The sequence below is a fragment of the Streptomyces purpureus genome, from assembly GCF_014648195.1.
In the GTDB taxonomy this organism is placed as follows: domain Bacteria; phylum Actinomycetota; class Actinomycetes; order Streptomycetales; family Streptomycetaceae; genus Streptomyces; species Streptomyces purpureus.
In genome coordinates this window covers 1-48462 of the sequence record NZ_BMQQ01000040.1, presented here as the reverse complement: position 1 = coordinate 48462, position 48462 = coordinate 1, and the positions used below count along the sequence as shown (strand labels likewise).

General features: G+C 71.7%; 44 protein-coding genes and 2 tRNA genes. 21 read left to right on the top strand and 25 right to left on the bottom strand.

Annotated features, from left to right (window positions below; translation table 11 throughout):
• Positions 1-108: 108 nt before the first annotated feature.
• Positions 109-1182 carry a serine hydrolase domain-containing protein gene (locus IEZ01_RS31730; protein WP_019887148.1) on the top strand — a complete coding sequence of 358 codons (1074 nt, stop codon included), beginning with the start codon at positions 109-111 and terminating at the stop codon, positions 1180-1182.
• A gap of 25 nt (positions 1183-1207) precedes the next feature.
• Here the strand turns inward: IEZ01_RS31730 and IEZ01_RS31725 are convergent, their stop codons facing one another.
• Entirely contained in the window at positions 1208-1990 is a 783-nt protein-coding gene (locus IEZ01_RS31725; RefSeq protein ID WP_019887147.1) for an SDR family oxidoreductase, read from the bottom strand.
• Positions 1991-2075: 85 nt separating this feature from the next.
• On the opposite strand from IEZ01_RS31725, the gene IEZ01_RS31720 reads away from it, so the two are divergent.
• Positions 2076-2906 carry a hypothetical protein gene (locus tag IEZ01_RS31720; RefSeq protein ID WP_019887146.1) on the top strand — a complete coding sequence of 277 codons (831 nt, stop codon included), beginning with the start codon at positions 2076-2078 and terminating at the stop codon, positions 2904-2906.
• A gap of 68 nt (positions 2907-2974) precedes the next feature.
• Here IEZ01_RS31720 and IEZ01_RS31715 read toward each other — a convergent pair whose 3' ends face one another.
• From IEZ01_RS31715 to IEZ01_RS31705, 3 genes are all read right to left on the bottom strand, one after another.
• The gene (locus IEZ01_RS31715) at positions 2975-3175 is read right to left on the bottom strand and encodes a DUF397 domain-containing protein (protein ID WP_019887145.1); all 201 of its coding nucleotides are present in this window, start codon (positions 3173-3175) and stop codon (positions 2975-2977) included.
• Between the two features lie 159 nt (positions 3176-3334).
• The gene (locus tag IEZ01_RS31710; RefSeq protein WP_028797643.1) at positions 3335-4192 is read right to left on the bottom strand and encodes a helix-turn-helix domain-containing protein; all 858 of its coding nucleotides are present in this window, start codon (positions 4190-4192) and stop codon (positions 3335-3337) included.
• A 235-nt stretch (positions 4193-4427) separates the two neighbouring features.
• Positions 4428-5156, bottom strand: a complete 729-nt coding sequence (locus IEZ01_RS31705) for a GOLPH3/VPS74 family protein (RefSeq protein WP_028797642.1) — start codon at positions 5154-5156, stop codon at positions 4428-4430.
• 212 nt (positions 5157-5368) lie between these two features.
• Between IEZ01_RS31705 and IEZ01_RS31700 the strand changes: the two genes are divergently transcribed.
• Together IEZ01_RS31700 and IEZ01_RS31695 are read left to right on the top strand one after the other, a co-directional pair.
• On the top strand, positions 5369-7648 hold the full coding sequence (locus tag IEZ01_RS31700) for a D-alanyl-D-alanine carboxypeptidase family protein (protein WP_189205168.1): 2280 nt from the start codon (positions 5369-5371) through the stop codon (positions 7646-7648).
• A gap of 135 nt (positions 7649-7783) precedes the next feature.
• Positions 7784-9631: a DUF8823 domain-containing protein gene (locus tag IEZ01_RS31695; RefSeq protein ID WP_019887141.1), complete on the top strand. Its 1848-nt coding sequence runs from the start codon at positions 7784-7786 to the stop codon at positions 9629-9631.
• Between the two features lie 70 nt (positions 9632-9701).
• On the opposite strand, the gene IEZ01_RS31690 is transcribed toward IEZ01_RS31695, so the two are convergent.
• Both IEZ01_RS31690 and IEZ01_RS31685 read right to left on the bottom strand, forming a co-directional pair.
• Positions 9702-9905 (bottom strand): cold-shock protein, encoded by a 204-nt coding sequence (locus IEZ01_RS31690; protein WP_019887138.1) that lies wholly within the window; start codon positions 9903-9905, stop codon positions 9702-9704.
• Between the two features lie 372 nt (positions 9906-10277).
• Positions 10278-10353, bottom strand: a tRNA-Arg gene (locus IEZ01_RS31685).
• Between the two features lie 143 nt (positions 10354-10496).
• Between IEZ01_RS31685 and IEZ01_RS31680 the strand changes: the two genes are divergently transcribed.
• Both IEZ01_RS31680 and IEZ01_RS31675 read left to right on the top strand, forming a co-directional pair.
• On the top strand, positions 10497-11282 hold the full coding sequence (locus IEZ01_RS31680; RefSeq protein WP_019887136.1) for a nuclear transport factor 2 family protein: 786 nt from the start codon (positions 10497-10499) through the stop codon (positions 11280-11282).
• A 98-nt stretch (positions 11283-11380) separates the two neighbouring features.
• Entirely contained in the window at positions 11381-13036 is a 1656-nt protein-coding gene (locus IEZ01_RS31675) for a class I adenylate-forming enzyme family protein (protein WP_189205166.1), read from the top strand.
• Here the strand turns inward: IEZ01_RS31675 and IEZ01_RS31670 are convergent.
• Complete coding sequence (locus tag IEZ01_RS31670; protein ID WP_189205164.1) at positions 13023-14291, bottom strand: M6 family metalloprotease domain-containing protein; 1269 nt, start codon at positions 14289-14291, stop codon at positions 13023-13025. The genes IEZ01_RS31675 and IEZ01_RS31670 overlap by 14 nt on opposite strands.
• 260 nt (positions 14292-14551) lie before the next feature.
• Here IEZ01_RS31670 and IEZ01_RS31665 point away from each other — a divergent pair, with 260 nt between their 5' ends.
• Positions 14552-15208 (top strand): TetR/AcrR family transcriptional regulator, encoded by a 657-nt coding sequence (locus IEZ01_RS31665; RefSeq protein WP_189205162.1) that lies wholly within the window; start codon positions 14552-14554, stop codon positions 15206-15208.
• A 138-nt stretch (positions 15209-15346) separates the two neighbouring features.
• A complete protein-coding gene (locus IEZ01_RS31660; RefSeq protein WP_019887132.1) occupies positions 15347-16870 on the top strand; it encodes an MFS transporter in 1524 nt (507 codons plus the stop codon).
• A 37-nt stretch (positions 16871-16907) separates the two neighbouring features.
• On the opposite strand, the gene IEZ01_RS31655 is transcribed toward IEZ01_RS31660, so the two are convergent.
• Positions 16908-17411, bottom strand: coding sequence for a MarR family winged helix-turn-helix transcriptional regulator (locus IEZ01_RS31655; protein ID WP_019887130.1), 504 nt, complete (start codon positions 17409-17411; stop codon positions 16908-16910).
• A gap of 133 nt (positions 17412-17544) precedes the next feature.
• Between IEZ01_RS31655 and IEZ01_RS31650 the strand changes: the two genes are divergently transcribed.
• Positions 17545-18318, top strand: coding sequence for a dioxygenase family protein (locus IEZ01_RS31650; protein ID WP_189205174.1), 774 nt, complete (start codon positions 17545-17547; stop codon positions 18316-18318).
• A 16-nt stretch (positions 18319-18334) separates the two neighbouring features.
• Here the strand turns inward: IEZ01_RS31650 and IEZ01_RS31645 are convergent, their stop codons facing one another.
• Positions 18335-19345: a questin oxidase family protein gene (locus IEZ01_RS31645; protein WP_189205160.1), complete on the bottom strand. Its 1011-nt coding sequence runs from the start codon at positions 19343-19345 to the stop codon at positions 18335-18337.
• A 433-nt stretch (positions 19346-19778) separates the two neighbouring features.
• Between IEZ01_RS31645 and IEZ01_RS31640 the strand changes: the two genes are divergently transcribed.
• Positions 19779-20777, top strand: coding sequence for a sigma-70 family RNA polymerase sigma factor (locus tag IEZ01_RS31640; RefSeq protein WP_028797640.1), 999 nt, complete (start codon positions 19779-19781; stop codon positions 20775-20777).
• Positions 20778-20854: 77 nt separating this feature from the next.
• Here the strand turns inward: IEZ01_RS31640 and IEZ01_RS31635 are convergent, their stop codons facing one another.
• On the bottom strand, positions 20855-21811 hold the full coding sequence (locus IEZ01_RS31635; RefSeq protein WP_019887124.1) for a helix-turn-helix transcriptional regulator: 957 nt from the start codon (positions 21809-21811) through the stop codon (positions 20855-20857).
• A 64-nt stretch (positions 21812-21875) separates the two neighbouring features.
• Here IEZ01_RS31635 and IEZ01_RS31630 point away from each other — a divergent pair, with 64 nt between their 5' ends.
• Positions 21876-23474: an MFS transporter gene (locus tag IEZ01_RS31630; protein ID WP_189205150.1), complete on the top strand. Its 1599-nt coding sequence runs from the start codon at positions 21876-21878 to the stop codon at positions 23472-23474.
• A 119-nt stretch (positions 23475-23593) separates the two neighbouring features.
• On the opposite strand, the gene IEZ01_RS31625 is transcribed toward IEZ01_RS31630, so the two are convergent.
• The 3 genes from IEZ01_RS31625 to IEZ01_RS31615 all read right to left on the bottom strand — a co-directional run bounded on the left by IEZ01_RS31625 (position 23594) and on the right by IEZ01_RS31615 (position 26876).
• Positions 23594-24433, bottom strand: a complete 840-nt coding sequence (locus IEZ01_RS31625; RefSeq protein ID WP_189205148.1) for a DUF6227 family protein — start codon at positions 24431-24433, stop codon at positions 23594-23596.
• A 116-nt stretch (positions 24434-24549) separates the two neighbouring features.
• Positions 24550-25578: a P1 family peptidase gene (locus IEZ01_RS31620; RefSeq protein WP_189205146.1), complete on the bottom strand. Its 1029-nt coding sequence runs from the start codon at positions 25576-25578 to the stop codon at positions 24550-24552.
• A gap of 44 nt (positions 25579-25622) precedes the next feature.
• A complete protein-coding gene (locus tag IEZ01_RS31615) occupies positions 25623-26876 on the bottom strand; it encodes a low temperature requirement protein A (RefSeq protein WP_229833312.1) in 1254 nt (417 codons plus the stop codon).
• 314 nt (positions 26877-27190) lie between these two features.
• Here IEZ01_RS31615 and IEZ01_RS31610 point away from each other — a divergent pair, with 314 nt between their 5' ends.
• Positions 27191-27385 carry a hypothetical protein gene (locus IEZ01_RS31610; RefSeq protein WP_028797639.1) on the top strand — a complete coding sequence of 65 codons (195 nt, stop codon included), beginning with the start codon at positions 27191-27193 and terminating at the stop codon, positions 27383-27385.
• Positions 27386-27401: 16 nt separating this feature from the next.
• Here IEZ01_RS31610 and mscL read toward each other — a convergent pair whose 3' ends face one another.
• The 6 genes from mscL to IEZ01_RS31580 all read right to left on the bottom strand — a co-directional run bounded on the left by mscL (position 27402) and on the right by IEZ01_RS31580 (position 33193).
• Complete coding sequence (gene mscL, locus IEZ01_RS31605; RefSeq protein ID WP_189205144.1) at positions 27402-27908, bottom strand: large conductance mechanosensitive channel protein MscL; 507 nt, start codon at positions 27906-27908, stop codon at positions 27402-27404.
• Between the two features lie 111 nt (positions 27909-28019).
• Positions 28020-28496 carry a hypothetical protein gene (locus tag IEZ01_RS31600; protein ID WP_373287696.1) on the bottom strand — a complete coding sequence of 159 codons (477 nt, stop codon included), beginning with the start codon at positions 28494-28496 and terminating at the stop codon, positions 28020-28022.
• 290 nt (positions 28497-28786) lie between these two features.
• Complete coding sequence (locus IEZ01_RS31595) at positions 28787-29635, bottom strand: S-methyl-5'-thioadenosine phosphorylase (protein WP_019887114.1); 849 nt, start codon at positions 29633-29635, stop codon at positions 28787-28789.
• A 96-nt stretch (positions 29636-29731) separates the two neighbouring features.
• Complete coding sequence (locus tag IEZ01_RS31590; protein ID WP_078513320.1) at positions 29732-30055, bottom strand: FmdB family zinc ribbon protein; 324 nt, start codon at positions 30053-30055, stop codon at positions 29732-29734.
• Positions 30056-30123: 68 nt separating this feature from the next.
• Positions 30124-31413 (bottom strand): MFS transporter, encoded by a 1290-nt coding sequence (locus IEZ01_RS31585; RefSeq protein ID WP_019887111.1) that lies wholly within the window; start codon positions 31411-31413, stop codon positions 30124-30126.
• Positions 31414-31651: 238 nt separating this feature from the next.
• The gene (locus IEZ01_RS31580) at positions 31652-33193 is read right to left on the bottom strand and encodes a potassium/proton antiporter (RefSeq protein ID WP_019887110.1); all 1542 of its coding nucleotides are present in this window, start codon (positions 33191-33193) and stop codon (positions 31652-31654) included.
• A gap of 271 nt (positions 33194-33464) precedes the next feature.
• On the opposite strand from IEZ01_RS31580, the gene IEZ01_RS31575 reads away from it, so the two are divergent.
• Positions 33465-36230, top strand: coding sequence for a penicillin acylase family protein (locus IEZ01_RS31575; RefSeq protein WP_189205140.1), 2766 nt, complete (start codon positions 33465-33467; stop codon positions 36228-36230).
• On the opposite strand, the gene IEZ01_RS31570 is transcribed toward IEZ01_RS31575, so the two are convergent.
• Positions 36214-36822, bottom strand: a complete 609-nt coding sequence (locus tag IEZ01_RS31570) for a 5-formyltetrahydrofolate cyclo-ligase (RefSeq protein ID WP_028797637.1) — start codon at positions 36820-36822, stop codon at positions 36214-36216. The two genes, IEZ01_RS31575 and IEZ01_RS31570, sit on opposite strands and share 17 nt — an antisense overlap.
• 94 nt (positions 36823-36916) lie before the next feature.
• Between IEZ01_RS31570 and galU the strand changes: the two genes are divergently transcribed.
• The 7 genes from galU to IEZ01_RS31535 all read left to right on the top strand — a co-directional run bounded on the left by galU (position 36917) and on the right by IEZ01_RS31535 (position 42449).
• Positions 36917-37819 carry a UTP--glucose-1-phosphate uridylyltransferase GalU gene (gene galU / locus IEZ01_RS31565; protein ID WP_019887103.1) on the top strand — a complete coding sequence of 301 codons (903 nt, stop codon included), beginning with the start codon at positions 36917-36919 and terminating at the stop codon, positions 37817-37819.
• A gap of 4 nt (positions 37820-37823) precedes the next feature.
• Entirely contained in the window at positions 37824-39146 is a 1323-nt protein-coding gene (gene glp, locus IEZ01_RS31560) for a molybdotransferase-like divisome protein Glp (RefSeq protein WP_229833311.1), read from the top strand.
• Positions 39147-39264: 118 nt separating this feature from the next.
• A complete protein-coding gene (moaC, locus tag IEZ01_RS31555; RefSeq protein WP_189205136.1) occupies positions 39265-39744 on the top strand; it encodes a cyclic pyranopterin monophosphate synthase MoaC in 480 nt (159 codons plus the stop codon).
• Positions 39741-40499 carry a MogA/MoaB family molybdenum cofactor biosynthesis protein gene (locus IEZ01_RS36150; protein ID WP_019887098.1) on the top strand — a complete coding sequence of 253 codons (759 nt, stop codon included), beginning with the start codon at positions 39741-39743 and terminating at the stop codon, positions 40497-40499. Before moaC ends, IEZ01_RS36150 begins: the two co-directional genes overlap by 4 nt.
• A complete protein-coding gene (locus IEZ01_RS31545) occupies positions 40496-41116 on the top strand; it encodes a GNAT family N-acetyltransferase (RefSeq protein ID WP_078513319.1) in 621 nt (206 codons plus the stop codon). Before IEZ01_RS36150 ends, IEZ01_RS31545 begins: the two co-directional genes overlap by 4 nt.
• A gap of 153 nt (positions 41117-41269) precedes the next feature.
• Entirely contained in the window at positions 41270-42298 is a 1029-nt protein-coding gene (gene sepX / locus IEZ01_RS31540) for a divisome protein SepX/GlpR (RefSeq protein ID WP_189205134.1), read from the top strand.
• A gap of 74 nt (positions 42299-42372) precedes the next feature.
• Positions 42373-42449 (top strand) — tRNA-Ala (locus tag IEZ01_RS31535).
• A gap of 80 nt (positions 42450-42529) precedes the next feature.
• Here IEZ01_RS31535 and IEZ01_RS31530 read toward each other — a convergent pair.
• Positions 42530-43429, bottom strand: a complete 900-nt coding sequence (locus IEZ01_RS31530; protein WP_189205132.1) for a nitroreductase/quinone reductase family protein — start codon at positions 43427-43429, stop codon at positions 42530-42532.
• 280 nt (positions 43430-43709) lie between these two features.
• On the bottom strand, positions 43710-44870 hold the full coding sequence (locus tag IEZ01_RS31525; RefSeq protein WP_229833310.1) for an FAD-dependent monooxygenase: 1161 nt from the start codon (positions 44868-44870) through the stop codon (positions 43710-43712).
• Between the two features lie 90 nt (positions 44871-44960).
• On the opposite strand from IEZ01_RS31525, the gene IEZ01_RS31520 reads away from it, so the two are divergent.
• Positions 44961-45521, top strand: coding sequence for a TetR/AcrR family transcriptional regulator (locus tag IEZ01_RS31520; protein WP_019887092.1), 561 nt, complete (start codon positions 44961-44963; stop codon positions 45519-45521).
• A gap of 3 nt (positions 45522-45524) precedes the next feature.
• On the opposite strand, the gene IEZ01_RS31515 is transcribed toward IEZ01_RS31520, so the two are convergent.
• The 3 genes from IEZ01_RS31515 to IEZ01_RS31505 all read right to left on the bottom strand — a co-directional run.
• Positions 45525-46952 (bottom strand): leucyl aminopeptidase family protein, encoded by a 1428-nt coding sequence (locus IEZ01_RS31515; RefSeq protein WP_189205123.1) that lies wholly within the window; start codon positions 46950-46952, stop codon positions 45525-45527.
• A 12-nt stretch (positions 46953-46964) separates the two neighbouring features.
• On the bottom strand, positions 46965-47501 hold the full coding sequence (locus IEZ01_RS31510) for a DUF2087 domain-containing protein (protein WP_019887087.1): 537 nt from the start codon (positions 47499-47501) through the stop codon (positions 46965-46967).
• Between the two features lie 94 nt (positions 47502-47595).
• Positions 47596-48462: RiPP maturation radical SAM C-methyltransferase (locus tag IEZ01_RS31505; RefSeq protein ID WP_506417169.1), on the bottom strand; the 867-nt coding region annotated here is incomplete at its 5' end.

The window sequence follows — 48462 nt, the reverse complement described above, 5'->3', positions numbered from 1 at the left end:
ACACCCACGGCACCAACGCCGCCCTCAACATCAACGCCACCACCTCCTACGGCAACATCACCGCCCGCAGCCTCTGACGAGCCCCTCAACCCACAAGGAGTGCAAGCCATGTCCCAGCAGGACCGCCCGGAATTGCAGAAGGCCATCGAGGAGATCGTCGAGTCCGGTTTCACCGGCGTGCAGCTGCGCGTGCACGACGAGCGGGGCGAGTGGGTCGGCAGCGCCGGTGTGCGCAAGCTGGGCGAGACCGCCAAGCCGCCGATGAACGGGCACGTCCGGATAGGCAGCGTCACCAAAACCTTCGCCGCGACCGTGGCGCTGCAGCTGGTGGACGAGGGCGCGTTCACGCTGGACGATCCGGTGGCCGGCCACCTGCCCGAGTTCGAGCTGGACCCGAAGACCACGGTGCGGATGCTGCTCCAGCACACCAGTGGGGTGTTCAACTTCACCGGCGAGTACTACGACGACGGGACGTTCGCGCCGGGGATCCCCGCCACGACCTCGGGCCGGGAGTGGGTGGACAACCGGTTCAGGACCTACCGGCCGGAGGAGCTGGTACGGCTGGCGCTGTCCAAGCCGGCGCGGTTCGAGCCGGGGAGCGACTGGAGCTACTCCAACACCAACTACGTGCTGGCCAGGCTGCTCATCGAGAAGGTCACCGGTCACTCGCTCGCCGAGGAGATGCGGCGGCTGATCCTGGGGCCCCTCGAGCTGTCGGGCACCATGATGCCGGAGACCCGGCAGGAAGTCCCCGAGCCGCACGCCCACGCCTACTACCGGTACGAGGCCGCCGGCCGGGAGGAGACGGTCGACGTCACCCGCCAGAACCCCTCCTGGATCGCCACCGGCGGCGACATGATCTCGACTACGCGGGACCTCCACACGTTCATCTCCGGGCTGATGGGGGGCAAGCTCCTGCCGGCCCCGCTGCTGGCCGAGATGTGCACGCCGCATCCCAAGGCCGGTTACGGCCTGGGGGTGATGGTGCAGGCCGTCGGTGAGAACGGCTCCACCGTCATCACGCACAACGGCGGCATGGCAGGCCACGCGGCGCTGATGTACAGCACGCCCGACGGCAGCAAGACCCTGACCGCCGCGGTGAACTATGTCGACGACGCCGCGCTGTCCCTGGCCGTGCCGTTCCAGGAGGCGACGCAGAGGCTCATGAAGGAGGTGTTCTAGGAGAACACCAGTGGCCGCCGGAGAATCAGCGCATCAGCTCTCCGGCGTTCACCAGCAGCGACTGGCCCGTGATCGCGCGGGCCCGGTCCGAGGCGAGGAAGGCCGCCGCCTCCGCCACGTCCCCGTCGGTCGCCAGCTCCGGCAGGGCCATCCGCTCGGTGAGCCGCCCCAGCACCTCCGCCTCCGGGACACCCTCGGTGTGCGCGGTGAACCGTACGTACGCCTGGACCGGCGGTCCCCACATCCAGCCCGGGAGCACGGTGTTGACCCGGATCCGGTGGGAGCCGAACTCCCGGGCCATCGAGTACATCGCAGAGGTCAGCGCGCCCTTCGACGCCGCGTACGCCGCCTGCCGTACCTGCGAGGGCGCGGCCACCGCCGACTGCGTGCCGATGATGACCACCGAACCGCCCCGCTCCTTGAGCGCCGGCAGACAGGCCCGGGTCATCCGCAGCGTCCCCAGCAGGTTGACGTCGAGCACCCCCTGCCAGGTGGCGAGGTCCGCGTCCTCGATCCCCCCGAAGTACGAGTCCCAGGCGGCGACATGGACCACCGCGTCGATCCCGCCGAACCGTTCGACGGCGAGCGCGGCCAGCGCCGCGCACTGCCCCTCGTCCGTGATGTCGGTGGCCAGATGGGCCGTGCGGCGCCCCTCCGGGTCGATCTCGTGGGCGGCCTTCACGAGATTGGCCTCGGTACGCGCGCCGAGGACCGCGTTGCCCCCGTCCCGCACCACCGTCGCCGCGACCTGATGGCCGAGCCCGGCGCCGACCCCCGACACGACGACGGTCTTCCCCTGCAGCGGCATCCCGGCGCCTCCCGACTCTGGCCAACTATCTGACGGCCCGTCAGAGTAGGTCTCCGTCACCCACATGGGAAGGGAATGAGCGGCCATGACCGAGGACACGCGCAGTGAGGTGTACGCGGAGCTGGCGGCGGTCGGCCCGTACGGGGTCCGCCCCGGCCACGCCCTGATCACCATGGTCGAACCGCATCCGGGCCAGGAGTACGCCTACAACCGCTGGTACGAGGACGACCACTACTACGCGGGCGCGATGGCCATGCCCTGGATGTTCGCCGGCCGCCGCTGGGTCGCCACCCGCGACCTCCAGGAGCTGCGCTACCCCGAGAAGTCCGCCATCGCCCAGCCGGTCACCGCCGGCTGCTACCTCTCCACGTACTGGATCACCGAGGGCCGCTACGACGAGCACATGAAGTGGACCGTCGGCATCAACAAGCGCCTCAACCGCGACGGCCGGGTCCACCAGGCCCGTACCCATGTCTTCACCGCCTTCCAGGACCACGAGGCCACCGTCTACCGCGACGGCGCGGCCGGTCCCCGCGACATCCACGCGCTGGACCATCCGTACGCGGGCCTGGTCCTCCAGGTCGTCGACGCGGAGGACGCCGGGCGGCGGGCGGAGCTCCTGGAGTGGCTGCGCTCGCACGAGCTGCCGCGGCTGCTGGCCGGCTCACCGGCCGCGATGGTGACCCTCTTCCGCCCGACCCCGCTGCCCGGCGACCGGATGACCTATGTGAAGCAGGTGGAGGGGGTGGACACCCGGCTCACCCTGCTCTGGTTCCTGGAGAGCGATCCGCGCGCCTGCTGGGAGGCGCGCTTCACGGGCCTGTCCGTGGGGGAGCGCGGCCGGGTGGAACTGGTGGCGCCGTTCATCCCGACGGTGCCGGGCACGGACCGCCACGTCGACCGTCTGCGGGCATAGCCGAGCCCCCTCGGCCAGGACGGCGGACCGGTCGAGAGGGCTCCGTGTGGTGCGGGTGAAGCGGCGACTCAGAGGGTGCCCGTGCTCACTTCGGTCACGAACGCGTTCCACGTGCCGTGTCCGAAAGTGAGCGACGGGCCCTCCGGCGCCTTCGAGTCGCGGACGTCGATCGCCGCGACGACGGGGGACTTGACCTCGACGCACGCGCCGTTGCCCCCGGAGTAGGAGGACTTGGTCCAGTGGTCCGTCGCGCCCTGAATGATCGCCATGATCTTCGCTCCGATTTCTGCCGGTGGTGTCGCGCCAAGTTGGCGTGATCGACGCTACTGGTCGACTTCGGTGCGCGGGCCAGGCGTTCACTCGACCGGATGGCACATTCGCTGTGTGCCTTCCGCCGAGCCGGGGTGAGGGTGTACGATACGGGCTTTTCAGCGGGCGAAGTCCTTGGCGATCTCGGAGATGAACCGCCGCGTCTGGTCCGCGTTCAGGGCCTGGGCGCGCAGGTGCTCGTACATCACGCTGTACTTCTGCACGTCGTTCGCCTTCTCCAGATAGAGGTCGCTCGTCACGCCCTCGATGTAGACGACGCTGGAGTCCGAGGCGTCCGGGAACTCCAGGATCGCGTAGTGCCCGCTGATGCCCGGATGCGCGCCCATGTCGAACGGCAGCACCTGCACGGTCACATGGGGCTCGTGGGACTGCTCGATGAGATGGTCGAGCTGCTCGATCATCAGCTGCTTGTCGCCGACGATCCGGCGCAGCGCGCCCTCGTCGATCACCGCCCAGAGCCGCAGCGGGGCCTCACCGTCCTTGATCCGCTCCTGGCGGCGGGCCCGTACGTTCACCCGTTTCTCGATGTCGCCGGGCGAGGTCTCCGGCAACGCGCCGCTGATGAGGGCTTCCGAGTAGCGCCGGGTCTGGAGCAGGCCGGGCACGATCTGCGGCTCGTACACCCGCAGGGAGGCCGCGTCCGTCTCCAGGCCGATGTAGACGCTGTACGGGATGTCGCCGAAGGCGTGCCACCAGCCCTGCTGGCGGGAGTCCTTCGCCATCTGCATCAGCGAATCGACGATGCGGTGGTCCTCGACGTCGTACACCCCGCACAGATCGCGTACGTCGCGCTGGCTGATGGAGCGGCGGCCGTTCTCCAGGCGGCTGATCTTCGACTGGGAGACCAGCAGACGCTCGGCCACCTCCTCCGCCGTCATGCCCTTGAGCTCGCGAAGCCGGCGCAACTCCTGGCCCAAACGGCGTCGCCTGACGGTGGGATTGACATTGGACGCCACGGAAACTGCACCTCCGGCTGCTGGCTACTGCTGACACTGGCGTAGCTCTGCGTATCTACGTCTCAGCAGACTGCCACCAAAGGTGTGGGGCGCGCTGGGAAATGGCCACACGCGCGGGCGCGCGGGGCAGCCTGTGTGGCTGCCCCGCGCGCCTGTGCGGCTTCCGGACCGGGTCTTGGGGACGACGGACGGTACGGCGGTGCGGTGTGCCGGCTTGCTGGGGTGTGTGGTGCTGTCAGTGCGCGGCGACCCGGGCCATCGAGCCGTGACGCGACTGGGACGGCATCGGCACGGCCGCCTGACGGCTACCGGTCGAAGCCTGGTTACGGCGCGGCTGCGCGGCCACACCGTTCTGGACGTCCATCACGGCGTGCGCCACGAGACCGCCCATGGGGTCGTGCCTGATCAGATCCCGGAGGCGGGAGCGCGACGAGCGTCCCTCGTTCCCGGGATACAGGTGCTTGCCGAGACCGACCGCGTGGGCCAGCGCGGCGAGCGCCGCGGTCCGCGGGTCCGGCGGTACGCCGGTGCGGATCGCACTGTCCAGCCGGGCCCTGATGTCCCGGCTGATGGCCGTGTCCGTCGCCTGGTAGCGAGTCGTCGGCAGCACTCCGCACATCTGGCCCGCCACGGCATGCACCATGCCGCACCGCTCCAGATGAGCGAGGTAAATCTGGCGGAGCCCCAGTCGGGGTCCACCGATCCAGTGGACGGCCCGTACCGGGCTGCCGCGCCTGCGCAGCAGTTCCAGTGCGGAGTCCAGAGTCGGATCTCCGGTCGGCCGTGGCATCACCACGGCGATACGATCCCCGTCAGGGGCTATCCGTCCTGCCAGAGCCAGCTCCACTAGCTGTGCTCCGGCCAGGCCGAGGTCGAGCGACTGCGGCTGCGCTGTGGTACCCGTGGCCGGGTCCAGAGCGAGCAGCAGAAGCTCCTCCGGAATTGTTCTGCGGCTCCTGCCCATCCATGCCTCCCCGCGTGGATGAATGACAGGGTGACCCCTCTCACATTGGTCTGTCGAGAGCGCCTGGGTGCTTTGTACGGGAACCGTCAGCTATGTCGTTCTCGTCTAGCACGGGGGCCAAGCGCTCACACAGGACACTGAGAGATGGTTCGGACAGCGCGGCCGGAGTCGACTCCGGCCGCAGCGAATTGATGACGCATGAAGGAGGCACGGTGGCGGGCGAGTCCCCCGACAAGTCGGAGCAGCAGAAGTCGTCGGGGGAGACGACTCCGGGCGGACGGGACCCGCGGGTCTCGGTGTTCCGCGACTCAAATTCCTCCCCGGCCGTGTCCACGACCGCGGTTCAGGTCGACCAGCCCACGGCCGTCTTCAAGGCGGTGGCCCCGCGCGCACCGGAGCCGGAGCCGGAGTCCGAGCCGGCGGCCAAGGCCGAGCCCGAGGTCGAGGTCGAAGCTGAGCCCGAGACCCAGACCAGGGGCGACGACAAGCCGGAGGCCGCCGCCGAAGGTGACACACGGCTGCGCCAGGCGGTCGCCGCGTGGGTGAAGACGGCGGAGGACAAGGCCGGCGAGCCTGCCGATGCCGCCGAGCCCGCCGAGCCCGCCGGTGAAAGCGCTGGTGAGGCAGTGCAGGATCGTGCCGTCACCGAGGAGGCCGAGGAGCCCGAGCAGTCCGAGGGGTCTTCGGAGGCCGGCGAGGCGCCTGAGTCCTCTGTGACGGTCGAGACGCCCGTCGCGGCCGTCCCGGCCCCCGCCAAGGGTCCTGACGCACCCTCCTGGGCCGCGAAGGACAAGCCCAAGGCCGAGCCGAAGGCTCCCGCCAAGGACGAGACGCCCCAGAAGTCGAACGAGAAGCCGAGCGAGAAGCCGAGCGAGAAGCGAGCGGCCGACGACGAGCCGGTCGACCAGCCCACCACCGTCTTCAAGGCGATCAAGCCGCCCGTCGTCGACCAGCCGACCACCGCGCTCAAGATCGTCACGCCGGACGAGGCGGCGGCCCGCAAGACCCCCGCCGAGCCCCGCCCCAGCACGTTCGTCCCGCTGCGGACGGACGATGCCCCCAAGCCGCCCGCTCCCAAGCCGCCCGCCGGCCCGTCCCCCGTACGGATCTCGGCGCCGGCACCCGCGGAGGCCCCCGCGGCGCCCGCGGCCCGCGTACCCGCCTCGCTCAGTGAGGCCGAGCGGACCAAGCAGCAGCCGCTGCCGCCGCAGCCGCCGCTCGACCTGCTGGCCGAGCTGACCAACACCCCGCCCCCGCCGCAGACCCCGATCCGGACCGTGGTGCGGCGGTTCAAGATCTGGACGCCCCTCGTCGTCCTGCTGCTGATCGTGTTCGCGGTCGCACAGGCCGTCCGGCCGCTGCCCGTCCCCAAGCTGACCCTCACCGCCGCCCCCACGTTCACCTTCGGGGGCGGCGAGCTGAAGATGCCGTGGCCGGACGAGGGCCAGGGCGCGGTCGAGGTCGAGGGCGTCGGCAGCATGGGCACGTACGGCGCCCAGAAGCCCGCGCCGATCGCCAGCGTCGCCAAGACCATGACGGCGTACGTGATCCTGCGCGACCACCCGATCAAGGGGAAGGCGTCCGGTCCCGAGATCGAGGTCGACGCCAAGGCCGGTGACGAGGCCAAGCGCCCCTCGGAGTCGACGGCCCCGATCAAGGAGGGGCAGAAGTACACCCAGAAGCAGCTCCTCCAGCTGCTGATGATCCCGTCCGGCAACAACGTGGCCCGTCTCCTTGCCCGCTGGGACGCCGGCAGCGAGGCGAAGTTCGTCGAGAAGATGAACGCGGCCGCCAAGGAGCTGGGTATGACCGGCTCGACGTACACGGACCCCAGCGGTCTGGAGAAGACGACCGTCTCCACCCCGCAGGACCAGCTGAAGCTGGGCAAGGCGGTCATGCAGTACGACGTGTTCCGGGAGATCGTGAACATGCCGAACCTCCGGGTCCCCGGCATCGACACCCAGATCGAGAACAACAACAACATCCTGCTGGAGCCGGGTGTCAGCGGCATCAAGACCGGCTCGTCCACCCCGGCCGGCGGCAATCTCCTCTGGGCCGCCGACACGGTCGTCGACGGCAAGAAGCGCCGGATCCTCGGCGTCGTGATGGGCGCCCAGAACGCCGGCGTCCTGCACGAGAAGCTCCAGCTGGCCATCGACAACAGCCTCAAGCTGATCCAGACGGCCCAGAAGGACGTCACCTCCGCCTCCGTGGTGAAGAAGGGTCAGGTCGTCGGTCACATCGACGACGGCATGGGTGGGCTGACCCCGGTCATCGCCACCAAGGACGTCAAGGCCGTCGGCTGGCCCGGTCTGAAGGTGGAGCTGACGCTGGACAACGGCGGCAAGGCCGTCCCGCACGAGGCCAAGGCCGGCACGGTGATCGGGGAGATCTCGATCGGCACGGGGACCGGCAAGGTCAGCTCGCCGGTCGCCCTCAAGAGCGATCTGGTCGAGCCCGGCTTCGGCAAGAAGCTGACGCGCCTCGGCTGACGCGGCTGGGCGCCCCGGTCACCGGGGCGCCCAGCTGTTAGCGTTTCCTGCTTCCGGCGTTTGTTGATTCCGGGCCGGCGACGGGGGTGCGAGGGGTGCAGCGCAGGGGTCGGGGACTACACGGAGAGAGCCGCAGTGACGACTGTTGACCCGCCACGCGCCGAGCCGGGAGGGGGCCAGGGCCGGGCGCCGGCCCCGCCGCGAATACAGCTTCCGGCCCCCAGGAACCCGGCGCCGCGCGGCCAGGGCCCCCGTCCGGCGGCCCGCCCGAGGCCGTTCCACCGGCGCCGTCGCTTCCCGGTCGCCGTCGCGACCGCGGCCGCCGCGCTGACGCACGTCCTGTGGTTCTACGTCTTCGCCAACAGCGGCGGTGACCTCGCCGCCCAGGACGCCTGGGCGGAGTTCGTCGGCCGGCACCCCGACTCGGCGTACAACCTCGCCTGGTATGGCGGCATGCACCCGGTCTCGTACAGCGTGGTGTCGCCGTACGTGATGTCCGTCCTCGGTGTCCGCACGACGATGATGGTCGCCGGCACGGTCTCGGCCGGGCTGGTGGCGCTGATCCTGGTCCGGGTGCGGGCCGTCCGCAATCCGCTGGCCTGCGCGCTCGCCGGGGTGTTCGCGCTGCTGTGCAACGCGCTGTCCGGTCGGGTCACCTTCGGCCTGGGCATGATGTTCGCGCTGGGCGCCGTCGCCGCCGTGTTCTGCTGGCCCTACCGCTGGCGGCACAAGCGCTGGGCGAAGGCCGCCGTCGCCGCGCCGCTTGCCGGTCTGGCCACGGCCGCGAGCCCGGTCGCGGGGCTGTTCCTCGGGGTGGTCGCCGCCGCGCTGTTCCTGCACAAGCGGCGCCCGGGGGCGTACGCGCTCGGGCTGGCCCCGGTCGTGGTGGTGGCGCTCTCGGCGTGGCTGTTCCCCTTCTCCGGGACGCAGCCGATGTCGCTGATGTCGACGAGCCTGCCGTTCGTCTTCGGCGTGCTGGTCGCCGTGCTCGTGCCCAAGCAGTGGCATACGGTCCGCACCGCCGCGGCCGTCTACGCGGCCGGCACCCTGCTGACCTGGGTGGTCGACTCGCAGATCGGGTCGAACGTGTCGCGGATGGCGATGCTGTTCGCGGGCGTGGTGCTGCTCGCCGCCCTGCCGTACGCCGTGCCGCGCTCGCGCAGGTGGTACGCGCTGGTGCTGGCCTTCGCCGGGCTCACCTTCTGGATCGGCTTCAAGAGCGTCGACGACGTGGTGCGGACCGCGCCGGACGCGTCCTGGGCGCGTGAGGCGGCGCCGCTGATCAACCAGCTCCAGGTGCGCGGCGCGGAGAAGGCGCGGGTGGAGGTGGTCCCGGCGCGCAGCCACCGCGAGGCCTCGGCCCTGGCCCCGTACATCAACCTCGCCCGCGGCTGGAACCGGCAGGCGGACATGGAGCGCAACCCGGTCTTCTACGACGACACGCTCAGCGCCGCCGCCTACCAGGAGTGGCTGGCCCGCTGGGCCGTGCACTACGTCGTGCTGCCGACGGGCGCCCCGGACTCGGGCGCCGAGCAGGAGGCGAAGCTCGTCGCGGAGGGCCTGCCGTATCTGCGGCAGATCTGGTCGGACGCCAACTGGCGGCTGTTCGAGGTCGCCGACCCCACCCCGCTCGCGGCGCCGCCGGCCAAGGTGGACCGGGCGGGTGCGAACGAGGTCACGCTCCGCCTGGACGCGCCGGGCCGGATCCTGATCCGTGTGCCGTACTCCCCGTGGCTCGCCCTGGTCGACGAGAACGGCAAGAAGCTGGAACCCCCGCAGGAGACTGAGGAGTCGAAGGCCCGCACGGACGACGAGCTGCCGAAGTCCTTCACCAACGAGCACGGCTGTCTGCTGAAGGCCGAGGAGGACGCGGAAGGCGACGAGTGGACCGAGCTCCTGGCGCCGAAGGCGGGCGTCTACCGGCTCGCGGCCCCGTACAAGATCTTCCCGCGCGGCACGACCTGCCCGGAGGAACTCCGCTGACCGGCTGACGCACACGAAAAAGCCGGGCCCGCACTTTTCGGTGCGGTCCCGGCTCTTTTACGCGTCAGCGTCAGGCGGCGACGATGTTCTCCGCCGTCGGGCCCTTCTGGCCCTGCGCGATGTCGAAGGTCACCTTCTGGCCTTCGAGCAGCTCACGGAAGCCCTGAGCGGCGATGTTCGAGTAGTGGGCGAAGACGTCGGGGCCGCCGCCGTCCTGCTCGATGAAGCCGAAGCCCTTTTCCGCGTTGAACCACTTCACGGTGCCGGATGCCATGTCAAATCTCCTTCTGGGGGCAATGCCCGGAGCCCACACTGTGCGGGCTCCGTGTCGCCGCGATGATTGCCCCGCCCGGAGAATTAATCCGGAAATACGTTTTTGGGAACCACAACTGCAACCGCGTCGACAGTAGCACGGTGGGTTCGGCCCCGCTGGGAAGAGAAATCCGACTGTGCCACTTGAGTGAGACACCCTCACCGCGTGTCACGTAATTTTTTGATGCGGGGCCCCGAAAACTCACCGATCACGGAGCCGTTTTCCGGAAAAACACTGCCCCGTCGGCTCACGCAGAACGGCCCCGGACGAGGAGTCCGAGGCCGAGCGGGGTGCCTCCCTGGGGAGGAGCCCCCAGGTCGGCGGTGTGATGCATGGTGCCCCCGGCAGGATTCGAACCTGCGACACCCGCTTTAGGAGAGCGGTGCTCTATCCCCTGAGCTACGAAGGCGGCGCGACTAGCGTAGCGGATGGCGTCCCTGGGCCGACCGGGTGTCGTGAGGGTTCGTCGGTCCGCGTCGGGGCGGGGGTGGGGGAACGATCCGGTGGGTGGCCAGGTGGGCGGCCCGGTGACCGTGGTGGAGGAGTCGTCGTATGAGCAGCAGCCCGGGGTCCGGGGCCGGTCGCAGCGCCAAGGAGATCGTGCTCGCCGCCGGGGGTGAGCTGTTCGGGGCGCTGGACGCGCGGGTCGTCGACAAGTGGTTCTCGGAGGGGTTCGTCCAGCACGATCCGACCGTCGCGGACGGGCGCCAGGGGCTCAGGGCGATGCTCGGGATGCTGGGAGACGACTTCCGGTACGAGGTGCACCGGGTCCTGGAGGACGGGGATCATGTCGCCCTCCACGTCACGTACGAAGGGTTCGGGCCCGGCCCCATGGTCGCGTTCGACGTGTTCCGGGTGGAGGACGGGCGGATCGCCGAGCACTGGGACGCCCTGCAGCCGCTCACAGGGGAGAGCGTCAGCGGCCGGAGCGAGACCGACGGGCCCACCGAGGTCGTCGACCTGGACCGGACGGAGGCCAACCGGGCGCTGGTGACCGGCTTCGTGGAGGGGGTGCTCATGGGCGGCGGCCGGGACGTCACCGAGTTCATCGACGCCCACCGGTACCACCAGCACGATCCCCACTTCGGCGACGGCCTCGAGGGGCTGCGGGCCGGGCTCGTCACGTTCGCCGGGCGCGGGCAGCGGATCGCCTACCGCGCGCTGCACAAGACCGTCGCGCAGGGCAACTTCGTCCTGACCCTCGCCGACGGGGCGGTCGGCCCGGCCCCGAGCGTCTTCTACGACCTCTTCCGGGTGGAGGACGGCAGGATCGTCGAGCACTGGGACGTCATCCAGCCGATCCCGGAGACGACCGCCCACGACCACGGCATGTTCTGACCCGTGGGCCGTGCCCGTCCGCGGCGCTCGATGGTCCGTACACCGATCTTGACGGGGGCAGGGCGGGCGCATAGCGTCGCCGCGGAAAGGTGGGGGCCGTGGAGATCGTTCGGAAGCTGACCGCGCCCGGCGCGCCCTTCGCCGTCACGGACGGCGTCTATGCCGAGGGGCCGCGCACGCTGCGCGAGTTCGTGGAGGCGACCTGGGCGTACGGCGAGCGGCCCTTCCTCGTCTCGCGGGACGGGACCATGAGCTACGGCGACTTCTTCGCCCGGGCCTGTGCGCTCGCCCGCAGGTTCGCCGAGGTCCACGGGCTGCGCCCGGGCGACCGGGCCGTCGTCGCGATGCGCAACCACCCCGAGTGGCAGATCGCCTTCTGGGCGGCCCAGCTGGCGGGCCTGGTGGCGGTGCCGCTCAACGCCTGGTGGGCCGAGGACGAGTTCTGTTACGCCCTCGACGACTGCCGGCCCGGGATCCTCCTCGTCGACGGGGAGCGGGTGGCGCGCGTACGGCGCTGGGCGGCGCGGGCCGAGGTCCCCGGCGTCGTCTTCCACGGGGAGGCCGAGCCCGGGTTCGAGGCGTACGACGAGCTGGGGCCGGCCGATCCCGCCCTCGGGCCGCCCGATGTGGACGTACGGCCCGAGGACGACGCCACGATCATCTACACCTCCGGCACGACCGGCCGGCCCAAGGGCGCCGTCGCCACCCATCTCGCGCAGGCCGGGGCCGCGATGAACCCGCGTTTCCAGGCCGCCGTGTCCGCGCTGCGGCGCGGGAAGGTGCCGGGCCTCGGTCCCGACCCGGTCTCCCTGACGACGTTCCCCTTCTTCCACGTCGCCGCCTTCACCTCCTTCTACGCCGTGATGGCGGCCGGCGGCAGCCTCGTCCTGATGCGCAAATGGGATGCGGAGGAGGCCGTCGAGCTGATCAGGAAGCACGGCGTCACGCACTACGCCGGAGTGCCCACCACCGCCCTTCAGCTGCTCGACACCGTCGAGGCGCGCGGGGAGCGGCTGGAGACCCTCAGCCACCTCAACACCGGCGGCGCCCCCGCCCCCGCCCGGCTCGTCGCGCAGGTCACCCGGCTCTTCGGTGACCGGGTCGAGCCGCGAAACGGCTACGGCCTTACGGAGACCTGCGGCGGCGTGACGGCCAACTTCGGGCAGGAGTACCGCGACCACCCCGGCAGCGCCGGACGCCCCACGCCCGTCACCGAGCTCCGGATCGACGCTCCCGGCGGCGGCGCCGACGGCGAGGTCGGAGAGCTGCTGCTGCGCGGCCAGTCGCTGGTGCGGGGCTACTGGCGTGATGAGGAGGCGACCCGGCGGGCCTTCACCGACGACGGCTGGTTCCGTACCGGTGACCTCGCCACCCTCGTCGACGGGCGGGTCAGCGTCGTCGACCGGATCAAGGACATGGTGATCCGCGGCGGCGAGAACGTGTACTGCGTCGAGGTCGAGGCCGCCCTGCACGACCACCCGGACGTCGTCGACGCGGCGGTGCTCGGTGTGCCGCACCCCGTCCTCGGCGAGGAGGTCGCCGCCGTCGTGCGGCTGCGGCCGGGCGCGCGGGCCGGCGTGCCGGAGCTGCGGGCGCACGTGGGGGAGCGGCTCGCCGCGTTCAAGGTGCCCGCCCAGGTCCGTGTGCAGGAGGAGCCGCTGCCCCGGAACCTCACCGGGAAGATCCTCAAGCGGGAGCTGCGCGACAGTCTGGTCGGCGAGGGCGAGGTGTCCGGCCCGGTCAGATCCGGGTGACCCGGACCCGGTAGCGGCCCGAGCCGTCCCCGTCCAGGACCGCGATCCGGATGCCGTTCTCCCGGTCGGTGAAGGTCTCGCCCGGCTGGTAGGCCGCGTCCGACAGCTCCGCGTGGATGTTGGGGCGGCGGGTGCAGCCGCCGCTGTCGACGTCGCTGTCCGAGACGGTGATCGGCCCGTGGCCGGTGTCCACGTCGGACTCCACGCGGTAGATCAGGACCCCGGGCTCGCACACCGCCTCGTCGTTGCCGTCCCGGGTGCGGACCTCGACCGCGTACCCGGCCCGGTCCGACAGCGGGACGACCGCCAGCTTGGGGCCGCCCTTCTCGGCGAGCGGGGTGAGGGTGTGCTCGCTGACGCCGGACTCGGCCGCGCAGCTCACCTGCTCGTCGTCGATCCAGCCGAGCTTCCACTTGTGCCAGCCGAGCAGATCGTTGTTGGCCCCCCAGTCCTCGGACATGATGTCCCAGTGCCCGACGGTCCCGCCGCCGTCCATGGTGTAGAGGTCGGGCAGCCCGAAGACATGGCCGTTCTCGTGCGGCAGGACGCGGTATCCGGTCTCCGCGTACGAGCCGGAGCCGTCGTCCTGGCGGCTGTAGACGAACGAGGTGTTGGCGAGCGGCACCCCGTCCGCGTAGGGGGCGTCGTCGTTGCCGGAGAAGGTCACGGACAGCACGGTGTCCAGCGCCGAGGGGCCGGCGTTGGGGGTGACCAGCACGTTGACCAGGTCGTACGCGCTGAAGTCCACTTTCGGGTCGGCGGCCTTGACCAGGTCCTGGACGAGCCTGCGGTAGCCCGGTTCGTACGGTGAGCCGCGCTCTATGCCGTACGCGGCGAACGGCATCGGCATCCGCAGCCAGTCCCGCAGGGGCGCCTCGGGGAGGTAGCTGAGCCGGCCGTACGAGCTGGTCCGGAACCACTCGGTGGTCTGTGGGAAGAATTCGTCGAACCGCCCCATCGCGGTGCCCTCGCCCGGGGCGTCGGGGAAGTCGACCATGAGGTTGAGGGCCCGGATGCTGCCGGTGGATCGGGTGTAGCCGGGGGGTGTGGGGATCCCTTCCGACATCTGCACGCCGAGGGTGGGGGCGATCCGGCAGGGGCCGAGCGAGGTGTGGCCCGAGGGGGACGAGGTCGGCCCGGCCGAGGCCTTGGTGGGCCCGGGGAAGGTGCTGGCGGTGGCCAGCGCGGCGATCGCCAGGGCGGTGGCGGCGCCGATCGCGAGGGGTCTGCGTATCCGGCGGCGAGGTGGCTGCATGCGGTCGCCTTCGGTCCGCGGCAGCCGGCCGGGTCCGGACTGCGCTCACTGGGATCACCCTGTGCCGGGTGGTGCGGGCGCGCGCGCCGGGTGGCCCGATCGTGGGCTTTCCTCGCTGCGGGGGAGTGATTCAGGTCACGTCCAGTTCTGGAAATAACCGGGGAGGGAGTCCCCGTTTACACCTGTGTCCCCGGGAAACGGGGAAATACTCCCCGGTTGGGGGCCCCGGCAGGGGCGGATGGCTTCGGAAAGGCGGAATCGTGGGCGAGACGGCGAACGGCGTGTGCGGCGCCCGGCGCGTTCCCCGGCCGAGGGCGGACGCCCTGCGCAACCGGGAGCGGATCGTCGGCGCGGCGCGGGAGATGTTCGTCGAGTTCGGCCCCGACGTGCCCTTCGACGAGATCGCCCGCCGGGCCGGGGTCGGCAACGCCACCCTCTACCGCCACTTCCCCGAGCGAGCCGCCCTCGTCCACGAGGTCGTCCTCTCGGTGATGTCCCGCACCACCGAGCTGGCGCGCGAGGCGGCGGAGGAGGAGTCCGACACCTTTGACGCGGTGCGCCGCTTCGCCCATGGAGCGGCCGACGAGCGGATCGGCGCCCTGTGCCCGATGCTCGCCGGCGTCTTCGACCTCGACCACCCGGAACTCCTCGTCGAACGCGCGCGGTTGGAGGAGGCCGTCCAGGGCCTCTTCGACCGGGCGCAGCAGGCGGGCCGACTCCGCGCCGACGTCGCCGTGGGGGATCTGCTCGTGGCCCTCTCGCAGCTGACCCGCCCGCTGCCGGGCACCGGCTGCCTCGTCATGGACCGCTTCGTCCACCGGCATCTCCAGCTCTTCCTGGACGGGCTCGAAACGCCGGCCCGGTCCGTACTCCCGGGCACCGCCGCGACCTTGGAAGACCTGCGGCAGCCCTCATAGTCCCCTTAGTCCTCTCAGTCCTTGATACGGCCTCTGTCTCGGCCCTCCGTCACGTCCGGCCGACCCATACCGCCGACCTCCGCCCTCTTTTCCGTACGCCCGTTTTTCCCCACTCCGTACCGCTAGGTGGCTACCCCCATGTCAAAAATCGCCGCGACCCCCGTCGCCGACCCGAGTCGCTGGAAAGCGCTCGTCTTCATCGCCCTCGCCCAGCTGATGGTCGTGCTCGACGCGACGATCGTGAACATCGCGCTGCCCTCCGCCCAGCAGGACCTCGGGATCTCCGACGGCAACCGGCAGTGGGTCATCACCGCCTACGCACTCGCCTTCGGCGGGCTGCTGCTCTTCGGCGGCCGGATAGCCGACCTCTGGGGCCGTAAGCGCACCTTCGTGGTCGGTCTGATCGGCTTCGCCGCCGCGTCCGCGCTCGGCGGTGCCGCCACCGGCGAGGCGACGATGCTCGGTGCCCGCGCCCTCCAGGGCGCCTTCGGCGCGCTGCTCGCCCCGGCCGCGCTCTCCCTGCTCGCCGTCATGTTCACCGACGCGCGTGAGCGGGCCAAGGCGTTCGGCATCTACGGCGCGATCGCCGGTGGCGGTGGCGCCGTCGGTCTGATCCTCGGAGGTGTCCTCACCGAGTACATGGACTGGCGCTGGACCTTCTTCGTCAACATCCCCTTCGCCGTGGTCGCCGCCCTCGGCGCGTACTTCGTGATCCGTGAGCCGGCCGGCGGCCGCAACCGCGCCCCGCTCGACATCCCCGGCGTGGTCCTCTCCACCCTCGGTCTGGTCGCGCTGGTCTACGGCTTCACCCGCGCCGAGTCCGACGGCTGGTCGGACCGGATGACGATCGGGCTCTTCGTCGCGTCGGTCGTGCTGCTCGCCGGGTTCGTCGTCACCGAGGCGAAGGTCAGGTCGCCGCTGCTGCCGCTGCGCGTGCTCACCGACCGCAACCGCGGCGGCGTCTACCTCTCCCTGGGTCTCGCGATCATCGCGATGTTCGGCCTGTTCCTCTTCCTGACGTACTACCTCCAGGTCGTGAAGGGGTACTCGCCGGTCAAGACGGGCTTCGCCTTCCTGCCGATGATCGCGGGCATGATCGTGGGCTCCACCCAGATCGGCACACGGCTGATGACCCGCGTCCCGCCCCGCTGGCTCATGGGCCCCGGCTTCCTGACCGCCGCGGTCGGCATGCTGCTGCTGACGCAGCTGGAGGTCGGCTCCTCGTACACCGGCCTGATCCTGCCGGCGCAGCTGCTGCTCGGCCTGGGCATGGGTACGGCGTTCATGCCGGCGATGTCGCTGTCCACGCACGGCGTGGACCCGCAGGACGCCGGTGTCGCCTCCGCGATGGTGAACACCTCGCAGCAGGTCGGCGGCGCGATCGGGACGGCCCTGCTGAACACGATCGCCGCGTCGGCGACCACCGCGTACCTCACCGACCACGCGGCCGCCGCGACCACCCCCGCCGCCCAGAAGCTGCTCCAGCTCCAGGGCATGGTCGAGGGCTACGCGGCCGCGATCTGGTGGGCGGTCGGCATCCTGGCGGTCTCCGCCGCGATCGCGGTCACCTTCATCAACACCGGGCGCCCCGGCGGCGGTGTGGTGGCGGGCTCGGGTGATCAGTCCGAGGACGCGGTGAAGATCCCCGTCGTCGTGCACTGAGCCGCCAGGCCCTGTGCCCTGCCCTGGTTCCGTGAGGTCAGCGGAGCCAGGGCAGGTCCGCGTTCGGGTCCGTGGGCTGGAGCGCCTCGGCCATGACCCGCATGATCTCGCCGAGCTGCCCCACCTGCTCGGGGCTGAGCCGGTCGAACATCGCCTGCCGTACGGCTTCGACATGGCCCGGCGCCGTGCGCCGCAGCACCTCGAACCCCTCCTCCGTGAGGCAGGCGTTCTGGCCGCGCTTGTCGGATGCGCAGTCCTCGCGGCGGACCCAGCCGTTCTTCTCCAGCCGCGCCACGGCGTGCGAGAGCCGGGAGCGGGTGATCTTGGTTTCCCTGGCCAGCTCGGTCATCCGCATCCGGCGGCGGGGGGCCTGGGAGAGCTGGACCAGCAGTCCGTAGTAGATGTGCGGCATCCCCGCGTCGCGCTGCAACTGGCGGTCGAGGTGGTCCTCCAGGAGGGTGGTGGCATGGAGGTAGGCGCGCCAGACCCGCTGCTCCTCGTCGCTGAGCCAGCGGGGCGTGCCATGGGATGCGGTGGTCATGCGTCCAAGTTTACGGACCATTCTTGAAAGTTGAACAAGATGGTCCTAGGCTCGTCATGTCCGATGAGCTTGAAGTTTCAACTATGGTCCTCAGGGCTGATTCAAGGACTCTGTGATGAGTACTCCCCCGCGGATGCCCGCCCTCTATCTCTCCCACGGCGCCCCGCCGCTCGCCGACGACCCCGTCTGGCCCGGCCAGCTCGCCGCCTGGTCCGCGGGCCTGCCCCGCCCCACGGCGATCCTGATGGTCTCCGCCCACTGGGAAGAGGCCCCGCTCGCCCTCGGCGCCACCGAGACCGTCCCGCTGGTGTACGACTTCTGGGGCTTCCCCGAGCACTACTACCGGGTCCGGTACGCGGCGCCCGGCGCGCCCGCGCTCGCCGATTCCGTACGCAAGCTGCTGCGCGCCCCCGGCACTCCGGTCCAGGACATCCCGGCCCGGGGCCTCGACCATGGCGCGTACGTCCCGCTGGTGGAGATGTTCCCCGCCGCCGACATCCCGGTCCTCCAGATCTCGATGCCGACCCTCGACCCGGGCCGGCTGATGGAGATCGGCCGCCGGCTCGCGCCGCTGCGGGACGAGGGCGTCCTGATCGTGGGCAGCGGATTCTTCACCCACAACCTCGCCGCGCTGCGGCACACCGGCCCGGGAGTGCCCGGCTGGTCGGCGGAGTTCGACGACTGGGGGCGGCGCGCGCTGGAGGCCGCCGATGTCGACGCGCTCCTCGACTTCGCGCACAAGTCCCCGGCGGGCGCCCTCGCCCACCCGCGTACCGAACACTTCGCGCCACTCTTCGTGACCCTGGGCGCGGCGGACGCGGCCGGGGAGCTGGACGCCGGCCGCAGCGTCATCGACGGTTTCTGGATGGGCCTGGCCAAGCGCTCCGTCCAGTTCGGCGCGGCCTGATCCCCCCGAGGGGTGATCAGCGCTGGAACACCGGGGGATTGAGGGCGATCGAGCGGGCCGCGGCGGCCAGCGCGAGCCGGTCACCCACGTCCAGCGCGGTGTCGGTGAACTTGATCGTGTGGTCGTCGCCGTGCGCCGCGGCCTGCTCGAAGACCTCCTCGGCGGTGAGGCAGGTGGCCTTGTAGGGCGCCGGCCTGTCGGGCGCGTACGCCGCCGTGACCGCCGCGCTCGCCGTCCACGCCGCCGCCAGGCTCGCCGCCCACAGCTCGCGGGGGAGCGCCGGCAGGGTCCGCAGGACGGCGTTGGGGGCGGTGGCCGCGTGCACCAGCATGATCGGCTCGCCATGACCATGGGTCGCGTAGCGGTGGGTCGCCGCCGCGACGAGTTCCGTCAGCCGCTCCCGCGCCTCCTCCGGTCCGGGGGCGAGGCCCCAGAGCGGGAACCCGGTCAGCTGGTCGAGCCGGTCCCTGATCCCGCCCTCCTGGAGGGGTACGGGCCGTACGGCGTCCAGGGCGGTGGCCGCGTCCGGCGCCGGGGCGAAGGTCGCGAGGTCCGCCAGCGGCTGGTGGCGTGCGGCCCAGTAGCCGAGCGCGTGGGCCAGCTCGACGACCCGGGGCGCGGTCTCCTCACCGTCCAGGAGCGTGCGTACGGCATGGCCCGTACGGATCACCGGATGCGTGGCCCCGCCCGCGATACCGGGCAGCAGCCGCGGCCACCACCGCGCCAGCACCTCGCGCCAGGGCCGCTCGGAGGTCTCCCGCTCGAAGTAGCGCGCCCAGTCGGCGATCCGGGCCGGGTCGCCGAGCGCCTCGCGCCAAGTGGCCTCGGTGATGGGGGTGTTGAGGGGCGGCATGTCCTCCAGCTTGGTGCGGTAGTGATCCAGCCAGCGGTGGACGACCGGCGCCTGGCCGTGCCGTACCAGCGCTTCGACGGCCATGGGGCCGTGGTTGCTGAGCCAGCCGTTCCGCTCCGGCCCGGCGGCGTGCAGCCGCTCCAGCGCCTCGTCGAGGATGCCTGTCGTGTCCATGTGGGGACTGTAGGAGCGGGGCCGGGCGGCCCGTAACGGGCTGTGGACCTAGGCGCGCCCGGCCCGGGACCTAGGGCCGAGGCCCCGCGCGTCGGTTTCCGGGCCCCCCGGACCGGTCTCGTAGATCGGATCCACCGAATCGACAATTCGGACACCGCGAGCAACCGTACGGTGATGCCGGACGTCTTCCGGGTGGGAAGCGGATCGTCGTCGAGGGGTTCCGCGCGGGGCCCCGGATCGCCCCCGCTTCCTGCCTGACCTGCACTTCTACGGGCCTCCGCAGCACCCGTCCGCCCCTGGCGGCGGCACAGGGTACTGCATGATCACGAAAATCGATGGGCGGCTTGGGAATTCTGTCCTGATTCCAGTCGTTGTTTCCGTCGGATGCAGGGCACCCGAAGGGTGTCGCGACCTACTCAGCAAGGGAGCACGCATGGCAACCCGTGCCGTCGCCCGCCAGTCCACCGCCACCGATGGGACCAGCCGGGCAAGCAGCGTTCGCGCCGTGGGCGGGGAGATCGCCGACCGCGACCTGGTCGGCATGTACCTCGACGAGATCGCGCGCACGCCCCTGCTCGACGCCGCCAAGGAGGTCGAGCTCTCGCAGACCATCGAGGCCGGTGTCTACGCCCAGCAGATCCTCGACAAGGAGGTCGACAGCGTCGCGGGCGGGGCCAGCCGGGAAGAGCTTGAGGCACTCGCCGCCGAGGGGGAGCGCGCGAAGGACGTCTTCATCCGCTCCAACCTGCGGCTCGTCGTCGCCGTCGCCCGGCGCTACCCGCGCAGCGGCCTGCCCCTGCTCGACCTCATCCAGGAGGGCAACGCCGGCCTGGTGCGCGCGGTGGAGAAGTTCGACTACGCCAAGGGCTTCAAGTTCTCCACGTACGCGACCTGGTGGATCCGCCAGGCCATCACCCGCTCCATAGCCGACCAGTCCCGCACGATCCGGCTCCCCGTCCACCTCGTGGAGGAGCTGGGCCGCATCCGCCGCGTCCAGCGCGAGTTCAACCGCGAGAACGGCCGCGAGCCGGAGCCGGCGGAGGTCGCCAAGGAGCTCGGTACGACTCCGGAGAGGGTCCTGGACGTCCTGGACTGGGCGCGCGACCCGGTGTCGCTGAACATGTCCGTCGACGACGCCGGCGAGACGCAGTTCGGCGACCTGCTGGAGGACACCTCGGCGATCTCGCCCGAGCAGTCGGTCCTCACGCTGCTGCGCAGCGAGGAGCTCGACGACCTGATCGGCAAGCTCGACCACCGCACGGCCTCGATCATCCGCATGCGCTACGGCATCGAGGACGGCCGCGAGCGCACGCTGACGGAGGTCGGCAAGGAGCACGGCCTCACGCGCGAGCGCATCCGCCAGATCGAGAAGCACGCGCTCCTCGAACTGAAGAAGATGGCCCGCGACACCGGCTTCGACGCCGTGGCGTGACGCCGGCCGCCGTCGGCCGCCCCACGTCCGGGCCTGGGCTCCCTCGGGGGAGCCCAGGCCCTTTCCCGTACCGGCCGCTACCGCACGGCGTGCGCCAGGCGGTCTGCCAGGCCGCTCACGTACGTGATCAGCGACTCCGGGGCGTGGACCGTGAAGGGGCAGTCCACCATGGCCAGCCGCACCGCCAGCCACTCCACCGACTCCGAGGAGCGCACCCGCAGGCGGCAGGTGGTCGCGGATCGAGGCTCCGGGCGCAGATGGGCCGGGAGGCGGGCGGCGACGAACTCCTCGGAGGCGTGGAAGGTGACGTCGAGGTCGAGCTGCGGCTGGAGCCGGGACATCGAGTGCTGCAGGAAGCGCGCCGCGTCCCCCTTCGGCAGCTCCCGCGGGGTGAACCTCGCCCCCGTCGCGAACGGCTCGCTCACCCGGTCCAGCCGGAACGTACGCCAGTCCTCCCGCCCCATGTCGTACGCCACGAGGTACCACCGCCGCCCGGTCGACACCAGCCGGTACGGCTCGACCTGCCGCTTGGACTCCGTGCCGTCCCCGGCCCGGTAGCCGAACCGCAGCCGCTCCCGGCCCGTCACCGTCGCCGCGATCGCCGTCAGCGTGTGCGGATCGACCGTCGCGCCGTCGCCCCGGGTCAGCGGGATCGTCGCGGCCTGGAGCGTCGAGACCCGGTGCCGCAGCCGCGACGGCAGCACCTGCTCCAGCTTCGCCAGGGCCCGTACGGATGCCTCCTCGATGCCCTCGATGGCGTGGCCCGCGCCGGCGCGCAGGCCGACAGCGATCGCGACCGCCTCCTCGTCGTCAAGGACCAGCGGCGGCATCGCCGTGCCCGCGACCAGCCGGTACCCGCCGACGGCGCCCTTCGTGGCCTCGACCGGGTAGCCGAGTTCGCGCAGCCGGTCGATGTCCCTGCGGATCGTGCGCGGGCTGACCGCGAGCCGCTCGGCGAGCTCGCTGCCCGGCCACTCGCGCGGGGTCTGGAGGAGGGAGAGCAGATTCAGGAGTCGTGCCGGGGTGTCCGTCATGTTCTCCAGGATGCACTGGGATCTAGGACAGTCCCTGGCCTATATCCCCTCTACTTTCTTCCTCATGACCTCCTCCACTCCCATCCAGGACGCCCCGTCCAAGGAACCCGCCGCGGCCGCCGCGCCCGACGCGCCGGCCGCGGACCGGCGCCGCTGGCTCGCCCTCGCAATCGTGATGACCGCCGCCTTCATGGACCTGGTCGACGTCACGATCGTCAACATCGCGATCCCCAGCATCGAGCGGAACCTCGGCGCCTCCTTCGGCGCGATCCAGTGGATCACCGCCGGATACGCGCTCGCCTTCGCCGCGGGCCTGATCACCGGCGGTCGCCTCGGTGACATCTACGGCCGCAAGCGCCTCTTCCTCGTCGGTATAGCGGGCTTCACCCTCGCCTCCGCGCTGTGCGGCTTCGCCGCGAACCCGGAGATGCTGGTCGCCTCCCGTCTCCTCCAGGGCGCGATGGCGGCGATGATGGTTCCGCAGGTCCTTGCCATCGTCCACGTCACCTTCCCCGCCCATGAGCGCGGCAAGGTCTTCGGGCTCTTCGGCGCGATCGTCGGCCTGGGCGCGGTCTCGGGACCGCTGCTCGGCGCGCTGCTCACCCAGTGGAACCTCTTCGGCCTCGAATGGCGCCCGATCTTCCTGATCAACCTGCCGGTGGGCATCGCCGGTCTGATCCTGGGCCGGAAGTTCATCATCGAGTCCCGCGCCCCGAAGGCGCTCCGGCTCGACCTGGTCGGCGTCGTCCTGATCACGCTCGCCCTGCTGATGCTGATCTACCCCCTCACCCGCGGCCGTGAGCTGGGCTGGCCGCTCTGGGGCCACCTGTGCATGGCCGGCAGCGTCCTCGTCTTCGCCGCCTTCGTCGCGTACGAGAAGTACAAGACGAGGAAGGACGGCTCGCCGCTCGTCGAGCTGTCGCTGTTCAAGGTGAAGAGCTTCGCGGGCGGTATCGCGGTGCAGCTGACCTTCGGCGTCGTGATGGGCATCTTCTTCCTGGTCTGGACGCTGTACATGCAGATCGGCCTGGGCTGGACCGCGCTGAAGGCCGGTCTGACCGGGGTGCCGTTCTCCCTGGCGGTGTCGGTCGCGGCGGGCATGTCGGTGCAGAAGCTGGTGCCGCGGTTCGGGCGCAAGGTGCTGCAGGCGGGTGCGCTGACGCTCGCGGGCGGGCTGCTGCTCTACATCTGGGAGGCCGGCCGGTACGGCGCCTCGATCGCGCCGTGGCAGATGAGCCTGCCGCTGGTCGTGATGGGTCTGGGTATGGGCCTGATCGTGGCCCCGCTGACGGACGCGGTGCTCTCGGAGGTGCCACGCGAGCACGCCGGCTCGGCGTCCGGACTGATCAACACCGTGGGTCAGATGGGCAATGCGCTGGGCCTGGGGCTGGTGTCGGTGGTCTTCTTCTCGGTCGTCGACGACATCCGGCCCGAGGGCGGCCGGGCCGCGATGACGGCCGGCTTCACGGACGCCTTCCAGAGCTCGCTGTGGTGGGTCGTGGCGGTGCTCGGTCTGATCTTCGTGGTGATGTTCGCGCTCCCCGCGCGGCCGAAGCAGCACGCGGAGGCCGAGGCGGTGGAGGCGGAGACCGTGGAGTCGGGGACCACGGAGTCCGGGGCTCTCGCCCCGGCCGGAGACCGCGAACCGGCGCTCACCCACTGAGGCCGGACGGCCGGGACCAACGGACGCGACGGCTCCGGAGGGGGCCCTGCGCAGGAACGGAAGCCGTCTCCCCGGAAGGGGAGGCGGCTTCCGCCCGTTCTCCCGTCCCGCGGGGCGGGTCAGCGGACGCGGGAGCGGTGCTCCATCGCCTCGCGGGCCGCGCGCTCGTCCACGTACACCTCGCACATGTGACGGCCGTCCGGTGTCGCCGTGTGTTCGACCTCCCACAGGCTCAGCTCGCTGCCGTCCAGCAGCAGGAACGCGTGCTCGTAGAGCGTGAAGCCGGCCCGCGGGCTGCCTCCCCCTACCCCGCAGTGGCGGCCGAACGCCTGCGTGATGTGGTGCGCGAAGGCGGACCGCAGCCGGGCGGCGGTCTCCTCGCCCGGCCGGTCCGCGTTCTCCGCGCGCCGCAGCACCCGGCGCGCGTGGTCCGCCGAATTGTCCGGCACGTACATCCGCGGCCGCGTCGGGATCGGCTTCGCCATCAGCCGGGCCAGCAGCCGCAGATCGCCGTCCAGGTCCAAGCCCTGGTCCTCGTCCCGGATCTGGTCCTGGCCCCGGTCGACGGGCTTTCCACGGCCCGGGCCCCCGCCGGCGAGCGGCAGCCGGGACGCGGCGAGGGCGGCCTCCGACTCGTCCGTGTAGAGCTCGTGCCGCTCGGCGCCGTCGCGCCCGCTGTTGTGGACCAGCTCCCAGAGCGTCAGCGTCGTCCCGTCCAGGAGCAGATACGAGTGCTTGTACGTCGTGCGGTGCCGCGCCGCACTGTGGTGCGAGGCATGCAGCGAACTGGAGTGCGCCAGCGCGGACTCCAGGCGCTCGACCGTGGTGTCGGGCAGGTCGAAGGAGTTGAGCGCCCGCCCGAGGAGTCGCTCAAGGTGCGTCTCAGTCGTCTCGTACGGATCTGCCGGATCGTACGGAGCGTTCGGATGGTTCAAGGGGTCTCCAGGCCGTCGCCACATGTCACTTGGTGCTTGCTTAACGTAGTCCCTTGCTCTGACATCGCGTCCGGGGTTCGGCAAAACGAAGGGGGCGCTCGGGAAGTTCCCGTGCGCCCCCAACTCGCCGTAACCGTACGTCAGTCGAGGTGGTAGAGGTCGCGGTACGAGGGGAATGTCCCGCCCATCCCCTCGACACTGTCCGCCGCCAGGACCGCCCGTACGATCGCCCTGGTCACCAGGTCCGCACCCGCGGCCAGAACCGCGTTCAGCGCCAAGGGGCCGACCCCCAGCGGCCGTTCGCCCGTCGCCAGTGCGAACACCGTGTCACCGTCGTTGAGCAGGTGCACCGGGCGCACGGCGCGCGCGATACCGTCGTGCGCCGTCCCCGCCAGCTTGTGCGCCTGTGCGCGGGTGAGGTCCGCGTCGGTGGCGACGACCGCGAGTGTCGTGTTCAGCGGCTGCGCCCCGTTCCGCTCCGCCGCCTCCGCCAGCCGCCGCCGGGCCGCCGCGTGGACCTCGCGCGCCGGGTACTCCGGGCGGCCGTCGAAGTACCGCCCGTACAGCACGCCCGTCTCCGGATCGACCGCCGAACCCACCGCGTTGGCCACCACCAGCGCCCCGACCGTCACACCGGACTCCAGGACCGTGGACGCGGTCCCCACACCGCCCTTCAGCCCGCCGACGACCGCGCCGGTCCCCGCCCCGACGGCGCCCGTCGGCACCGGCGCGCCGATCTGCGTGGCCGCCGCGGCCGCCACCGCCGCGCGGCCCGTCGACGCGTCCGGCCGGGCCCGCCACTCGCCGCCCCGCCCGAGGTCGAACAGGCACGCCGCCGGGACGACGGGCACGACCTGCGACGGGTCCGGACCGACCCTGACCCCCCGCCCCCGCTCCTCCAGCCAGGCCATCACCCCGGCCGCCGCCTCCAGGCCGTACGCGCTGCCGCCGGTCAGCGTCACCGCCTCCACGCGCTGCACCAGATTCCGCGGATCGAGCGCGTCCGTCTCCCGGGTGCCGGGCCCGCCGCCGCGTACGTCGACGGCGGCGATCACCCCGCCCGGTGGCGCGAGGACGACGGTCGTACCGCTGAGCGCGCCCGGACCCGCCACGCGCGCGTGGCCGACCCGAAGACCGGCCACGTCCGTCAGTGCGTCGTTGTTGGTCATGCCACCTGCGTATCACGCGGGCGGCACCCGCCACTTGGGCTCTCTCACACCGTCGCCGCTTCTTCCCGCCGTCGCATCCGGGCCGTCAGGGTCACCCCGGTGGCGACCGTCGCGGCCGCCACCAGTCCGGCCGCGAAGACGGCCCAGCGGCCCGCGAACGAACAGCACAGCACCGCCAGCGCGGAGACCGGCAGCACCATCTGCTGGGCGATGCCCACCTTGAAGTACCGGGCGTGCAGCACCCACACCGTCAGCAGATAGATCGCCGTCGGCACCGTCACCGCGCTCGCCGCCGCCAGCGTCGAGACGTGTGCCTTGCCGACGGTCTGCTCCACCGCGATCTCGATGCCCGCGCCGATCGCCGCCGCCGCGGTGAAGATCAGATAGTGGCCGTAGCCCCAGAGGAAGCCCTGCTTGTTCGAGGCGAGCCGGTCGTGCGCGGGCACCACGAAGTAGACCCACCACGCCGCGAAGACGATCAGCAGTCCGCCCGCGGCGATCGGCAGCAGATCGTCGAGGGCGTCGTTCTCGTCGATCCCGGACTTCACCGCCACCGTCGCCGCGGCGATCGTCTCGCCGAGCACGATGATCGTGAACAGTCCGTAGCGCTCGGCGATGTGGTGCGGATGCCACTGCGTGGTCACGTCCTTCTCCGCGAACACCGGCACGGCCATCTCGGCCACCGCCATGCCCAGGAAGACCCACGGACGCGCGCCCTCAGGCGTATACAGCAGCGCCGTCCAGCCCACCTGGCACAGCATCACCCCGCCCGCGTACCGCAGCGCCGTCTTCCGCTCCCCGCCGGAGGCGTGCCGCGCGGCGCGCAGCCACTGGAAGACCAGCGCGAGCCGCATCACCACATAGCCCAGCCACACGATCAGGAAGTCGTGGTCCTCGAAGGCCCGCGACACCCCGGCGGCGAGGATGAGCACACCGGCGATCTGGACGAGGGTGACGACCCGGTAGAGCGCGTCGTCGTTGTCGTACGCCGAGGCGAACCACGTGAAGTTCATCCACGCCCACCAGATCGCGAAGAACACCATCGCGTAGTTGGCGATCCCCTCGCCCGTGTGCCGCTCGGCGACCGCGTGCACCAGCTGCGCCCCGGCCTGGGCGACGGCCACGACGAAGCAGAGGTCGAAGAAGAGCTCCAGCGGTGTGGCGGGCCGGTGCTCCTCGGTGCGGCTGCGGGAGACCAGTGGCCGCAGCGGGTGGGGCGGCGATGCGGGACGGCGATGGTGGTGGGGGCCCTGCCCTGATGAGGCACCGGGCCAGGTTCCGTCGGGCGTGTGCGTCATACGCCCAGAACAGCAGAGCCGGAACGCCCCGGCCGTCAGACGCGCGGCGCGTCATCCGAGGGACCACCTCACCCCACCATCGCCCAAAACGGGCTGAAACGGATGGGACCGTCTTACGATGACCGGGTGACCGGCCCGGGGGCGGCGTCCCCCACCGCGTCGGTGCCCGGCACGGCCCAGCGGAAGGACCCGACATGATCGACCCGGTCCACCCCGAACCCCTGCCCCCGCTCCGGCCCACCGCCGGCAGCGCCCAGCCCCGGCCGAACCGGTCGGCCCAGGGGGGCGACGAACCCCCGGCGTACCCTTGTCGTATGAGTACCGCCCCCGCTCCCGGACCGCGAGACGCGAAGCAGCCGAAGCCCCAGCCGAAGCTGATCTTCGACGATCCGCTGGACCAGCAATCCGCGGACGATACGGACCGTGGGTGGGGCGAGCGGCCTCCGGGCGGCGACAGCGCCGCCGATCTGGCGCGCTTCCTCGACGAGAAGCCGCCGCACCACCTCTGATGCCGGCCGACGCCGGCTAGGGGGTGGTGCCCCCGCCGCCACCGGCCCCGCCCGTACCGCCCGCGCCGGGCTGCCGCTGCTGGGCCAGCAGGTCGCGGATCTCCTTCAGCACCTCGAGCTCGCTGATCTCCAGGGTCTCCTGGACGCCCTGCTTCGCCCTGTCCATCGCCGCCCGCCGGGCCAGGTACTTCGCCATGGGCAGGACCATCAGGAAGTAGACGACGGCCGCGGTGATCAGGAAGCTGAGGACCGCGCTGAGGACCAGGCCCCACATGATCGGGATACCGGAGACCACCTCCCCGGCGTCGTTCACCTCGCAGGGCCCCTTGAGGCAGGACTGGTAGCTCTCCAGGTCCTTGGTGCCGAAGGCGCCGACCAGCGGGTTGATGACGCCCTTCACCACCGAGTTCACGATGTTGGTGAACGCGGCACCGATGACGACGGCCACCGCGAGATCGATCACGTTCCCGCGCATCAGGAAGGCTTTGAAGCCTGCCATCACGCTTTCCTTCTTCGGGGTCACCAGGGAGCCTTTCGTCGCGCGTGCAGTTGGCTGAGCCATTAGGCCGCGTACGGCGTGGGGCAGTCCAATCGGTACACACGGACCAACGACTTGACTGACCGTCAGTGCGAATCAGCACAAGGTCACCGCCAGTCGTGAGGACGCCCCCGCACCGGCCAGCGCCGTCGCCGTGGAGCGCGGCACCGACAGGACGACCAGAGCCCCGCCGTCCGGAGAAGTCTCGCGCGACTGCGGAACTCGGGCCACCCGAGCCCCCGTCGCCACGACGCGCGGCTCACCCGCCTCCCCCGTGGGCGAGTTGGCGGCGGCGATCACATCGACCCGGTCGCCGGGCCGCAACAGCCGTACGGTCGCGGCGTCCGCGATCCGTACCGGCGCCGCCACCATCCGCACCGGCCGGGGCGCCGGATCACCGGAGGCCGCGGCGGAGGCGCTCGCCGTGGGCGGCCCCGCGGCGGCCGAACCGCCCGGCAGACCCTGCCCCATGGCCGCCAGCGCGGCCGCGGTCATCGCCAGCCCCGCCGCCAGTGACCTGCGCCTGCGCCGCATGGCCCGCCGCAGCCGCAGCCGCTGAGCCCCGCGACGCACGCGGACGGGCGGAAACGCGGGGACGCCCCGCAGCCCGGGTACGGAGGAAGGGGGAGAGGAGAGGGAAGAAGAGGAGCCGGCGGAGGGAGAGGAAGGAGAGGGAGAAGAGGGGGAGGGAGTGCAGGACGTCATCGCGAACACCGCCTGTCGAAAGGGGTTCCCGGCCTTTCCGGTCACCGCCCCTCGACGATCCCGCACCCCACCCGATCCCGCTCCAGCCTGTGGACTACCGACCAGTTGTGGAAAACTCCCTCACCCACGCAGGTGAGGGAGCGGGCAGTCGCCGACCTCTACGGCAGTTCGATCCCCAGGTCCCAGCCGTCGTGCGCATGGGTGCACAGGCAGTCCCGGTCCACGGTCTCGGGCAGCGCGCCCACCGCGTCGAAGAGCACCTCACGCAGCCGCCCGACGTTCGCGCCGAACACCTTCAGGACCTCGGTGTGCGAGACGCCCTCGCCGGTCTCGGCGCCCGCGTCCAGGTCCGTCACCAGCGCCATCGAGGTGTAGCAGAGCCCCAGCTCACGCGCGAGGACGGCCTCGGGGTGCCCGGTCATGCCGACCACCGACCAGCCCGCCGCAGCGTGCCAGCGGGACTCGGCGCGGGTGGAGAACCGCGGGCCCTCGATGACGACCATCGTGCCGCCGTCGACGGCGTCCCAGCCGCGTCCCCGGGCCGCCTTCAGCGCGACGCGCCGCCCGTCGGGGCAGTAGGGGTCGGCGAAGGTGGTGTGGACGACGTTCGGGACGGTTCCGTCCGGCAGCGGCTCCCCGTCGAAGAAGGTCTGCGCCCGGGACTTCGTACGGTCCACGAGCTGGTCGGGGACGAGCAGCGTGCCGGGCCCGTACTCCGCCTGGAGGCCGCCCACCGCACACGGCCCGAGCACCTGCCGTACGCCGACGGACCGCAGGGCCCACAGATTGGCCCGGTAGTTGATCTTGTGCGGGGGGAGCGTGTGGCTCCGCCCGTGCCGGGGCAGGAACGCGACCTGCCGGCCGGCGACTTCCCCGATGAACAGCGAGTCGCTCGGGCTGCCGTACGGGGTGTCCACGGACACCTCCGTCACGTCCTCCAGGAAGGAGTAGAAGCCCGAACCCCCGATTACGCCTATGCCCGCGTACACCTGCGCGTCTGTCGCCATGCCAGTCACCCTAACAACGGGCCGGAACCGACGGGCCGTACGCCGAAGACCCCGCCGTTACGCAACGGCGGGGTCCGGATGAGTCCGTGGAGTCGCTCAGGCGGCCGAGCTGGAGCCCGTGGACGCCGACGTCGAGGAGGACGAGGCGGCCGGCTTCGAGCCGGACGAGGACGACGACGAGCTGGAGTCCGAGGAGGTCGTGGACGACTTCGACGACGACGCCGGCGAGCTGCTCGACGACGAGCCGCGGCTGTCGTTGCGGTAGAAGCCGGAGCCCTTGAAGACAATGCCGACCGCGGAGAACACCTTCTTCAGGCGTCCCTGGCAGCTCGGGCACTCCGTGAGGGCGTCATCGGTGAACTTCTGCACCGCCTCGAGGCCCTCGCCGCACTCGGTGCACTGGTACTGGTAGGTCGGCACTTGTCTTCCTCCTGGCACTCTGACTCGATGAGTGCTAACGACTGTCCATACTGACGTATTCCTGTGAATCAGTCCACCGTCACAGGGACGCGGTGACCGACACCACGTGCCGCGATCCGTCCGGTGGCCCGCCCGGCCGGAGCCGGGGCGAGGCGCGAACGCAGCGCCAGGAGGGTGGCCAGCGCCAGCGCGGTGCCGACCAGGGGGACCAGGAATCCGGTGCTGGCGCCGTGGGCGTCGGCCAGCCGTCCGGCGACGGTCACGGCCGCCGCCTGGCCCAGGGCCACCGCGCCGGTGAGCCAGGTGAAGGCCTCGGTACGGGCGGAGGACGGCACCAGCGACTCGACCAGGGTGTAGCCGGTGATCAGGGCCGGTGCGATGCACAGGCCGACGACCAGGCCCAGCGCGCCGAGCAGCAGCACCGAGTGGACGGACCAGAGCAGCGAGGCGGCCACGGTCAGGCCGGCGTAGCCGAGGATCAGACGGCGGCGGGGGCCGATCTTCCAGGCGATGGTGCCGCACGCGATGCCGGCGAGCATGTTGCCCGCCGCGAAGATGCCGTACAGCAGTCCGTTGGCGCCGGGGTTGCCGATCTCCTCGGTGAAGGCGGTCAGGGAGACCTGCATACCGCCGAAGACCGAGCCGATGCCGAGGAAGGCGACGATCAGGACGCGGACGCCGGGGATGGACAGGGCGGAGGAGTTCCGTTCGGCGGCGGCCGCGGCGACCAGGCCGTGAGCGGGCTGGGTGGCGCGCTGGGCGGCGAAGAACAGACCGCCGACCAGGGTGAGCGCCGCCTCTGCGATCAGGCCGGCCGCCGGGTGGACGCCGGTGCACAGGGCGGTGGCCAGGACCGGTCCGACGACGAAGGTGAACTCGTCCGTGACCGACTCCCAGGCGGCCGCGGTCGGCATCAGGGGGGAGCGCTCCAGCTTGGCCGCCCAGCGGGCCCGCACCATGGGGCCGATCTGCGGGACGGACGCACCGGTGGGCACGGCGGCGGCGAACAGGGCCCACATGGGGGCGTCCGCGAGGGCCAGGGCCACCAGCGCGGAGACCGCGACGGTGTGGATGAGGACGCCCGGGAGGAGCACGGCGCGCTGGCCGAAGCGGTCGGCGAGCTTGCCGCTCTGCGGGGCGAACAGTGCCATGGAGACACCGGTCGCGGCGGCGACGGCGCCCGCGCTGCCGTAGGAGCCGGTGGTGTGCTGGACGAGCAGGACGATGCCGATGGTCAGCATCGCGAACGGCTGCCGGGCCAGGAAGCCGGGCAGCAGGAAAGAGAGGGCGCCGGGGGTGCGCAGGAGTTGTCCGTACCCGGGGCGCTTCGCAGCGGACGTGGTGACCGTGGATGCCACGGTCCTTGCCTTTCTGCCGCCTGGTAGCGCTCCCCTGGGTGTCGGGAGCCGCCGAGAGCTGTCCTCTTGCGCGGAACTGCGGTAGATACCAGGCCCCACTGCGAGGGTGCCACGGCCGCCATACGGTCGCGCCAGCTCTGCGTCAGGCAGAGTTGGTCGATCAGTGTGCCTTCATGGTACAGGGGGTGGCGCTGATCCGCCTGGGAAAACGCCAACCCCTCCCCTTGTGTACCTGTGATTAACCGGACGTTCGCCTTCCGGTAATCCCGTCCCAGAGGTCGTGGAGGGCCTTGGGCCCCTTCACGCGCGCGTGCTCCCTCCCGCTCGCGGCGCTCGCGCCGCCGGTCCCCAGCCAGCCGGCGAGCTTGCCGCCCTGTCCGACCGCCCGCAGCCGCCGCTCGGCGGCGTCCCGGACCGGGTCGGTCGCGACGACCAGGAGCTCGTCACCGCGCCGCAGCACGGTGGCGGGCGACGGTACGAAGCTCTTGCCGTCCCGTACGACCAGGGTGACCGCGGACCCGGCCGGGAGCCGCAGCTCGGCCACCTCCACGCCGTGCATCTTGGACTTCTCCGGGATCGCGACGGACAGCAGATGTCCGCGCAGCCGCTCCAGGGGCGCCGATTCGACGCCGAGGTCGGCGGCCTCGGACGGGTCGCCGAGCCGGAGGGCCTTGGCGAGCCAGGGCAGGGTCGGCCCCTGGACCAGGGTGTAGACGACGACCAGCACGAAGACGATGTTGAAGACCCGCTGGCTGCCCTCGATCCCGGACACCATCGGGATCGTGGCCAGGATGATGGGCACGGCTCCGCGCAGGCCGGCCCAGGACATCAGGGCCTGCTCCTGCCAGGGGACGCGGAACGGCAGCAGGCTGACCAGGACCTCCATGGGGCGCGCCACGACCGTCAGGACCAGGCCGATGATCACCGCCGGCCAGAAGTCGCCGATCAGCTTGGACGGCGTGACGAGCAGGCCGAGCAGGACGAACATGCCGATCTGGGCGATCCAGCCGAGTCCCTCGGCGAAGCCGCGGTTGGCGGGGGAGTGCGGCAGCTTGGCGTTGCCGAGCACCATCGCGGCCAGGTAGACGGCGAGGAAGCCGGAGCCGTGGGCCAGCGCGCCGGCCGCGTACGCGACCACGGCGATGGCCATGACGGCGATCGGGTACAGGCCGGAGGCGGGCAGCGCCACATGCCGCAGTCCGAAGGCGCCGAGGAAGCCGACCGCGAGGCCGATGCCCGCCCCGATCGCCAGCTCCAGCGCGATCTTGCCGACCAGGAGGTACCACTCGTCGACCGGTCCGACCGTGGAGAAGGCGACGACCAGGATCACGACGGGGGCGTCGTTGAAACCGGACTCGGCCTCCAGGACACCGGTGACCCGGGGCGGCAGCGGCACCTTGCGCAGTACGGAGAAGACGGCCGCCGCGTCCGTGGAGGAGACGACCGCGCCGATGATCAGCGCCTGCCGCCACTCCAGGCCGACGAGATAGTGGGCCGCGGCGGCGGTGATGCCCACGCTCACCGCGACGCCGACGGTCGACAGCACGACCGCCGCGGGCAACGCGGGTTTGATCTCCTTCCACTTGGTGCCCAGGCCACCCTCGGCCAGGATCACCACAAGCGCGGCATAGCCGATCACCTGCGTCAGCTCGGCGTTGTCGAAGGCGACGTTGCCGATGCCGTCCTGCCCAATGGCGACCCCGATCCCGAGGTACAGCAGAAGGCTGGGGAGCCCACTGCGGGACGAGATGCGCACCGCGGCGACGGCGACGAGCAGCACGAGCGAGCAGATGAGCAGGAGTTCATTGAGCTGGTGGACAGTCAGTGGCCGATCCCTTCTCCTCGTGCGGCCGGATCCTTTCGCCCAGCAGCCGGTACTTCGTTACCTTACCTAATCTTTAACGTTCTCTTGACGCGAGCGATCAATCGATCGGAAACCGAGCGAAAGTACGCAAGCGTGCTCCTTACTGACTCCGCGTCCGGGCCGGTGGAGCGCTGCGCCTATGGTTGCTCCAGCACTCCAGGACCACCCTGCCCCTCGAAGGACAGCGATGCCCTCCAACACGACCGCCCCCTCCGCCAAGAAGAAGGGGCGACGCGCCCGCCTGATCGTCATCGTTCTGGTGCTGGCGCTGGTCGCGGGCATCGGCTACGGCACCTTCTGGGGTGTCAGCACGGTGCGGGCCGCCTATCCGCAGACCACCGGCACGCTCGAGCTGCCCGGCCTCTCGGCCCCGGTCGACGTGAAGCGCGACGCCCACGGCGTCCCGCAGATCTACGCCTCCACGGACGAGGACCTCTTCCGCGCGCAGGGCTACGTCCAGGCGCAGGACCGGTTCTGGGAGATGGACGTCCGCCGCCACATGACCTCGGGCCGGCTCTCCGAGATGTTCGGCAAGGAACAGGTCGACACGGACGCCTTCCTGCGCACCCTTGGCTGGCGCCAGGTCGCCCAGCGCGAATACGACACCAAGCTGTCGCCGCAGACGAAGAAGTACCTCCAGGCGTACGCGGCCGGCGTCAACGCCTATCTGGAAGGCAAGGAAGGGCGGGACGTCTCCGTCGAGTACGCCGCCCTCGCCTTCGCCAACGACTACAAGATCGAGCCCTGGACGCCGGTCGACTCCGTGGCCTGGCTCAAGGCGATGGCCTGGGACCTGCGCGGCAACATGGAGGAAGAGATCGACCGGTCGCTCATGACGAGCCGGCTGAGCGACGCGCAGATCAAGCAGCTCTACCCGACCTACCCGAGCGGGCTGCACAAGCCGATCCTCGACAAGGGCGGGGTCGACAAGGACAAGGGAGAGTTCGACCCCGAGCGCACCGGCTCCTCGGACGCCGACTCCTCCGGCTCCGCCGCCCGCGGCGGCCGGTCGAACACCCCGGACGGCGCCGCGCAGGGCGTGCGGACCCAGCTGTCGGCGCTCTCCGAGAGCCTCGACAAGATCCCGGCCCTGCTCGGCCCCAGCGGCAACGGCATCGGGTCCAACTCCTGGGTCGTCTCCGGCAAGTACACGACCTCCGGCAAGCCGCTGCTCGCCAACGACCCGCACCTGGCGCCCCAGCTGCCCTCGCTCTGGTACCAGATGGGCCTGCACTGCCGGGAGCGCACGGCCACCTGCGGCTACGACGTCGCCGGCTACACCTTCTCCGGCATGCCCGGTGTGATCATCGGGCACAACCAGGACATCGCGTGGGGGCTGACCAACCTCGGCGCCGACGTCACCGACCTGTACCTGCAGAAGGTCTCCGACCGCGGCTACCAGTACGGCGGCAAGGAGGTGCCCTTCACCATCCGTGACGAGGTCATCAAGGTCGCAGGAAGCACCCCGCGCACCATCACCGTCCGGTCGACCAACAACGGCCCCCTGGTCTCCGACCGCAGCAGCGAGCTGGAGAAGGTCGGCGAGAAGGCCCCCGTCACGAACTCCGCCCCGGACCGCGGCGAGGGCTACGCGGTCGCCCTGCGCTGGACGGCGCTGGACCCGGGCAAGTCGATGGACGCGGTCTTCGCGCTCAACCGGGCGACGAACTTCGCCGAGTTCCGGGCCGCCGCCAAGGACTTCGAGGTCCCCTCGCAGAACCTGATCTACGCCGACGCCAAGGGCGCCGAGGGCCACATCGGCTACCAGGCCCCGGGCCGTATCCCGGTCCGCGCCGCCGGCCACGACGGCACCATGCCGGCGCCGGGCTGGGACCCCGCGTACACCTGGAAGGGCATGATCCCCTTCGAGGAGCTGCCCTACGAGCAGGACCCGCAGCGCGGCTACATCGTCACCGCCAACCAGGCCGTGATCGACGCGGAGAAGTACCCGTACCTCATTACAAAGGACTGGGGCTACGGCTCGCGCAGCCAGCGCATCAACGACCTGATCGAGTCCAAGACCAAGGACGGCGGCAAGATCTCGCCGGACGACATGCGGACCATGCAGATGGACAACCGCAGCGAGATCGCCACCCTGCTGAACCCGCTCCTGCTGAAGATCGACATCTCGGACCCGTACGTCCGCGAGGCGCAGAAACTGCTTGAGGGCTGGGACTACACCCAGGAGCCCGACTCGGCCGCCGCCGCGTACTTCAACGCGGTCTGGCGCAACGTCCTCAAGCTCGCCTTCGGCGACAAGCTGCCCAAGGAGCTGCGGGTCGAGGGCGACTGCATCAACGTGCGTCCGGCCGACTCGACCGGTCCGGTCGACGAGCAGAACAAGCTGGTACGGGAGTGCGGTGAGCGCGACCCCGACACCGCGCAGCCCGACGGCGGCGACCGGTGGTACGAGGTGGTCCGCCCGCTGCTGAAGAACGAGAAGAGCGAGTGGTGGAAGACCGCGCCCAGCCGCCGGGACGCGGGCTCCGAGACCCGTGACCAGCTGCTGAAGCGCGCCATGGAGGACGCCCGCTGGGAGCTGACGGCCAAGCTCGGCAAGGACGTCTCCACCTGGAGCTGGGGCCGGCTTCACCAGCTGAACCTGGACAACCAGACCCTCGGCAAGGAGGGCCCGAGCGTGCTCCGGTCCATGCTCAACCGCGGCCCCTGGAACCTGGGCGGCGGCGAGGCCGCGGTCAACGCCACCGGCTGGAACGCGGCCGGCGGCTACGGGGTGATCTGGGTGCCGTCGATGCGGATGGTCGTGAACGTCGGCGACTGGGACAAGTCCCGCTGGATCAACCTGAGCGGCGCCTCGGGCCACGCCTACCACCCCAACTACACCGACCAGACGGACCTGTGGGCGCGCGGCGAGCTGCTCGACTGGGCCTACAGCTCGCGGGCGGTGGAGGCCGCCACGAAGGACAGCCTCCAGCTCACACCGCGGAAGTAGGCGGTTCGAACCGGCGGACGCCCTCGGGTGTCACCACCGCGTGCACGGGGTGGTCGTGCGGCTCCTTCGGGATCCGCGTGACCACCTCGTTCGCGTACAGCAGCACGATCAGCTCGGGGACGACGCCGGCCCGGGCGAGCCGGTGGAGGACCCGGTCGTACGAGCCGCCGCCCCGGCCGAGCCGCACGCCCTCCTCGTCCACCGCGAGGCCGGGCAGGAGCACCGCGTCGGCCCGCAGGACGGCGTCCGGGCCGAGCCGGGGGCCGAGCGGCTCCAGCAGGCCGCGGGTGGCCTTCGCCAGCCGCTCCGGGCCTTCGTACACACCCCAGTCGAGGTCGTTGTCCGGCAGCAGTACGGGCAGCAGGACCCGGATGCCGCGCCTGCGCAGGGTCTCCAGCAACGCGCGCGTGCCCGGTTCCCGGCCCACCGACACATAGGCGGCCACGGTCCGGGCGTCCGCCAGCTCGTCGAGCTCCAGGGCCGTACGCGCCAGCTCCTCCGCGGCGTCGGAGACGTCATCGCCGGTCAGCGCGGCGCGTGCGGCGAGGAGTTGGCCCCGCAGAGCGGCCTTGTCGGACATGTCGCCTGTCATGAAGAAGTCACAAACCTCTCGTATGTATCTATAAGAGAAGGAAGTTAACCGCAGCCTCAGGTTCACCACATTCCGACCGGATAGGGTGCACCGCATGACTCAGTCGCCCTTCAGGATCAGCAAGGCTGTCATCCCGGCCGCCGGCCTCGGAACCCGGTTCCTGCCGGCTACCAAGGCCACTCCCAAAGAGATGCTGCCTGTCGTCGACAAGCCCGCGATCCAGTACGTGGTCGAGGAGGCCGTCGGCGCAGGACTCACCGACGTCCTCATGGTCACCGGGCGCAACAAGCGGCCGCTGGAGGACCACTTCGACCGCAACTACGAGCTGGAGGAGGCCCTTCTCAAGAAGGGCGACCAGGACCGGCTCGCCAAGGTCCAGCAGTCCAGCGACCTCGCCACCATGCACTACGTGCGCCAGGGCGACCCCCGCGGCCTCGGCCACGCCGTCCTGTGCGCCGCCCCGCACGTCGGTGACCAGCCCTTCGCGGTCCTCCTCGGCGACGACCTGATCGACCCGCGCGACCCCCTGCTCTCCCGCATGGTCGAGGTCCAGGAGCGCGAGGGCGGCAGCGTCATCGCCCTGATGGAGGTCGAACCCGCCCAGATCGGGCTCTACGGCTGCGCCGCCGTCGAGGCCACAGTCGACTCCGACGTGGTCAAGGTGACGAACCTGGTGGAGAAGCCGGAGCCGGGTGAGGCGCCCAGCAACTACGCCATCATCGGCCGGTACGTCCTGGATCCGGCGGTCTTCGCGATACTGCGGGAGACCGAGCCGGGCCGCGGCGGCGAGATCCAGCTCACCGACGCGCTGCAGAAACTCGCCATGGACGAGAAGGTCGGCGGTCCGGTGCACGGCGTCGTCTTCAAGGGCCGCCGTTATGACACCGGTGACCGTGGCGACTATCTGCGTGCCATTGTCAGACTCGCGTGCGAACGTGAAGACCTGGGCCCGGAGTTCCGGGCCTGGCTTCGCAGTTATGTCACCGAGGAGATGTAGCACCTTGAGCAGCACGGCAGCATCGCCGTCCGCCGGCCTCTGGTCGGTCGACGAGCACCTGGACGACATCCTCGCCACGGTCAAGCCGCTCGACCCCATCGAGCTTCAGCTGCCCGAGGCCCAGGGCTGCGTCCTCGTCGAGGACGTCACGGTGCCGGTCGCGCTGCCGCCCTTCGACAACAGCTCCATGGACGGGTACGCGGTCCGGGTCGCCGACGTCGCCGGCGCCACCGAGGAGTACCCGGCCGTCCTCACCGTCGTCGGCGACGTGGCCGCCGGCAGCGACGGGCAGCTCGCCGTCGGCCCCGGACAGGCGGCCCGCATCATGACCGGCGCGCCGCTGCCGCCCGGCGCCGAGGCCGTCGTCCCGGTCGAGTGGACCGACGGCGGCACCGGCGGGGGAGTGGCCACCACCATGCGCCCGGCCGGGGCCGCCCCCGAGGGGGCGAGCGGCGAGGTCCGGGTCCACCGCCCGGTCGAGGCCCGCGCCCACGTCCGCGCGCGCGGCAGCGACGTCCAGGCCGGCGACCTGGCGCTGACGGCCGGCACGGTCCTCGGGCCGCCCCAGATCGGGCTGCTCGCCGCGATCGGCCGCGGCACGGTGCGAGTCCGCCCGCGCCCCCGCGTCGTGGTCATCTCCACCGGCAGCGAACTGGTGCAGCCGGGCGACGAACTGGCCCAGGGGCAGATCTACGACTCCAACAGCTTCGCGCTGGCCGCCGCCGCCCGGGACGCCGGAGCCATCGCCTACCGGGTCGGCGCCGTCACCGACGACGCCGAGACCCTGCGCGCCGCCATCGAGGACCAGCTGCTCCGCGCCGACCTCCTGGTCACCACCGGCGGGGTCAGCGTCGGCGCGTACGACGTCGTCAAGGAGGCTCTGTCCTCCGTCGGCGACGAGGACGAGCCCGGCGGCGGCGTCGACTTCCGCAAGCTCGCCATGCAGCCCGGCAAGCCCCAGGGCTTCGGCTCGATCGGCCGCGACCACACCCCTCTCCTTGCCCTGCCCGGCAACCCCGTCTCCTCGTACGTCTCCTTCGAGCTGTTCGTGCGCCCCGCGATCCGCGCCCTGATGGGCCGCGAGGATCTGCACCGGCCCCGCGCGCGTGCCGTCCTCAAGGCCGAGTCGGCGCTCAGCTCCCCGGCCGGCAAGCGTCAGTTCCTGCGCGGGACGTACGACGCGCGGAGCGGCACGGTCACTCCGGTGGGCGGCACCGGCTCCCATCTGATCGCCGCCCTCGCGCACGCCGACGCGCTGCTCGTGGTCCCGGAGGACACCACATCGGTGAAGCCGGGCGACGAGCTGGACGTGGTCCTGATCGGCTGAGAGGGGGCCGGTGGCGGTACGGTGTCTGGCGCTGTGCCTTCCGGGGAACGTCCCCCGGACCTCCGCCGCCGAGCAGGCCGTGCGGGGAACCGGCGCCAGAACGCGAGGCGGAGTCCAGTTGAGTACGCAAGGCAGGCTGACCCACATCGACGACGCCGGGGCGGCCCGTATGGTCGACGTCTCCGGCAAGGACGTCACCGCCCGCACCGCGCGGGCCAGCGGCCGGGTCCTGGTCTCGCCGCGCGTGATCGAGCTGCTGCGCGGCGAGGGGGTCCCCAAGGGCGACGCCCTCGCCACCGCCCGGATCGCCGGGATCATGGGTGCCAAGCGGACCCCGGACCTGATCCCGCTCTGCCACCCGCTCGCCGTCTCCGGGGTGACCCTGGACCTCACGGTCGCCGACGACGCGGTGGAGATCACCGCGACGGTGAAGACGACGGACCGTACCGGCGTCGAGATGGAGGCGCTGACGGCCGTCTCGGTCGCCGCGCTGACGGTGGTGGACATGGTGAAGGCGGTCGACAAGGCCGCGGTGATCTCGGACGTGCGGGTCGAGGAGAAGACAGGCGGAAAGTCGGGCGACTGGAGCCGCGGGTGAACCCCGGACAGCCCGGCGAGCCGCACGCGGCGCAGTCGGCCCACGGGGCGGATCCGACGCACGCGGCGTACGGGGCGCAGCCGACGCACGGGGCGCACGACAGCCGCGGGAGCCACGCGGCGCACGAGAGCCAGTCGCCGCACGGGACCCATGCGGCGCATCAAGGCCACGAGACGCACGCGGCCCACGGAGGCCACGCCGCCCAGGCGAGGCACACCGCCCACACCGCTCACGCCACCAACGGGGAGCGCCCGGAGGGCGAGGACTCCGCCCCCTACCGCGCGCTCGTCGTCACCGCCTCCAACCGGGCCGCGGCCGGGGTGTACGAGGACAAGGGCGGCCCGGTCCTCGCCGAGGGGCTCGCCGCGCTCGGGTTCGTCGTCGACGGGCCGCAGGTGGTCCCCGACGGCGACCCGGTCGAGGCGGCGCTGCGGGCCGCGGTGGACGCCGCGTACGACGTGGTGGTCACCACCGGCGGTACGGGCATCTCGCCCACCGACGCCACCCCCGACGTCACCCGCCGCGTCCTCGACTACGAGATCCCCGGCATCCCCGAGGCGATCCGCGCCCACGGCCGGGAGAAGATCCCCACCGCCGCGCTCTCCCGGGGCCTCGCCGGAGTCGCCGGCCGCACCCTGATCGTCAACCTGCCGGGCTCGCCCGGCGGCGTGCGCGACGGTCTCGCCGTACTGGAGCCGCTGCTGGTCCACGCGGCCGACCAGCTGCGCGGCGGCGACCACCCCAGACCGTCATGATCCCGTCCTGGCCCGTGGTCCTGGCGGACGGTGACGTCGTGCTGCGGCCGATAAAGCCGCGCGACCAGCGGGCCTGGCGCGAGGTGAACCGCCGCAACCGCGACTGGCTGCGCCCCTGGGAGGCGACCATCCCGCCGCCCGCCCCGGGCGGCCCGGTCGCCCAGCGGCCCACGTACCGGCAGATGGTCCGTCATCTGCGGGCCGAGGCCAACGCGGGCCGGATGCTGCCGTTCGTGATCGAGTACCAGGGCCGGCTCGTCGGCCAGATCACTGTGGCGGGCATCACGTGGGGCTCGATGTGCTCGGGCCACGTCGGCTACTGGGTCGACCAGGAGGTCGCGGGCCGGGGCGTGATGCCGACGGCGGTGGCGCTCGCCGTCGACCACTGCTTCCGCACGGTCGGGCTGCACCGGATGGAAGTCTGCATTCGCCCGGAGAACGTTCCCAGCCGGCGCGTTGTGGAGAAATTGGGATTCCGCGAGGAAGGCCTGCGCCCCCGCTACCTCCACATCGACGGCGCGTGGCGTGACCATCTGGTCTACGCGCTGACGGCGGAGGAGGTCCCCGAGGGGCTGCTGCGCCGCTGGCACCGGGCCCGACCTGGAACCCCGCGATAGACCAGGAATGACATAAACGTTCGAATTAATTCCTCGGTCGACCATCAAGTGATCTGAAGAGTCATAAAAAAAGTCAGTGATATCAGCCAGATCGTGCGACACACCGGCTCAATTGGCCGATGCCCCTACGCGAACCCCTCTACGGTGTGAGGCGTGAGCAGCAGCGGCCTCATCTACGCAGTCATCGTCGGGGCCTGGGCCGCCTACTTGGTGCCGATGTGGCTCCGCAGGCAGGACGAGCTCAACGAGGCTCGTCCGACGGAACGCTTCAGCACCGCCATCCGGCTGCTGTCCGGACGGGCGGGCATGGAGCGCCGGTACGCCAAGGAGCTGCGGGAGCGCGACGCCGAGTCGGTTCCAGCCGTGGACCCGGACGCCGTGACGGACCGTTTGGACTCCGTCGACGTCCGGGCCTTTTCCGCGCCTCCGGACCACACGGAGGCGCGGATCGAGCTCCCGGCGCCCGCGCCGGCCCGCCGCCCCCGCCCGAACCGGGCCGCGGCCGAACGGGCCCGGCGCGGCAAGGTCCTGGCCCGCCGCCGGCGCACCACGGTCGTGCTCTTCCTCGCCTTCACGCTCGGCGCGATCGTCGCCGCGGTCGGCGGGCTCGCCTTCCTGTGGGCGCCCGCGATCCCGGCCGTGCTGCTGAGCGCGTACATCGTGCATCTGCGCGGCCAGGAGCGGCGCCGCTTCGTGTACGTGATGGACCGCCGCCGCGCCGAGGTGGCCGCCCAGCGACTGCGTGAGAGCCGCCGCCCGCGCCGTCCGGCCGACGCCGCGGAGCCGGACGAGGAGACGGCCCACCCGGAGCCCGAGCCCGCCCCCGTGGTCTCCCCGCAGGAGGCCGGCCGCCGTGCGCTGGTCGAGCAGACCGACCACGCCGAGTGGGTCGACCAGCAGCGCGAGCGCGGCCCGGCCCGCGGCGACAGCTGGGACCCGGTGCCGGTCCCGCTGCCCACGTACGTCACCGCCCCCGTGGCGCCCCGGGCGACCGGTGGGGTGGATGTGACGGACCCGGAGACCTGGAGCTCGGCCCGCTCCTCCACGGCCGACCCGACCCCGGCCCCGACGCCGCCCCCGGCGCGCCAGACCCCGCCGCCGCGCCGCGCCCGCGACCACGGCCGCACGCCGCTCTTCGACCAGTACGAGGACGACGACAGGCCGCGCGCGGCCAACGAATGAGGCCCAGCGCCTGACCGGCGGGGTACGGATTTCCGACCACCCCGATCGGGATGCTAATGTTTCACACGTCGCAAGGGCCTGTGGCGCAGTCTGGTAGCGCACCTCGTTCGCATCGAGGGGGTCTGGGGTTCAAATCCCCACAGGTCCACCAGCGCACGACGAGATCCCGTCCGATCATCACGATCGGGCGGGATCTCGCGTTTCCGGCCCCGGGTGGGGCCGGTTCGCGTCTCATGGGGCGGTGGGCAGGCGGATCTCGGCGAGGAGGGGCAGGATCGTCTGCTCCTCGAAGGCGAGGTGGGCGCGCAGTTCCTCGGTCATGCGGTCCAGTTCGGTGAGGAAGTGGGCGGGGTCCGCCGTGGCGAGGTCGGCGAGGAGGGTGAGGAGCTCGCCGTTGACGCGGGTGACCGTGGCGTGTTCGGCGCGCAGGCGGGCGAAGGCGTCGGCCAGGTGCGGGTGGCGCTCGGCGAGGGCCGGGAACACGTGGGTGTCCTCGCTGATGTGGTGGAACTCCAGTGACTCGCAGAACGCCAGGCAGTGCTGGCGGAGCTGGAGGCCGAGGCCGGGGGCCGGGGGTGTGCCCGGGCCGGTGTGGGCGGAGCGGGCGGCGAAGTGGGCCGTGGCCTCGGCGCGTACGTGGTCGAGCTGGGCGCGCAGCCAGGCGTGCACCTCAAGGAGCTTGTCGGCCACGGTCCTGATCTCGCGCGGGGCGTCCGCAGGAGGGTCGGAGCGCTCCAGGACGACGACCGGCAGTGGGCGGGTGGTGTTCCGCTGGTACTCGCCGTAGCCCGGTTCGGCGCGGACGACATGGGCGAACAGCTCGGTACGGCGGTCGCCTTCGGCGGGGACGGCGACCGCCTCGAACCCCTCGGTGCCGAGCTCCACGCGCACCACGGGGTGGGCGAGGAGGTTGTGGTACCAGGCGGGGTGGTGCGGGGCGCCGGCCGCCGAGGCGACGATCAGGAGCAGGCCCTCATGGCGGACGTAGCCGAGGGGAGTGGTGTGCTCGCGGCCCGAGCGGGCGCCGGTCGTGGTCAGCAGGAGCAGATCGCCGCCCTCGAAGGGGCCGCCGACCTTGCCGCCGTTGGCGCGGAACTCGTCGATCACGGACTGATTGAACGAAGTGGGCACGGGTGTGCTGTCTCTCCGGACGCGGAGCGGCGCAGGAGGCCGCTCAAAAGAAAAGGAAGGGAAGAGAGTGCGCGCGCGCCGGGGTACGAGCTGCCTATGAGCTGTGCGTACGCGGGGGCGCGCCGAGGTCGGGCTCAGCCCGTGATGTGTGAACTCATGACGTGGTCCCTGAGTGAAGGTGCTCGCCCGGCTGCCGATCTGCCCACTTCTCTTTGATCGGCGCCACGCGGCACGCGGATCATTAGAACCAGCCCTCGCTCCCCCTGTCAACGAACACTCTTCAACTCGCGGCTGTGTGCAAGGTGGGTGGCGTCCAGTCCGCATGGCGCAGGATCGCGCGGACGGCCACGCCCGACGGGGTCAGGCGCATCGCCGTGTTCCGCAGGGCCACGCCCAGCGGATGCGCGAGCTGCTGGCCCATCCGGCCCGCCCGGCGCGCCGCGAGGGCCACCGCCTGGCTGCGCGGTCGGCGGGCGGCGTCGTAACAGGCAAGCGCGGTACGGCAGTCGGGTGCGGCGGCCACGACGGCCGCCAGGGTCGCCGCATCCTCCAGGGCCTGGCAGGCGCCCTGCCCCAGATGCGGGGTCATCGCATGGGCGGCGTCGCCGAGCAGGGCGACCCGGCCGCCGGTGAACGTAGGCAAGGGAGTGGCCAGTTCGGCCACGTCGTGGTGGAGGACGGCGGCCGGGTCGGTCGCCGCCAGGAGCTGCGGGATCGGGGGGTGCCAGCCGCTGAAGCGGCGGTGGAGCTCGGCCAGCGGGTCGGGGAAGCGCACCCCGGCCGGGGAGTTGAGGACCGCGTGCCACTCGGCGCGGCCGTCCGCGAACCTGATGTGGCCGAACTCCTCGCCCCGGCCCCAGGTCAGTTCGAAGTCGCCGGCCGCCGGGACGGCGTCGCGCGTGATCGCGCGCAGGACGGTGGAGCCGCTGTGGGACGGGCCGGGGGCATCGGGGAGGAGGGCCGTACGGACCCGGCTGCCGATGCCGTCGGCCGCGACGACCAGCTCGGCGTCCAGAGTGCCTTCGGTGGTGGTCACCCGGCCGGAGGCGGCGTCGACGGAGAGGACCTCGGCGATGCGCAGGGTTCCTTCGGGCAGGGGCGCGCGCAGCTGGCGGTGGAGCGTGGCGCGGGGGATGCCCACGATCGGGGAGCCCAGGGCGCGTTCGAGGGCCTCGCCGTCCATCCGGGCCAGCAGGCGGCCCGAGGGGGTGCGGGTGGCGCCGGTGAGCTGGCGGTGTGCGGCCGCGCGGATCTGCGGACCGGCGCCGAGGGCGTCCAGGGCCCGCAGGCCGTTGGCGGCGAGCGAGATGCCCGCGCCCGCGTCGTCGAGGACCGGCGCGCGCTCGACGACGGTGACCCGCCAGCCGACCCGCAGGAGCCCGAGGGCCGCCGCGAGTCCGCCGATGCCGCCGCCGACGACCACCGCTGTTCCGGGGTGCACGGTCTCCTCCGATCCACGGCCCGACGGCCGCAATGTCTTCTACGGATGTAGAAAGGCTACTCCCGCCGCCTACAGGTGTAGAAAGGTGGGGTGACCAAGGATCGCCGTACCGTCCTCGCCGACGCCGCCGTCGAGGTCCTCGCCGACGGCGGGCTCCGGGCTCTCACCCACCGCGCCGTCGACGCCGCCGCCGGATTGCCCGCCGGGACCACCTCCGCCTACTTCCGCACCCGCGCGGCGCTGCTGACCGCGCTCGTACGGCGCCTGGTGGAGCGGGACCAGGCGGAGCTGGAGGCCGCCGGAAGTCAGGCGCCCGCCCCCGCGGACGCCGCCGAACTCACCGCGGCGCTCGTCGCCTTCAGCCGCGCGCGGCTGGTGGGGGAGGGGCGGCGGCGGTCGCTGGCGCGCTACGCCTGCGCCGTGGAGAGCGTGCACCAGCCGGTGCTGCGGGAGATCATGGCGCCGCGCGAGAACCGCGGCCGGGCGGTCGTACGGGACTTCCTGGCCGGACAGGGCGTCCCCGACGCGGAGGGGCGTACGGTGACCCTGCTGGCCTGCGTCGACGGGCTGGTCTTCGAACGGCTGGTCGCGGGCGGCGAGGACGTGGACGCCGAGGCCGTCGGACGGCTGGTCGACGCCGCGCTCGCCTGAACCTCACCGGCCGCGGAGCGTCTCGAGGAGCGTTCGGACCCCGAAGCCCGTGCCGCCGTGCGGGACTTCGTCGTAGGGGCCCTCGTCGTTGTAGGCCGGGCCGCCGATGTCGAGATGTGCCCAGGCGGTGCCCGCCGGGACGAAGTCCTGGAGGAAGAGCGCCGCCTGGACCGTGTCGCCGTGGCGGTGGGAGCAGTTGACGCGGTCGGCCACCGGCGAGTGCAGGTGGCGGCGCTCGTGCGCCAGCAGCGGGAGCCGGCAGAGGGACTCGCCCGCGCGCTCGGCGGCCGAGAGGAGCCGCTCGGCCAGCGCGGTGTCGGAGGCGAACAGGACGCCGGTGCGGGTGCCGAGTGTGTGGACGGCCGCAGAGGTGAGGGTGGCCACGTCGATCACCGGACCGCCACGGCCCTCCCGCGCCGCCCGGACCAGGACGTCGGCCAGGACCAGCCGGCCTTCGTTGTCGGTGTGGGTGATCTCCGTGGTCGTACCGTCGAGGTGCCGTACGACATCGCCCACCCGCAGCGCCCCGCCGCCCGGCATGTTCTCCACCAGCGGCAGACAGGCCCGGACGGGCACCGGCAGGGCGAGCCGGGGCAGCGCGGCGAGCGCGCCGACGACCGCGGCGGCGCCGCCCATGTCGGACTTCATCGCGTGCATCTGGCCCGGCGGCTTGAGGGAGAGCCCGCCCGAGTCGAACGTCACACCCTTGCCGACCAGGGTGAGCGGGGGCGCCGACGACCCGCCGGGCGGCGTGTACGCCAGCTCCACGTACCGGGCCGGTTCATGGGAGCCCCGGGCCACCGCCGCAAGACCGGCGAGGCCGAGCCGGGCCAGGCCGCGCCCCTCGTGGACCGTGCAGCTCAGCCCGGCCGAGCGGGCGAGGTGCTCGATCCGCTGCGCGAACCGGGTCGGTGTCAGCACCCCCGGCGGGCAGTTGACGAAATCCCGGGCCAGGCAGGTGCCGTCGGCGACGGCGAGCGCCTCGGCGAGGGCCAGGGGCTCGGCCGGGGAGCCGGAGGTCGCCACGATCACCTCGGGCGGCGGGGGGCCGGGTCTCTTCGAGCGGTACGCGTCGAAGCGGTACGAGGCGAGCGCCGCGCCCTCCGTCACGGCGCGGACCCGGTCGGCTGTGGGCATGGACCCGCCCTGCGCCAGGGCGAGATCGAGCCGGAGGGTACGCGCCGGTCCCACCGCCCGTACGGCCGCCGCCGCCGCGCGCCGGAACGTGGCCGCCGTCGCCGAACCGGCCGGGCCGAGACCGACGTTCAGGACCACCGAGCGGCCGTCCGACGACGGCTCGGCGACGACCTGCCCGGGCCGGGCGACGAACCCGCGGCGACGGCAGAACACGCTCGCGGGCGTGCCCGCGTACCAGGGGCGGGCGGTGACGTCCGCGGGCGTACGGTCGTCACCGGCCGAGACGGGCGCCATCCGGCCGACCCGTCAGACGCGCTCGTAGGTCGTACCGGCCCCGTTCCTGCGCAGCAGCCCCTCGTCCACCAGGGCGCGCCGCAGACTCACCCAGTCGTCCAGCCATTCGCCGCAGATCGCGTTGACCTTCGCCTCCGAGTACGTCACCCCGGGCTCGAAGGAGTCGGCCACGACGGCCAGCACGCGGCCGCGGACCTCCGCCTTGCCGGGGATGGAGGTCAGTCGGCCGCGCCGGAAGTACGAGCCGGCGCCGTCTCCGCCGCCCCGGCCGGAGACCCGGACCTCGGCCTGCACGGCGAGCCGGAAGGTGTCGTCCAGCAGCGTGTACGTACGGCGTTCGGCGTCGAAGGCGGCGACCTTCCCGTCCGCCAGCTTCTGCAGCGCCACGGCGGCGGCAGGCTGGCGGAGCCCCGCCCGCTCGGCGACCTCGGCCACCGTCGTCGCACCCAGCGCGAGAGCCGCGTAGGCGGCGCGCCGGTCGGTCTGGGCGAGGAGGCCGACGAGGTCGCGGCAGGAGGGCGGATGGTCCTCGGTGGGGGGCGTGTTCATGGTGTCCAGCTTCCGTTCGGGGTTCGGGACGCCCCCTACAAGTACCGCGACCCAGGGGGGTGATTGAAAGTGGTTTATGGCGAACCGCTACGTTTCAGCCAGCACGCTCGGACGGCGCCGGCGGCCGGGCGATGAGCGTCACCGACACCGGCGTACGGGCCCGTTTCGGGGTGCCCTTGGCCGGCGGTCGGCGGTAGGCGGAGGGCTGTTCCCGCACCGCCAGGGCGATGACCTTCGTCCCCTCGGCGAACACCCACCGGTCGCGCCGCCACTGCTCAAGACGGCGTAGCGCGTCCTCCCAGCGCTCCCCGGCCCAGCCCCGGGACTGGATGTCCCGGTGCCGGGCGCCGCCGATGAGCACCCGGAAGAGCCGTGCGTCGTCGCCGGTCAGGACGGTGTCGCGGGTCGGAAGTCCGGGGCGGTGGTCGTGGAGCGCGACCGAGTCGAAGCCGAGCCGGTAGCTGAACCGGGCCTCGTCGTGATGCGCCCGCCACAGGCTCACCCGGGCCGCGAGAAGCCGGCGGATCCCGGCGTTGCGCTCGTCCTGCGGGAATTCGCCCTCGAAGTGGTAGGCGATGTTCCACAGGTCCTCGTCGGAGAGCTGCGGATACACATGGCGGTATCCCGGCAGCGGGCGGGACAGGGACAGGCCGTACGAATCCGGGTACTCCACATACGGGCTGAAACGGTCGAAGTGCACCGTCAGGATGTCGTTGTCCGGTGGTTCGAGATGGCTGAGCGACGGCACCAGATCGATCTGGGTGAGCATCGACTCGGGCGTCTCGTTCGGATAGTCGGTCAGGATGTTCCACACCGGGAGCACACCGAACTCGGCGCAGCCGAGGAGGAAGCGTACGTTCTGGTAGGCGGTGGCGCCCTTTTTCAGGAGGCGGAGTCCTTCGGTGGAGAGGGATTCGATGCCGGGTTGGACGGAGCGGACTCCGGCGCGGCGCATGCCGCG

Excerpts from the sequence above, each read along its gene's own strand:
- IEZ01_RS31730 (WP_019887148.1), top strand. The coding sequence starts at position 109 with ATGTCCCAGCAGGACCGCCCGGAATTGCAGAAGGCCATCGAGGAGATC.
- IEZ01_RS31725 (WP_019887147.1), bottom strand. The coding sequence starts at position 1,990 with ATGCCGCTGCAGGGGAAGACCGTCGTCGTGTCGGGGGTCGGCGCCGGG.
- IEZ01_RS31720 (WP_019887146.1), top strand. The coding sequence starts at position 2,076 with ATGACCGAGGACACGCGCAGTGAGGTGTACGCGGAGCTGGCGGCGGTC.
- IEZ01_RS31715 (WP_019887145.1), bottom strand. The coding sequence starts at position 3,175 with ATGGCGATCATTCAGGGCGCGACGGACCACTGGACCAAGTCCTCCTAC.
- IEZ01_RS31705 (WP_028797642.1), bottom strand. The coding sequence starts at position 5,156 with ATGGGCAGGAGCCGCAGAACAATTCCGGAGGAGCTTCTGCTGCTCGCT.
- IEZ01_RS31690 (WP_019887138.1), bottom strand. The coding sequence starts at position 9,905 with ATGGCATCCGGCACCGTGAAGTGGTTCAACGCGGAAAAGGGCTTCGGC.
- IEZ01_RS31680 (WP_019887136.1), top strand. The coding sequence starts at position 10,497 with ATGAGCAGCAGCCCGGGGTCCGGGGCCGGTCGCAGCGCCAAGGAGATC.
- IEZ01_RS31670 (WP_189205164.1), bottom strand. The coding sequence starts at position 14,291 with ATGCAGCCACCTCGCCGCCGGATACGCAGACCCCTCGCGATCGGCGCC.
- IEZ01_RS31660 (WP_019887132.1), top strand. The coding sequence starts at position 15,347 with ATGTCAAAAATCGCCGCGACCCCCGTCGCCGACCCGAGTCGCTGGAAA.
- IEZ01_RS31655 (WP_019887130.1), bottom strand. The coding sequence starts at position 17,411 with ATGACCACCGCATCCCATGGCACGCCCCGCTGGCTCAGCGACGAGGAG.
- IEZ01_RS31650 (WP_189205174.1), top strand. The coding sequence starts at position 17,545 with ATGCCCGCCCTCTATCTCTCCCACGGCGCCCCGCCGCTCGCCGACGAC.
- IEZ01_RS31645 (WP_189205160.1), bottom strand. The coding sequence starts at position 19,345 with ATGGACACGACAGGCATCCTCGACGAGGCGCTGGAGCGGCTGCACGCC.
- IEZ01_RS31640 (WP_028797640.1), top strand. The coding sequence starts at position 19,779 with ATGGCAACCCGTGCCGTCGCCCGCCAGTCCACCGCCACCGATGGGACC.
- IEZ01_RS31635 (WP_019887124.1), bottom strand. The coding sequence starts at position 21,811 with ATGACGGACACCCCGGCACGACTCCTGAATCTGCTCTCCCTCCTCCAG.
- IEZ01_RS31630 (WP_189205150.1), top strand. The coding sequence starts at position 21,876 with ATGACCTCCTCCACTCCCATCCAGGACGCCCCGTCCAAGGAACCCGCC.
- IEZ01_RS31625 (WP_189205148.1), bottom strand. The coding sequence starts at position 24,433 with ATGTGGCGACGGCCTGGAGACCCCTTGAACCATCCGAACGCTCCGTAC.
- IEZ01_RS31620 (WP_189205146.1), bottom strand. The coding sequence starts at position 25,578 with ATGACCAACAACGACGCACTGACGGACGTGGCCGGTCTTCGGGTCGGC.
- IEZ01_RS31615 (WP_229833312.1), bottom strand. The coding sequence starts at position 26,876 with ATGACGCACACGCCCGACGGAACCTGGCCCGGTGCCTCATCAGGGCAG.
- IEZ01_RS31610 (WP_028797639.1), top strand. The coding sequence starts at position 27,191 with ATGAGTACCGCCCCCGCTCCCGGACCGCGAGACGCGAAGCAGCCGAAG.
- IEZ01_RS31595 (WP_019887114.1), bottom strand. The coding sequence starts at position 29,635 with ATGGCGACAGACGCGCAGGTGTACGCGGGCATAGGCGTAATCGGGGGT.
- IEZ01_RS31575 (WP_189205140.1), top strand. The coding sequence starts at position 33,465 with ATGCCCTCCAACACGACCGCCCCCTCCGCCAAGAAGAAGGGGCGACGC.
- IEZ01_RS31570 (WP_028797637.1), bottom strand. The coding sequence starts at position 36,822 with ATGACAGGCGACATGTCCGACAAGGCCGCTCTGCGGGGCCAACTCCTC.
- galU (WP_019887103.1), top strand. The coding sequence starts at position 36,917 with ATGACTCAGTCGCCCTTCAGGATCAGCAAGGCTGTCATCCCGGCCGCC.
- IEZ01_RS31545 (WP_078513319.1), top strand. The coding sequence starts at position 40,496 with ATGATCCCGTCCTGGCCCGTGGTCCTGGCGGACGGTGACGTCGTGCTG.
- IEZ01_RS31515 (WP_189205123.1), bottom strand. The coding sequence starts at position 46,952 with ATGGCGCCCGTCTCGGCCGGTGACGACCGTACGCCCGCGGACGTCACC.
- IEZ01_RS31510 (WP_019887087.1), bottom strand. The coding sequence starts at position 47,501 with ATGAACACGCCCCCCACCGAGGACCATCCGCCCTCCTGCCGCGACCTC.